This is a genomic window from Streptomyces sp. NPDC005374, from assembly GCF_042872225.1.
Taxonomy (GTDB): Bacteria; Actinomycetota; Actinomycetes; order Streptomycetales; family Streptomycetaceae; genus Streptomyces.
In genome coordinates this window covers 112,035-164,126 of the sequence record NZ_JBIAKA010000023.1, presented here as the reverse complement: position 1 = coordinate 164,126, position 52,092 = coordinate 112,035, and the positions used below count along the sequence as shown (strand labels likewise).

Annotated in this window: 37 protein-coding genes, 1 rRNA gene and 2 pseudogenes (1 of these 40 cut by a window edge); 20 read left to right on the top strand and 20 right to left on the bottom strand. The window is 70.6% G+C overall.

Annotated features, from left to right (window positions below):
- Positions 1 to 86, top strand: a 5S ribosomal RNA gene (gene rrf / locus ACFYRX_RS41680); the annotation flags it as partial.
- A 161-nt stretch (positions 87 to 247) separates the two neighbouring features.
- Here rrf and ACFYRX_RS41675 read toward each other — a convergent pair.
- The 5 genes from ACFYRX_RS41675 to ACFYRX_RS41655 are packed head-to-tail and all read right to left on the bottom strand — an operon-like array spanning position 248 to position 5,825.
- Positions 248 to 1,558 (bottom strand): DUF58 domain-containing protein, encoded by a 1,311-nt coding sequence (locus tag ACFYRX_RS41675; protein WP_389111947.1) that lies wholly within the window; start codon positions 1,556 to 1,558, stop codon positions 248 to 250.
- On the bottom strand, positions 1,558 to 2,547 hold the full coding sequence (locus ACFYRX_RS41670; RefSeq protein WP_389111966.1) for an AAA family ATPase: 990 nt from the start codon (positions 2,545 to 2,547) through the stop codon (positions 1,558 to 1,560). Before ACFYRX_RS41670 ends, ACFYRX_RS41675 begins: the two co-directional genes overlap by 1 nt.
- Positions 2,547 to 3,749 (bottom strand): DUF4350 domain-containing protein, encoded by a 1,203-nt coding sequence (locus ACFYRX_RS41665; protein ID WP_389111945.1) that lies wholly within the window; start codon positions 3,747 to 3,749, stop codon positions 2,547 to 2,549. The genes ACFYRX_RS41670 and ACFYRX_RS41665 overlap by 1 nt, the downstream gene beginning before the upstream one ends.
- Positions 3,746 to 4,465 (bottom strand): DUF4129 domain-containing protein, encoded by a 720-nt coding sequence (locus ACFYRX_RS41660; RefSeq protein ID WP_389111964.1) that lies wholly within the window; start codon positions 4,463 to 4,465, stop codon positions 3,746 to 3,748. The genes ACFYRX_RS41665 and ACFYRX_RS41660 overlap by 4 nt, the downstream gene beginning before the upstream one ends.
- A 31-nt stretch (positions 4,466 to 4,496) precedes the next feature.
- Positions 4,497 to 5,825 (bottom strand): hypothetical protein, encoded by a 1,329-nt coding sequence (locus ACFYRX_RS41655; protein WP_389111944.1) that lies wholly within the window; start codon positions 5,823 to 5,825, stop codon positions 4,497 to 4,499.
- Positions 5,826 to 5,965: 140 nt separating this feature from the next.
- Between ACFYRX_RS41655 and mtnA the strand changes: the two genes are divergently transcribed.
- The 8 genes and pseudogenes from mtnA (at position 5,966) to ACFYRX_RS41615 (ending at position 15,511) form a co-directional block, all read left to right on the top strand.
- Positions 5,966 to 7,114 (top strand): S-methyl-5-thioribose-1-phosphate isomerase, encoded by a 1,149-nt coding sequence (gene mtnA, locus ACFYRX_RS41650; protein ID WP_389111942.1) that lies wholly within the window; start codon positions 5,966 to 5,968, stop codon positions 7,112 to 7,114.
- A 124-nt stretch (positions 7,115 to 7,238) separates the two neighbouring features.
- Positions 7,239 to 7,928 (top strand): two-component system response regulator MtrA, encoded by a 690-nt coding sequence (mtrA, locus tag ACFYRX_RS41645; RefSeq protein WP_389111941.1) that lies wholly within the window; start codon positions 7,239 to 7,241, stop codon positions 7,926 to 7,928.
- 1 nt (position 7,929) lies between these two features.
- Positions 7,930 to 10,002: an MtrAB system histidine kinase MtrB gene (gene mtrB, locus ACFYRX_RS41640; RefSeq protein WP_389111939.1), complete on the top strand. Its 2,073-nt coding sequence runs from the start codon at positions 7,930 to 7,932 to the stop codon at positions 10,000 to 10,002.
- The gene (locus ACFYRX_RS41635) at positions 9,992 to 11,830 is read left to right on the top strand and encodes an LpqB family beta-propeller domain-containing protein (RefSeq protein WP_389111938.1); all 1,839 of its coding nucleotides are present in this window, start codon (positions 9,992 to 9,994) and stop codon (positions 11,828 to 11,830) included. Before mtrB ends, ACFYRX_RS41635 begins: the two co-directional genes overlap by 11 nt.
- Before the next feature lie 345 nt (positions 11,831 to 12,175).
- A pseudogene (locus ACFYRX_RS41630) lies at positions 12,176 to 12,469 on the top strand (ComF family protein); the annotation flags it as partial.
- A gap of 180 nt (positions 12,470 to 12,649) precedes the next feature.
- Positions 12,650 to 13,558: a ComF family protein gene (locus ACFYRX_RS41625; protein ID WP_389111962.1), complete on the top strand. Its 909-nt coding sequence runs from the start codon at positions 12,650 to 12,652 to the stop codon at positions 13,556 to 13,558.
- Between the two features lie 311 nt (positions 13,559 to 13,869).
- Complete coding sequence (gene hpf, locus ACFYRX_RS41620; RefSeq protein WP_389111936.1) at positions 13,870 to 14,562, top strand: ribosome hibernation-promoting factor, HPF/YfiA family; 693 nt, start codon at positions 13,870 to 13,872, stop codon at positions 14,560 to 14,562.
- 202 nt (positions 14,563 to 14,764) lie between these two features.
- Entirely contained in the window at positions 14,765 to 15,511 is a 747-nt protein-coding gene (locus tag ACFYRX_RS41615; RefSeq protein WP_389111934.1) for a response regulator, read from the top strand.
- A 3-nt stretch (positions 15,512 to 15,514) separates the two neighbouring features.
- On the opposite strand, the gene ACFYRX_RS41610 is transcribed toward ACFYRX_RS41615, so the two are convergent.
- Both ACFYRX_RS41610 and ACFYRX_RS41605 read right to left on the bottom strand, forming a co-directional pair.
- On the bottom strand, positions 15,515 to 16,702 hold the full coding sequence (locus tag ACFYRX_RS41610) for a winged helix-turn-helix domain-containing protein (RefSeq protein WP_389111933.1): 1,188 nt from the start codon (positions 16,700 to 16,702) through the stop codon (positions 15,515 to 15,517).
- A 75-nt stretch (positions 16,703 to 16,777) separates the two neighbouring features.
- On the bottom strand, positions 16,778 to 17,350 hold the full coding sequence (locus ACFYRX_RS41605; RefSeq protein WP_389111932.1) for a GNAT family N-acetyltransferase: 573 nt from the start codon (positions 17,348 to 17,350) through the stop codon (positions 16,778 to 16,780).
- 271 nt (positions 17,351 to 17,621) lie between these two features.
- Between ACFYRX_RS41605 and secA the strand changes: the two genes are divergently transcribed.
- Positions 17,622 to 20,462: a preprotein translocase subunit SecA gene (gene secA, locus ACFYRX_RS41600; RefSeq protein WP_389111930.1), complete on the top strand. Its 2,841-nt coding sequence runs from the start codon at positions 17,622 to 17,624 to the stop codon at positions 20,460 to 20,462.
- Between the two features lie 137 nt (positions 20,463 to 20,599).
- Here secA and ACFYRX_RS41595 read toward each other — a convergent pair whose 3' ends face one another.
- Positions 20,600 to 21,256 (bottom strand): Rv3235 family protein, encoded by a 657-nt coding sequence (locus ACFYRX_RS41595; protein WP_389111929.1) that lies wholly within the window; start codon positions 21,254 to 21,256, stop codon positions 20,600 to 20,602.
- 308 nt (positions 21,257 to 21,564) lie between these two features.
- Between ACFYRX_RS41595 and ACFYRX_RS41590 the strand changes: the two genes are divergently transcribed.
- Together ACFYRX_RS41590 and ACFYRX_RS41585 are read left to right on the top strand one after the other, a co-directional pair.
- Positions 21,565 to 22,080: a DUF6912 family protein gene (locus tag ACFYRX_RS41590; RefSeq protein WP_389111927.1), complete on the top strand. Its 516-nt coding sequence runs from the start codon at positions 21,565 to 21,567 to the stop codon at positions 22,078 to 22,080.
- An 88-nt stretch (positions 22,081 to 22,168) separates the two neighbouring features.
- Entirely contained in the window at positions 22,169 to 22,834 is a 666-nt protein-coding gene (locus ACFYRX_RS41585) for an HAD family hydrolase (protein ID WP_389111926.1), read from the top strand.
- 69 nt (positions 22,835 to 22,903) lie between these two features.
- Here ACFYRX_RS41585 and ACFYRX_RS41580 read toward each other — a convergent pair whose 3' ends face one another.
- Complete coding sequence (locus ACFYRX_RS41580) at positions 22,904 to 23,470, bottom strand: DJ-1/PfpI family protein (RefSeq protein ID WP_389111924.1); 567 nt, start codon at positions 23,468 to 23,470, stop codon at positions 22,904 to 22,906.
- Positions 23,471 to 24,191: 721 nt separating this feature from the next.
- Here ACFYRX_RS41580 and ACFYRX_RS41575 point away from each other — a divergent pair.
- Positions 24,192 to 29,144 carry an NAD-glutamate dehydrogenase gene (locus ACFYRX_RS41575; RefSeq protein ID WP_389111922.1) on the top strand — a complete coding sequence of 1,651 codons (4,953 nt, stop codon included), beginning with the start codon at positions 24,192 to 24,194 and terminating at the stop codon, positions 29,142 to 29,144.
- Between the two features lie 74 nt (positions 29,145 to 29,218).
- Here the strand turns inward: ACFYRX_RS41575 and ACFYRX_RS41570 are convergent, their stop codons facing one another.
- Together ACFYRX_RS41570 and ACFYRX_RS41565 are read right to left on the bottom strand one after the other, a co-directional pair.
- Positions 29,219 to 30,040 carry an ABC transporter ATP-binding protein gene (locus ACFYRX_RS41570; RefSeq protein ID WP_389111920.1) on the bottom strand — a complete coding sequence of 274 codons (822 nt, stop codon included), beginning with the start codon at positions 30,038 to 30,040 and terminating at the stop codon, positions 29,219 to 29,221.
- Complete coding sequence (locus tag ACFYRX_RS41565; RefSeq protein ID WP_389111918.1) at positions 30,033 to 30,950, bottom strand: ABC transporter permease; 918 nt, start codon at positions 30,948 to 30,950, stop codon at positions 30,033 to 30,035. The genes ACFYRX_RS41570 and ACFYRX_RS41565 overlap by 8 nt, the downstream gene beginning before the upstream one ends.
- Positions 30,951 to 31,279: 329 nt before the next feature.
- Here ACFYRX_RS41565 and ACFYRX_RS41560 point away from each other — a divergent pair, with 329 nt between their 5' ends.
- A complete protein-coding gene (locus tag ACFYRX_RS41560; protein ID WP_389111916.1) occupies positions 31,280 to 31,918 on the top strand; it encodes a TetR/AcrR family transcriptional regulator in 639 nt (212 codons plus the stop codon).
- A 117-nt stretch (positions 31,919 to 32,035) separates the two neighbouring features.
- Here the strand turns inward: ACFYRX_RS41560 and ACFYRX_RS41555 are convergent.
- The 3 genes and pseudogenes from ACFYRX_RS41555 to ACFYRX_RS41545 form a co-directional block, all read right to left on the bottom strand.
- Positions 32,036 to 32,967: pseudogene (locus ACFYRX_RS41555) on the bottom strand (ADP-ribosylglycohydrolase family protein).
- 79 nt (positions 32,968 to 33,046) lie between these two features.
- The gene (galE, locus tag ACFYRX_RS41550; protein ID WP_389111914.1) at positions 33,047 to 34,030 is read right to left on the bottom strand and encodes a UDP-glucose 4-epimerase GalE; all 984 of its coding nucleotides are present in this window, start codon (positions 34,028 to 34,030) and stop codon (positions 33,047 to 33,049) included.
- Between the two features lie 205 nt (positions 34,031 to 34,235).
- Positions 34,236 to 34,712 (bottom strand): MarR family winged helix-turn-helix transcriptional regulator, encoded by a 477-nt coding sequence (locus ACFYRX_RS41545; RefSeq protein ID WP_389111913.1) that lies wholly within the window; start codon positions 34,710 to 34,712, stop codon positions 34,236 to 34,238.
- A gap of 121 nt (positions 34,713 to 34,833) precedes the next feature.
- On the opposite strand from ACFYRX_RS41545, the gene ACFYRX_RS41540 reads away from it, so the two are divergent.
- Complete coding sequence (locus tag ACFYRX_RS41540; RefSeq protein WP_389111911.1) at positions 34,834 to 35,247, top strand: organic hydroperoxide resistance protein; 414 nt, start codon at positions 34,834 to 34,836, stop codon at positions 35,245 to 35,247.
- A 120-nt stretch (positions 35,248 to 35,367) separates the two neighbouring features.
- Here the strand turns inward: ACFYRX_RS41540 and ACFYRX_RS41535 are convergent, their stop codons facing one another.
- The 5 genes from ACFYRX_RS41535 to ACFYRX_RS41515 all read right to left on the bottom strand — a co-directional run bounded on the left by ACFYRX_RS41535 (position 35,368) and on the right by ACFYRX_RS41515 (position 45,609).
- Positions 35,368 to 37,632, bottom strand: coding sequence for a CDP-glycerol glycerophosphotransferase family protein (locus ACFYRX_RS41535; protein ID WP_389111910.1), 2,265 nt, complete (start codon positions 37,630 to 37,632; stop codon positions 35,368 to 35,370).
- Between the two features lie 159 nt (positions 37,633 to 37,791).
- The gene (locus ACFYRX_RS41530; RefSeq protein WP_389111908.1) at positions 37,792 to 38,700 is read right to left on the bottom strand and encodes a carbohydrate ABC transporter permease; all 909 of its coding nucleotides are present in this window, start codon (positions 38,698 to 38,700) and stop codon (positions 37,792 to 37,794) included.
- Complete coding sequence (locus tag ACFYRX_RS41525) at positions 38,697 to 40,040, bottom strand: carbohydrate ABC transporter permease (protein ID WP_389111906.1); 1,344 nt, start codon at positions 40,038 to 40,040, stop codon at positions 38,697 to 38,699. The genes ACFYRX_RS41530 and ACFYRX_RS41525 overlap by 4 nt, the downstream gene beginning before the upstream one ends.
- A 4-nt stretch (positions 40,041 to 40,044) precedes the next feature.
- Positions 40,045 to 41,415, bottom strand: coding sequence for an ABC transporter substrate-binding protein (locus ACFYRX_RS41520; RefSeq protein WP_389111904.1), 1,371 nt, complete (start codon positions 41,413 to 41,415; stop codon positions 40,045 to 40,047).
- Positions 41,416 to 41,604: 189 nt separating this feature from the next.
- Positions 41,605 to 45,609 (bottom strand): FHA domain-containing protein, encoded by a 4,005-nt coding sequence (locus tag ACFYRX_RS41515; protein WP_389111960.1) that lies wholly within the window; start codon positions 45,607 to 45,609, stop codon positions 41,605 to 41,607.
- Between the two features lie 332 nt (positions 45,610 to 45,941).
- On the opposite strand from ACFYRX_RS41515, the gene ACFYRX_RS41510 reads away from it, so the two are divergent.
- The 4 genes from ACFYRX_RS41510 to ACFYRX_RS41495 all read left to right on the top strand — a co-directional run bounded on the left by ACFYRX_RS41510 (position 45,942) and on the right by ACFYRX_RS41495 (position 51,320).
- Positions 45,942 to 47,681: a serine/threonine-protein kinase gene (locus ACFYRX_RS41510; protein WP_389111959.1), complete on the top strand. Its 1,740-nt coding sequence runs from the start codon at positions 45,942 to 45,944 to the stop codon at positions 47,679 to 47,681.
- Between the two features lie 149 nt (positions 47,682 to 47,830).
- Complete coding sequence (locus tag ACFYRX_RS41505; protein ID WP_389111902.1) at positions 47,831 to 49,099, top strand: serine/threonine-protein kinase; 1,269 nt, start codon at positions 47,831 to 47,833, stop codon at positions 49,097 to 49,099.
- A 172-nt stretch (positions 49,100 to 49,271) separates the two neighbouring features.
- Positions 49,272 to 50,378, top strand: coding sequence for a peptide chain release factor 2 (gene prfB, locus ACFYRX_RS41500; RefSeq protein WP_389111900.1), 1,107 nt, complete (start codon positions 49,272 to 49,274; stop codon positions 50,376 to 50,378).
- Positions 50,379 to 50,669: 291 nt separating this feature from the next.
- On the top strand, positions 50,670 to 51,320 hold the full coding sequence (locus ACFYRX_RS41495) for an LPXTG cell wall anchor domain-containing protein (protein WP_389111898.1): 651 nt from the start codon (positions 50,670 to 50,672) through the stop codon (positions 51,318 to 51,320).
- 104 nt (positions 51,321 to 51,424) lie between these two features.
- Here the strand turns inward: ACFYRX_RS41495 and ACFYRX_RS41490 are convergent, their stop codons facing one another.
- Positions 51,425 to 51,616: a hypothetical protein gene (locus tag ACFYRX_RS41490; protein ID WP_389111896.1), complete on the bottom strand. Its 192-nt coding sequence runs from the start codon at positions 51,614 to 51,616 to the stop codon at positions 51,425 to 51,427.
- Between the two features lie 237 nt (positions 51,617 to 51,853).
- Here ACFYRX_RS41490 and ftsE point away from each other — a divergent pair, with 237 nt between their 5' ends.
- Positions 51,854 to 52,092, top strand: the 5' end (the start) of a protein-coding gene (gene ftsE, locus ACFYRX_RS41485; protein WP_389111894.1) for a cell division ATP-binding protein FtsE. The gene runs 451 nt beyond the window's last position; only the first 239 of its 690 coding nucleotides appear in the window; its start codon is at positions 51,854 to 51,856; its stop codon lies beyond the right edge, outside the window.

The following is a 52,092-nucleotide window of genomic DNA, read 5'->3' as shown; positions in this document are numbered from 1 at the left end:
GTTACATTCCGAACCCGGAAGCTAAGCCTTACAGCGCCGATGGTACTGCAGGGGGGACCCTGTGGGAGAGTAGGACACCGCCGAACAATTTTTGAACGGAAAGGCCCACACCTTATGGTGTGGGCCTTTCTGCATTTCCGATTCGTTTTTCTCAAGTGCCAATGGAATGGCTCGTTGGAAGCCGCAGGGCAGCTGGGGCAGGCCACGCAAGTCGCGGACGACGTAGCCGCCACCAGTTGAAAGCCACCTACAGACGTCCCGCTGCTTTCAGCGCCAGATAGGCATCGGCCAGCGCGGGAGCCAGATCGTCCGGTGTTGCGTCGACGACCGTTACGCCGTGCCGACGGAGTTGCTCTGCGGTGCGCTGACGTTCTGTCCGGGCCTGGGCGGCGGCTGCGGCTTCGTAGACGGCGTCGGCGCTGCCACGGGCTGTGGCCATGCGGGCGATGTTCGGGTCCGCCACTGAAGCCAGAAGCACCGTATGCCGCTGGGTGAGTTGAGGGAGAACGGGCAGCAGGCCCTCCTCGACCGGCGCGGCGTCGAGGCTGGTGAGCAGCACGATCAGGGAGCGGCGAGGGGCCGTACGGAGAGCTGTGGCCGTGAGGCCCCTGGCGTTTGTTTCCACGAGTCTGGGCTCGAGCGGGGCCAGCGCGTTGACCAGGGACGGGAGGAGATCTTTGGCTGTTCGGCCCTGTACCAGCGCGCGTACCCCACGGTCGTATGCGAGCAGGTCCACGCGGTCGCCGGCGCGGGATGCGAGGGCTGCCAGGAGCAGGGCCGCGTCCATGGAGGCGTCGAGGCGGGGGGCGTCGTCGACGCGGCCTGCTGAGGTGCGGCCGGTGTCGAGGACCAGGAGGATGTGGCGGTCACGTTCGGGGCGCCAGGTGCGTATGGCGACGGTGGTCTGGCGGGCTGTGGCTCGCCAGTCGATGGAACGGGTGTCGTCTCCTGGGACATATTCGCGCAGGCTGTCGAACTCCGTGCCTTCGCCGCGGGTGAGGACGCTGGTGCGGCCGTCGAGTTCGCGTAGGCGGGCGAGCTTCGAGGGGAGGTGCTTGCGGCTGGTGAAGGGAGGGAGGACGCGGACCGTCCAGGGGACCCGGTGGGTGCCCTGACGGGAGAAGAGTCGCAGGGGGCCGTAGGAACGAATCGTCACTCGGTCGGCCTGGCGGTCGCCGCGGCGGGTGGGGCGTAGACGAGTGGTGAGGCGTCGGCGTTCGCCGGCGGGGACGGTCAGGTGGTGGCGGGAGGCCTCTACCTCTGTGCCCGGTTGCCAGCTGCTGGGGGGCCAGGCGTCGCGGATGTGGGCGCGGAGCGGGCGGCCGGACGGGTTGGTGACCGTGAGGGTGACATCTGCCGTCTCGCCGAGGCGGGCGGAGGTGTCACCGGAGCGGGTCAGGCCGAGCCGTCGTACTGGTGCCGCCAAGGCGAAATCGCAGGCGCAGGCCAGGGCCAAGGGGGCGTTGACCGCGAGGATGCCCGTCCAGCTGGGTTCCCAGATGCCGACGGGGAGGGAACCCAGGGCTGCGAGGAGTGCGGCGCGGCCGGTGAGGGCCATCAGCGGGGGACCGGGACGTGGGCGAGGATCGCATTGATGACGGAGTCGGCCGTCACACCCTCCATCTCGGCCTCGGGACGGAGCTGTACGCGGTGGCGGAGGGCGGGGAGGGCCAGTGCCTTCACGTCGTCGGGGATGACGTAGTCGCGGCCGGTCAGCCATGCCCACGCGCGCGAGGTGGCCAGGAGGGCCGTGGCGCCGCGTGGGGAGACGCCGAGGGTGAGGGACGGGGACTCGCGGGTGGCGCGGCAGATGTCGACGACGTAGGCGGTGATCTCGGGGGAGACCGTTGTCTTGGCGACCGCGGCGCGGGCGGCTTCGAGATCGGCCGGCCCTGCCACGGGGCGTAGGCCGGCTGCGCGCAGGTCGCGGGGGTTGAAGCCCTCGGCGTGGCGGGTGAGGACGTCGATCTCGTCCTGGCGGGAGGGGAGCGGGATTGTCAGCTTGAGGAGGAAACGGTCCAGCTGGGCTTCGGGGAGGGGGTAGGTGCCCTCGTACTCGACCGGGTTCTGGGTCGCTGCGACCAGGAACGGGTCGGGGAGGAGGCGCGGGGTGCCGTCGACCGTCACCTGTCGTTCCTCCATGGCTTCCAGGAGGGACGACTGGGTCTTGGGCGGGGTGCGGTTGATCTCGTCGGCCAGGAGGAGGTTGGTGAAGACCGGGCCGGGCTGGAAGGAGAACTCGGCGGAGCGGGTGTCGTAGACCAGGGAGCCCGTCACATCGCTCGGCATGAGGTCGGGGGTGAACTGGACGCGCTTGGTGTCGAGTTCGAGTGCGGATGCGAGCGCCCGGACGAGCAACGTTTTGGCGACCCCAGGGACTCCTTCTAGTAGAACGTGTCCGCGGCAGAGGAGGGCGACGACGAGACCGGTCACGGCGGGGTCCTGGCCGACCACGGCTTTGGCGATTTCGGTGCGCAGGGCTTCCAGGGAGTCCCGGGCCGTGCCCGGATCCCTGGTGGTCCCGGCGTTGTCAGTGGTCGGGTCCATCATGAACGGCGTACCTCTCTTTCGAGGGCGTCGAGTTGGTCGGCGAGGGAGATGAGGGCCGCGTCGTTACTGGGCGGCGGGCCGAAGAGGAGGGAGTGCAGGGACTGTCCGTGTGTGTCGCTCAGGGGATGGCCGGACAGAGCGGGAAGCAGTGCTTCGGGCGCGTGCGCCTGGGTGACGGGGACGCCTACGAGGGGGGCGAGGCGGGTGCGAGTGGTGGAGCGAAGAGCGGCGGCCGCGCGATCGCGGGCGTTGGTCTTGCGGTAGAGGCGGGCGCGGCCTTCGACGGTTTCGGAGGCGCGGATCGCCACGGGGAGTTTCTCGGGAACGAGCGGACCGAGTCGGCGTGCCCTCCAGAGGGCGGCGAGTGCTGCCGCGACGAACAGCTGGAGTGTGCCCCAGAGCCAGCCCGAGGGGAGTAGATCGAGGAAGCCCTTCTCGTCGTCCGGGCCGGCGGCGGAGGAGTCGGAGAGCGAGGGGAGGTACCAGACCAGATGGGGGCGGGAGCCGAGGAGTTGGAGGGCGAGCGAGGCGTTGCCCTGCTTGTCGAGGGTGTCGTTGTAGAGGATGTCGGGTGCGCCGAGCACGACGGTGTCGCCGTCTCCGGAGGCCGCCGGGACGCGCACCAGGGTGGGCAGGCGCTCGCTGCGGTAGCACTCGTCGTTGCCCGGGTGGGTGACGGTGTAGCGGATACCGCCGGTGTCGGCTCTGCCCGCGCGCTGGGCGGCCGACAGGGAACAGTCGGGGGAGAGCGTCGAGTCGAGGCTTGTGGCGGGGTCGGCGACGACGCCGGGCGCCAGGCGCTCGACGGACCAGCTGCCGGGGGCGACGAGGACGGTGCGGCCTTTGGAGTCGGCGGTCGCGGAGTGCAGTTGGCTCTGCTGGCGGTGCGTCAGGAGATCGGGTACGGCGATCAGGAGTGTGGTGTCCGGGCCGGCTGCGGTGCGTGCCTCGGCCAGGGTGGTGACCACGCGGGTGTGGACGCCCCGGTCGGCGAGGAGTTCGACGACGGCGCGGCTGCCGTAGGGGTCGGCGGAGCGCGGGTCGAGGCTGCCGTGGCGTTCGGTGGATCGGATCGCCGCGATCGCCACGGCCGCGACGAGGAGGAGTACGAGAGCGAGCACGACGCCTCGCGCGCGGGCCCATATCTGGCGGGGGGTGCGGGAGACCGAGGTGGACGAGAGCGTGGCCTCGGTGGTCATTCGGCGGCTCCCTGGCGGGTGTTGCGGTCCGCGCTGTGGCTGCTGCTCAGGGTGGTCGCGAGCACCGGTTTGGTGCGCTCCAGGTCGTGGTCGAGTTCGGCTATGCGGACGTACGCCCGCTCGGTCGCGGCCCGGCCGCCGTACGTGACGTCGTCGAAGTCCCTGGCCGCCGAGCGCAGTCCGTCGGTGTGGGAGGGCAGGGTCCGGCCAGCTTCCGCGGCGGCCTCGTCCGCAGTGCGGCCGGGGCGGACGTCCAGGAGGGTGCGTTCCTCCAGGGAGCGGACGATGGCGCGCATGCGTTCCTGGACTGCCTGGTTCCAGTGGCCCTGGGCGGCGTGTGCCTCGGCGGACGCGCGGTGGTCGGCGGCGCTGCGGGGCCGGTCGTCGAACAGGGCGGCGGAGGAGGCCGGCCCCCGGCGCGGGGCGCCCAGGCGCCACCACAGAGCACCGGCGACCAGGAGGACCGCGGCGATGACGACGACCAGGCCGAGTGGGCCTCCCGGTGTCGCGGACGAGGCGGAACTGAACAGCTTGTCCACCCAGTCCCAGATGGCGTTCAGAGCGCGCTGGAACCAGCTTGGGTCGTTCTCGTGGTACATGCGCTTGGACAGCTCGCGGTGGGCCGCCTCCCGCGCGGGGTCGCGCGGAAGGCTCAGCGGTGGTTCGTCGGTCGACCGTGCCGGCGACAGCACGGATGTGTCGCCGACGCGCAGCATGGTGAGCACTCCCCCCGGCAGGTTCACCGCATCAGCTCCCGGGAGTGGGGCCGGTGCCGTTGTCCTGGGCGCCGGCAGCGCGGACCAGCTCGAGGTCGAGAGCCTCGCGACGGATGCGCTGGTCGATGTAGAGGAGCACGGTCACGCCCGCAGTGATCGGGAAGGTGACCATGGAACCGATCACGGAGCCGATGCCGCTCACGATGAGGAACGTCCAGCCGAGGTCGCCGGTGCCGTTGACGAAGCCGGAGACCCCCTCACCGCTCAAAGCCGCAGCGAGAAAGGTGAAGGGGACGACCACGATCGCCGCGACGATGTTCGCGATGATCCCGGCCAGCAGCTGAATGCCGAAGACCCGCCACCAGGAACCGCGGACCAGCTTGGTGGAGCGGCTCATCGACTTCACGATGCTCTGCTTCTCCAGCATCAGAGCGGGCGAGGCCAGCGAGAAGCGGATCATCAGCCACAGGGCGACGACGCCGGCGCCGAGGATGCCAAGGACGGCGAGCGCGATGCCGCCGCCGTTCGAGCCCGCGACGGCCACCAGGATGCCGGGCAGTGCTCCTACGGCGAGCACACCGAAAGTGATGAGGAGCAGCAGGAAGATCAGGCCGAACAGCCTGGGTACCTGCGGGCGCGCGTCACGCCAGGCCTCGCCCGTGGTGACCGGCCTGCCGAGAACGGCCCGACTGGTGACAGCGGTGAGCAGCGCGGTTGCGGCGATCGTGCCGATCAGAGAGATCAGGAAGACGACGCTGGTGCCGAGCATGGCCTCGCCCATGGCGTGAGTCATCTCGTCGAAGGTGGCGCTGGGGTCGTTGAGAGCCTCGCTCCCGGCGCTGTCGTTCAGGACGAACCCCTGGAGCAGGATGACGAGGACCTCGGTCACGACCGCGACGGTCAGCGAGATGCCCAGGACCGTGCGCCAGTAGGTGCGCATGGTCGAGACCGCGCCGTCGAGGATCTCGCCCACACCGAGCGGGCGCAGGGGGATCACACCGGGCTTGGCCGCCGGCGGAGGACCGCCCCAGCCGCCGTACCCCGGGTGACCGCCCCAGCCTGGGGGAGGGCTGTAGCCTCCGGGCGGGCCTGCAGGAGGCTGGGAACCCCAGCCCGGGCCGGGCGGTGGGGGTGGAGCGGTCTGGCCGGGAGCGGCGGAACCTGTCGGAGCGGACCACTGACCGGGTGGGGGCTGCTCCTGCGACCACTTCGAGCCGGTGTCCTGCGGGGCGTCCTCAGGCTGCTGTGCGGGGTTCGCGGCGCCGGGTCCTTCGGAGGGCTCGGCTGGACCGGATGTGCCGGGCGCGTGCCCTTCGGACGGGGCGGATCCGGGCGAGGCCCAGCCCGGAGTGTCGTTCATCGTCGCTCCTTCACGGTGCCCGTCCGCGGACGCGGCGGCAGGTTGGCAGCCATCGTGCCATGGGGTGGTCGGCGAAGGACCAGCCGCGGTATGGGCTGCGCACCTTCAATACTCCGCCGGACAAGGGGCAGACTGACGGCATGGCTGATCAGTACGTGCAATCCGGCGAGGACAGCAAGCCCACCGAGATACCGGCGATCCGTTGGGAGGAGCCACCCGAAGGTCCAGTCGTGGTGCTTCTCGACCAGACGAGGCTGCCGGCCGAAGAGGTCGAACTCGTCTGTACGGATGCGTCCGCGCTGGTGGAGGCGATCCGTTCGCTCGCCGTGCGTGGAGCACCGTTGCTCGGCATCGCGGGGGCGTACGGGGTCGCGCTCGCCGCCGCGCGCGGGTTCGACGTGGACGAAGCGGCGGCCGTGCTGGCGGGCGCGCGCCCGACCGCGGTGAACCTTGCCGTCGGAGTGCGCAGAGCCGAGGCCGCGTACCGGGCCGAGCTCGGCAAGGGCGGCGACCAGCAGCAGGCGGCCGGGGCGGCGCTGGCGGCGGCGCGCAGGCTGCACCAGGAGGACGCCGCGGCCAGCACCGCGATGGCCGAACGCGGGCTGGCGCTGCTGGACGAGTTGATGTCGGGTGGTGGGCACCGGATCCTGACGCACTGCAACACCGGTTCGCTGGTGTCGGGCGGCGAGGGGACGGCCTTCGCGGTGGCGCTCGCGGCCCATCGGGCGGGGCGGCTGCGGCGGCTGTGGGTGGACGAGACACGCCCCCTGCTCCAGGGAGCCCGGCTGACGGCGTACGAGGCGGCACGCAGTGGGATGGCGTACACCTTGCTGACCGACAACGCGGCGGGCTCGTTGTTCGCGGCCGGGGAGGTGGACGCGGTCCTCATCGGCGCCGACCGGATCGCGGCGGATGGCTCGGTGGCGAACAAGGTGGGGAGTTATCCCCTCGCGGTCCTTGCCCGGTATCACCATGTGCCCTTCATCGTGGTGGCCCCCCTGACCACGGTGGATCCGGACACACCGGACGGGGCGTCGATCGAGGTGGAGCAGCGGCCCGGGCACGAGGTGACCGAGATCGCGGCGCCTCAGGTACCGGTGGCGGGGGTCGAGGCGGGCGGCGGGATTCCGGTGGCGCCGCTGGGGACTCAGGCGTACAACCCGGCCTTCGATGTGACGCCGCCCGAGCTGGTGACGGCGATCGTCACGGAGGCGGGCGTGGTGTCGCCGGTGACGGCCGGGGCCCTTGCTGAGCTGTGTGCCAGGTCCCGGGAGATGACGATCAGCTGATCCAGGAACGGCGACGACGCGGTCCGCCGAGGCACGAACCGCAGACAGTGGCGACCCCATACGACTATCGTCACAGGTCAGTGACCTCTCTCACCAGCGGCCCGGTCACTGTTACGAGAATGGGATGATGTCGTTTATGAAGGGACGAGTCCTTGTCGTCGACGACGACACCGCACTTGCCGAGATGTTGGGCATCGTGCTGCGTGGTGAAGGTTTTGAGCCGTATTTCGTAGCCGACGGTGACAAGGCGCTGGCCGCGTTCCGCGAGGCCAAGCCGGATCTTGTGCTGCTGGATCTGATGCTGCCCGGACGGGACGGTATCGAGGTGTGCCGCCTGATCAGGGCGGAGTCCGGGGTGCCGATCGTGATGCTGACGGCCAAGAGCGACACAGTCGATGTCGTGGTGGGGCTGGAGTCCGGTGCCGACGACTACATCGTGAAGCCGTTCAAGCCGAAGGAGCTAGTGGCCCGGATCCGGGCGCGGCTTCGGAGGTCGGAGGAGCCGACGCCCGAGCAGCTCGCCATAGGCGATCTGGTCATCGACGTGGCCGGGCACTCCGTGAAGCGGGAAGGACAGTCGATCGCGCTGACGCCTCTGGAGTTCGATCTGCTGGTCGCGCTCGCGCGCAAACCGTGGCAGGTGTTCACGCGTGAGGTGCTGCTCGAGCAGGTGTGGGGTTACCGGCACGCCGCTGACACCCGGCTCGTCAATGTGCATGTGCAGCGGCTGCGCTCCAAGGTCGAGAAGGACCCGGAGCGGCCGGAGATCGTGGTGACCGTTCGTGGTGTGGGTTACAAGGCAGGGCCCAGCTGACATGTCCGGAGACAGTGCCGCTTCGTCGCCCGGGCGGACCGGGGCGAGCGCGGGGCGGCCTGTCGGGCAGATCGGGGCCGGCTCCCGCTGGGGGCGGTTCCTCGAGGGCGGGCTGCTTCAGGGCGGAGTCCAGGGCAGTCCGGTTCTGAGGCTGTTCATGCGCTGGGTGCGCCGGCCGCTGCTGCCCGTGATGCGGCTGTGGCGGCGCAACATCCAGCTCAAGGTCGTTGCCACGACCTTGTTGATGTCGCTCGGTGTGGTTCTCCTGCTGGGCTTCGTCGTCATCGGGCAGGTGCGCAACGGCTTGCTCGACGCGAAGGTCAAGGCGTCGCAGAGCCAGGCCTCCGGTGGGTTCGCGGTGGCCAAGCAGAAGGCGGACGAGGCCGGGGCCGGGACGGACGACGCGGCGGCCCCGGCCGACGGCCAGTCCGACCAGTTCGTCATCGAGTGGATGAGCAACCTCGTCTACTCCCTCTCCAGCGGCGGTCAGGGCGCCTTCGACGTGGTCACCCTGCCCGTGGGCGGCGACAGCGGGAGTGGGCGCGGTCCGCGTGCCTCCGGCGACGTCGATCCGACGTCCAGCGTCCCCGAGGCACTGCGCGAGAAGGTCGACGACAATACGACGGCCGCCCAGAGCTACACCCGGATCGCCTACGACACCGACCAGGAGTCCCAGCCGGCCCTGGTCATCGGCAAGCAGGTCAACGACCCCAACGGCGACCCTTACCAGCTGTACTACCTCTTCCCTCTCACCCAGGAGGAGAAGTCGCTCAGCCTGGTCAAGGGCACCCTGGCGACCGCCGGCCTCTTCGTCGTCGTACTCCTCGGAGCCATCGCCTGGCTCGTGGTGCGTCAGATCGTCACCCCGGTGCGGATGGCGGCCGGGATCGCCGAACGGTTGTCCGCCGGCAGGCTTCAGGAGCGGATGAAGGTCACCGGTGAGGACGACATCGCGCGGCTCGGTGAGGCCTTCAACAAGATGGCGCAGAACCTTCAGCTGAAGATCCAGCAGCTGGAGGATCTGTCGCGGATGCAGCGGCGGTTCGTGTCGGATGTCTCGCACGAGCTGCGGACGCCGTTGACGACCGTACGGATGGCTGCGGACGTCATCCATGACGCGCGCGCGGACTTCGATCCGATGACCGCGCGGTCGGCCGAACTGCTCGCCGACCAGCTGGACCGGTTCGAGACGCTGCTCGCGGACCTGCTGGAGATCAGCCGGTTCGACGCGGGCGCGGCGGCGCTGGAGGCGGAGCCGATAGACCTCAGGGAGGTCGTACGGCGAGTGGTCGGCGGGGCCGCGCCGTTGGCCGAGCGCAAGGGCACGACGGTCCGGATCGTGGGCGACCAGCAGCCCGTGGTCGCCGAGGCCGATGCCCGGCGGGTGGAGCGGGTGCTGCGCAATCTCGTCGTGAACGCCGTCGAGCACGGTGAAGGCAGGGATGTGGTGGTCAAACTGGCCTCGGCGGGCGGGGCGGTCGCGATCGCGGTGCGTGACTACGGCGTCGGACTCAAGCCGGGCGAGGCCACGCGCGTGTTCAGCCGCTTCTGGCGGGCCGACCCGGCACGCGCGCGTACCACCGGCGGTACGGGTCTGGGGCTGTCCATCGCACTGGAGGACGCGCGGCTGCACGGTGGCTGGCTGCAGGCGTGGGGGGAGCCGGGCGGCGGTTCGCAGTTCCGGCTGACGCTGCCCAGGACGGCCGACGAGCCGCTGCGGGGCTCGCCGATACCGCTGGAGCCCAAGGACTCGCGCCGTCACCGCGGACTTGACGATGCCGGACTGCCGCGCGGCGGCGGCGACAAGGCGGCCACCGTAGCGGCCCAGCCGGCCGGCGACCAGGGGATCTCGCGGGACCCGATAGCGCCCCGGTCGGGCACTGTGACGCCCACCGCCGATCCGACGGCGTTGCCCGGCAACGGCGCGCGCGTGGTGTCCCGGCCGACGTCGAACGGGCGACGTCAGGACGGTACGTCCGCCGCGGACGGAGCCGGTGCCGAGACCGCGAGCGGCCCGGGCGCCGGGTCGGAGGAGTCGTACGAGCAGCAGGGGGAGATATTCCGTGGACGCTGACCGGGAGGGGAGCGGCCGGCGCAGGCCGAGGCGTGCGGTGGCGTACGCCGCCTGTGGCGTCGTACTGCTGGCGGGATGTGCCTCCATGCCGGACAGCGGGGATCTGCGTGGCGTCGACGCCACCCCGCGGCAGGACATCCAGGTGCGGGTCTTCGCGATGCCTCCGCAGGAGGACGCCGAGCCCCTGGACATCGTGCAGGGCTTTCTGGAGGCGCTGACCAGCGACGATCCGAACTACGAGACGGCCCGCAGGTACCTGACCGGGAACGCGACGAAGCTGTGGCAGCCGGGGCTGTCCACCACGGTGCTCGACGACGGACCCGGTGCCTCCCCCACGCCGTCGGGCGACCGGGAGAGGAAGGAGGACACGTCGTTCACGCTGACCGGCACCAGGGTGGCCGTGGTGGACGAGCAGCAGTCGTACGCGCCTGCCTCAGGTAGCTACCAGGAGACCGTGCACCTCGTGCACGACAAGAAGACCAAGCAGTGGCGGATCGACAGGCTTCCGCAGGGTGTCGTCATGGGGAAGTCGGACTTCCAGCGCAACTACGTGTCCGTCAACAAGTACTACTTCGCCTCCAACACCAAGGCGGCGACGACTCCCCAGACCGTGGCGGTCGCCGATCCCGTGTATGTGCGCGAGCGCGTCGACCCCATGACACAGGTGGTGCGGTCCCTGCTGAGCGGGCCGACACACTGGCTCGACCCTGCGGTCAGGACGCGCTTTCCCACCGGTACGGCCCTGAAGAAGGGCGTCTCCTCGCTGACGCCCGACGATCGGAACATTCTGACGGTGCCGCTCAATGACAAGGCCAGGAACGTCAGTCCGGACCGGTGTGAAGCAATGGCGACCCAGCTGCTGTTCACCCTGCACAACCTCACCCCTGCCGTGGACACGGTCGAACTGCAGGTCCGTGGCAAGCAGTTGTGCTCCGCCGACGAGAGCGATGCCGACGGCGTCGCCACGCGCGGTTCGGTCGAGCAACCCCAGTTCCTGTACTTCGTGGACGGAGAGCATCGGCTGGTCCGGATACCGGCCGCACCGAAGGGCAGCAGTGCCAAGGCCGAGCCGGTGCCCGGAGTGCTCGGCGAGGGCGCCAGGGACCTGAGGTCGGTGGCCGTCTCGCGGGACGAGCACCTGGCGGCCGGGGTCGGCCTCGACGGCAAGGCGCTGTACGTCGGGTCGATGGTGTCCGGAGGATCGCTCAGGGAGCCGATGCTGGTCAGCACCGGTAAGACGGACACCGACCGGCTCACCACGCCCAGTTGGGACGCGGAGGGCGATCTGTGGGTGGCCGACCGGAACCCGGCGGCTCCGCGGCTGCTGCTGTTCGACGAGGGTGTCGGTGAGCCGCTGAAGGTGGAGACTCCCGGGCTCGACGGGCGCATCAAGGACCTGCGGGTGGCCGCCGACGGGGTGCGGATCGCGCTCGTCGTGGAGAAGGGCGGCAAGCAGTCGCTCTTCGTCGGGCGGATCGAGCGGGAGGCGAAGACCGGCGACGCGCAGCGTGTCTCGGTCCGGGAACTGCGCTCCACGACGCCGGATCTGGAGGAGGTCACGACCATGTCCTGGGCCGGCGACAGCAGGCTCGTGGTGGTCGGACGCGAGCGGGGCGGCGTTCAGCAGACGCGGTACGTCCAGGTCGACGGCTCCACGCCCGAGGGGCCGCCTCCGGCCGCGCTGACCGGCGTGAAGGAGATTGCCGCGTCCGAGGACGACGAGATGCCGTTGGTGGCGTACTCGGAGGACGGGATCGTACGGCTGCCGTCCGGGGAGCAGTGGCAGAAGGTGGACGCGAAGGGGACCGCACCGGTGTATCCGGGGTGAGGTGAGAGAACCGTGCTGTGGGAGCGGCTGCTTTCCCCGGGGTGAGGCTTTGGTGGGAGTGGCCGCTTTTTTCTGGGCGGGTCGGGGGTATCGCTGCTGGGCGGGCCGGCCGGAATCGTGGGGTTGGATGGTTCGGTTTCGCCGGGGGCGGGGCGGGTTCGTCGGCAGGCGGGGCGGATTCCTCGGACGAGGGGCTGAATGGCGGGCCTGTGAGGGGGCTGGCCAATTGGCTGTATAGGGCCGGGAATTCGGTGGGAACAGTTGTTCGTGCTGGGTGCGGGGTTTTCCACAGGGAGTTATCCACAGGGGTGGTCGGTCGGCTTCCGTGTTGGCACAGTGGTGGGCATGCGGGGGTGGTGGCAGGACCTCACCGATCTGGTGCTGCCGGCCGAGTGCGGAGGCTGTGGAAGGCCTCGCACGGTGCTCTGTCCTGAGTGCCGTGCCGTCCTGAACGGGGTCGCACCGCGCCGGGTGCGACCGGCGCCGGAGCCGCCCGGACTGCCGGTCGTGCATGCGGCGGCTCGGTATGCGGATGCGGTGCGGGCAGTGCTGCTGGCTCATAAGGAGCGGGGAGCACTGGCTCTCGCGGGGCCGCTGGGTTCGGCTCTGGCGGGGGCTGTGCGGGTGGCGGTGCGGGAGGTCTGTGAGTCGGATGGTGGCGGATCGGCGTCAGGGCGGGCTTCTGGGGCCTGGGAGCGGGGGTGCGTGGGCGGGGTCGGGGTAGGGGTCGGGCAGTCGTGGGCGGTCGGTGCGTCGGGGGTCGAGGTGGGGGGCTCGGAGGGTCGGACGTATGGCGGCGTGCCGACGGGGCCAGAGGGTTTGACGTACGGCAGGGGTACGCAGTCCTGTGCGGAGGTGTTGCCGTATGGCGGCCGTGTGCGGTCGGGGGCCGAGGCCTTCAGGAGTGGTGGCGATGTGCAGTGGGGCGCCGATGCCTTGACCGGTGGTGGTGACGTGGAGCCGGGTGCGGTTGCCCGTGGTGTTTGGCAGGGGGATGGGCTCGGTGTGCCTGTGCTGCTCGTTCCCGTGCCGTCTGCGCGGCGGGCTGTGCGGGCTCGCGGGCAGGATCCGGCGCGGCGGATCGCGCTGGCGGCGGCGGGGGAGTTGCGGCGGGCGGGGATGCCGACTCGAGTGGTGGCCGTTCTGCGGCAGCGGCGGGGGGTGGCCGACCAGTCGGGGCTCAACTCCCGGCAGCGGTTGGACAATCTCGCCGGCGCGCTGACGGTTGCCCCCGGTGGGGGAGGCCTGTTGGCGCAGGGGCTGGTCGTGCTGGTCGACGACCTGATGACTACGGGCGCATCCCTGGCAGAGGCGGCTCGGGCCGTCCGGGAGGCGAAGGCCCGGGAGAACGCGGAGCGTGTTGGACAGGCCTGGCGTCGCGGTGAACAGACTGCGGTCGGCCACCGTGATCAACGGCAACAGGGGGTGGGTGGACGGCCTGGCCGAGAACAGCGGGGCACGGCCGGACGGCATGACGGACTGCGGCAGGCCGTGTGCGGCTGTCGTGGTGGACGGGGAGTGGATGGATGCTGTGGTGAAGGGGCAGGCGCCGTGTACACCGCTGCAACTCGGGAAGGCATGGGGGAACGAATGGTCACGGTGACGGAGGAGGACACGGGCCGGGAGCGCTGCTCGACGGCAGTGGTGGGCGCCGGTGGCGTTCGTGACGTCATCTGCGCGGCTGTGGTCGCGGCCTCGCCGGATTCCTTCGAAATAAACCGGAACTGACTGCGAAGTTGCATCGTTGCAGGTTACGAGAGGACCTATTCACCTGAACGGAGGTACGCCGCAGTAGAGGGTGACGACATCCGTCCGGGCGAGATATGTTCGGTTGTGAGAGAAAGGCCCAGGCCACACCTCGCAAATCCGAATGCCGTGCCGCGGGGTTTCCACCAGCGCGCGCGATGGTGGAATGGAGATCTTGCCCGCGGGGGAGGAGGTGGAAGTCACCGAGTCCGAGGTTCCGGGGCTCACCGGAGCCTGGTGCAAAAGGGAGACGCTCCGCAGCGAAGCGGAGCGATCCGGGAACGGAGTTCTGCGTGGACATCGTCGTCAAGGGCCGCAAGACCGAGGTGCCCGAGCGGTTCCGCAAGCACGTGGCCGAGAAGCTGAAGCTGGAGAAGATCCAGAAGCTCGATGGCAAGGTGATCAGCCTCGACGTCGAGGTCTCCAAGGAGCCGAACCCCCGACAGGCCGACCGCTGTGACCGAGTGGAGATCACGCTCCGCTCCCGCGGTCCGGTGATCCGGGCGGAAGCGGCAGCCAGCGACCCGTACGCGGCACTCGACCTGGCGGCGGAGAAGCTGGACGCCCGGCTGCGCAAGGAGCACGACAAGCGCCACACCCGTCGAGGCGCACGGCGGCTCACGGCTGCCGAGGTCGCCGACCACGTCCCGGGCGCGGCGACGCTCAACGGCAACGGACAGGCCGTTCACGAGGAAGAGCCGGACGGCGTGCCCACCAAGAAGATCGGCTCGCTGGAGATCAAGGGTGAAGGTCCCCTCGTCGTTCGTGAGAAGACCCACGTCGCCTCCCCGATGACCCTCGACCAGGCTCTCTACGAGATGGAGCTGGTCGGGCACGACTTCTATCTGTTCGTCGACTCCGAGACCAAGGAACCGAGTGTCGTCTACCGGCGACACGCCTACGACTACGGCGTCATCCACCTGAGCACGGACCCGATGGTCGCCAGGGCGCACTCCCCCGCGGCCGGCGGTACGACGGGGAGCTGACCCTCCCGGATGACAGCTGAGCGGGTGCCCCTGGAGCGCGTGTGCGCCCCCAGGGGCACCCGCGTGCGACCGTTTCGCGCCCCGCTCTGTCACCCCACTGTCGTCCGGGCATGGAATCATGGCTGCACCGGCCCAACCGGTGGGCCGATGCCTTGGGTTGGCGATGGCACAGGATCAGCCACAGCCTTCAGGGGGAGGAACGATGGCGGACAGCTTCGGACCGCTGCGCGGCGATGACGCCGGCGACGGCGTCGTCAGCATGGGCACGGACGCGGGCTCTCCACGCAAGGAGCCGATCCGGGTCCTGGTCGTGGACGACCATGCCCTCTTCCGGCGCGGACTGGAGATCGTGCTCGCGGCCGAGGAGGACATCCAGGTCGTCGGTGAGGCGGGCGACGGCGCGGAGGCCGTCGACAAGGCAGCCGACCTGCTGCCGGACATCGTTCTGATGGATGTGCGGATGCCCAAGCGGGGCGGGATCGAGGCCTGTACCTCCATCAAGGAGGTGGCTCCCAGCGCCAAGATCATCATGCTGACGATCAGCGACGAGGAGGCCGACCTCTACGACGCGATCAAGGCGGGCGCGACCGGATATCTCCTCAAGGAGATCTCGACGGACGAGGTGGCCACGGCCATTCGTGCGGTGGCCGACGGCCAGTCGCAGATCAGCCCTTCCATGGCGTCGAAACTGCTCACCGAGTTCAAGTCGATGATCCAGCGGACGGACGAGCGACGTCTCGTGCCGGCCCCGCGGCTGACCGACCGTGAGCTGGAAGTGCTCAAGCTCGTCGCCACCGGGATGAACAACCGGGACATCGCCAAGGAGCTGTTCATCTCCGAGAACACCGTGAAGAACCATGTGCGCAACATCCTGGAGAAGCTCCAGCTGCACTCCAGGATGGAAGCGGTGGTCTACGCGATGCGGGAGAAGATCCTCGAGATCCGCTGAGGCTCAGGAGAGCGCGTGTGCGAGTTCCCGCGCCAGGGGCTCGCGCAGCTCGGGAGCGTCCACCCGCTCCACCCGTACGTCCGTGCAGTCCACCCAGCTCGCCGCCTCGACCAGGGCCTGTGCCACTGCCGGGACCGCTTTCGGGCCCTCCAGGGTGACCTGCCTGGCCACCAGCGTGCCGCCCTCGCGGGCCGGGTCCACGCGCCCGACGAGCCGGCCGCCGGCCAGCACCGGCATCGCGAAGTAGCCGTGGATCCGCTTGGGCTTGGGGACGTAGGCCTCCAGGCGGTGGGTGAAGCCGAAGATCCGCTCAGTACGCGCGCGTTCCCAGATCAGGGAGTCGAACGGGGACAGCAGCGTGGTGCGGTGGCGGCCGCGCGAAGGTGTCTCCAGGGCCGCGGGGTCGGCCCAGGCCGGCTTGGACCAGCCCTCGACCGTGACCGGCACCAGGCCTGAGTCGGCGATCACCGCTTCCACCTGTTCGCCCTTCAGACGGTGGTAGTCGGCGATGTCCGCGCGGGTGCCGACGCCCAACGACAGGCCGGCGAGACGGACGAGGCGGCGCAGGCACTCGGCGTCGTCCAGCTCGTCATGGAGGAGTTCGGCGGGGATCGCGCGCTCGGCGAGGTCGTACACCCGCTTCCAGCCGCGACGCTCCACGCAGACCACCTCGCCGTACATCAGGGCGCGTTCGACGGCGACCTTGGTACCGGACCAGTCCCACCACTCGCTGGTCTTCTTCGCACCGCCCAATTCCGTGGCGGTGAGGGGGCCTTCGGTGCGGAGCTGCTTGATGACCTGCTCGTAGGTGCCGTCCGGGAGCTGGTGGTTCCAGTGCGGACGGCTGCGGTAGGCGCGGCGGCGGAAGGCGAAGTGGGGCCACTCCTCGATGGGCAGGATGCACGCCGCGTGCGACCAGTACTCGAAGGCGTGGGGCGCGCCCGTCGGGCCGGTCTTCCAGTACGCGTCCTCGACGGTCCTGCGGCCCACCGCGCCGAGCCGGGCGTAAGGGATGAGCTCGTGGGACCGCGCGAGGACCGAGATGGTGTCGAGCTGGACCGCGCCGAGGTGACGAAGGACGCCGCGGACTCCGGACCGGCGGTCGGGGGTGCCGAGGAAGCCCTGGGCGCGCAGCGCGATGCGGCGGGCCTCGTCGGCCGAGAGTTCGGTGGTGGGAGGCGGAGTCGTCATGGGTCCGAACGATAGAGGCCGGCACTGACATTGATGCTGATACTCAGGTTGCGGTGGCCGCCACCGGGACGGTGTCTACCGAGGGGCGGGGAGATAGGGCGCTGTCGACGGCAGGCCGAGGTCCGACGGCAACAGGGCGCCCACCCAGCAGTCCCGGCGCACGCCTTGGTGGACCGTCCCGGAGCGCAGGACGCCCTCGACGACGAAGCCCGCGCGCTCGGCCACGGCGCGGGAGGGCTGGTTGCCCACTTCCGCGCGCCATTCCACGCGGTCGACCGACAGTTCGGTGAAGGCCCAGCGGGAGCTCGCGCGGACGGCCTCGGTGACGTAGCCGTTGCCGCGGTGGTCCCTGCTGCCCCAGTAGCCGATCTCGGCCGTGCCCGGCGAGCGTCGGCTCAGGCTGAGCATGCCCACCAGGTCCTCCCCTTCGGGGAGGAAGAGACCCCAGGTGAACGTCGTGTCGTTCGCCCAGCCGTCCGGTACCAGCTGTTCGGTGAAGCTCTGGGCGTGCTCGGACAGGTAGGGCGAGGGGATGGTGGTCCAGCGCAGGACGTCGGGGTCCTGGACGGCCGTGAGGACGGCACCGGTGTCCCGCCCCGCGGGTGCGCGCAGCAGGAGACGGTCCGTGGTCAGCGTGACGGGTTCCATCGGCCGATTCTGGCCGGGTGTTCGCTGAAGGCGCCATTGTTTTCGCCGTGGGTGAGCGGGTGATCACAATTCGTGCAATTCGCGAGCGGGGCGCGGCACCATCGTTGTTCCCCGTCCGTTGTCACCTTTGAAGCAGATTTGAACGAGCTGACAGTCGGCCTGCCCGGCAGGCCTCCCGACGTGGCGGGGTCCTCGCATACGATGGCCGTTGCTCAGTAAGTCCAATGGAAACCGACCGTCCCAGGCCCGACCGGCAAGGAGACCAACCCCCGTGTCCGTCCTCTCGAAGATCATGCGTGCAGGCGAAGGCAAGATCCTGCGCAAGCTGCACCGCATCGCGGACCAGGTCAACTCCATCGAAGAGGACTTCGTCAGCCTCTCCGACGCCGAGCTGCGGGCCCTCACCGACGAGTACAAGCAGCGGTACGCCGACGGTGAGACCCTGGACGACCTGCTCCCCGAGGCGTTCGCCACTGTGCGCGAGGGCGCCAAGCGCGCACTCGGCCAGCGCCACTACGACGTGCAGATCATGGGCGGCGCCGCCCTCCACCTCGGTTATGTGGCCGAGATGAAGACCGGTGAGGGCAAGACCCTCGTCGGCACGCTGCCCGCGTATCTGAACGCGCTGTCCGGCAAGGGCGTCCACCTGATCACGGTCAACGACTACCTGGCCGAGCGCGACTCCGAGATGATGGGCCGCGTCCACAAGTTCCTGGGCCTGGAAGTCGGTTGCATCCTCGCCAACATGACGCCGGCCCAGCGTCGCGAGCAGTACGCGTGCGACATCACGTACGGCACGAACAACGAGTTCGGCTTCGACTACCTTCGCGACAACATGGCGTGGTCCCAGGACGAACTCGTCCAGCGTGGCCACAACTTCGCCATCGTCGACGAGGTCGACTCCATCCTCGTCGACGAGGCCCGTACGCCGCTGATCATCTCCGGCCCGGCCGACCAGGCCACCAAGTGGTACGGCGACTTCGCCAAGCTGGTCACGCGCCTGAAGAAGGGCGAGGCCGGCAACCAGCTCAAGGGCATCGAGGAGACCGGCGACTACGAGGTCGACGAGAAGAAGCGCACCGTCGCCATCCACGAGGCCGGTGTGAGCAAGGTCGAGGACTGGCTGGGCATCGACAACCTCTACGAGTCGGTGAACACCCCTCTGGTGGGCTACCTGAACAACGCCATCAAGGCGAAGGAGCTCTTCAAGAAGGACAAGGACTACGTCGTCATGGACGGCGAAGTCATGATCGTCGACGAGCACACCGGCCGTATCCTCGCGGGCCGTCGCTACAACGAGGGCATGCACCAGGCCATCGAGGCGAAGGAAGGGGTGGACATCAAGGACGAGAACCAGACCCTTGCCACGATCACCCTCCAGAACTTCTTCCGCCTCTACAAGCGCCATGACCACAACGGCAAGGAACAGGCCGGGCTGTGCGGCATGACCGGTACGGCGATGACCGAGGCCGCCGAGTTCCACCAGATCTACAAGCTCGGCGTCGTCCCGATCCCGACCAACCGGCCGATGGTCCGCAAGGACCAGTCGGACCTGATCTACCGCACCGAGGTCGCGAAGTTCGAGGCGGTCGTCGACGACATCGTCGAGAAGCACGAGAAGGGGCAGCCGATCCTCGTCGGTACGACGTCGGTCGAGAAGTCCGAGTACCTCTCGCAGCAGCTGTCCAAGCGCGGTGTCCAGCACGAGGTGCTGAACGCGAAGCAGCACGACCGTGAGGCGACGATCGTCGCCCAGGCCGGCCGCAAGGGCGCCGTGACCGTGGCCACCAACATGGCCGGCCGCGGTACCGACATCAAGCTCGGCGGCAACCCCGAGGACCTCGCGGAGGCGGAGCTGCGTCAGCGCGGCCTCGACCCCGAGGAGCACATCGAGGAGTGGGCCGCGGCCCTGCCCGCCGCCCTGGAGAAGGCCGAACAGGCGGTCAAGGCGGAGTTCGAGGAGGTCAAGGACCTCGGCGGGCTCTACGTCCTCGGCACCGAGCGGCACGAGTCGCGCCGTATCGACAACCAGCTGCGCGGCCGTTCCGGCCGTCAGGGCGACCCCGGCGAGTCCCGCTTCTACCTCTCCCTCGGCGACGACCTGATGCGCCTGTTCAAGGCCCAGATGGTCGAGCGCGTCATGTCGATGGCGAACGTCCCCGACGACGTGCCGATCGAGAACAAGATGGTCACGCGCGCGATCGCGTCCGCCCAGTCGCAGGTCGAGCAGCAGAACTTCGAGACCCGTAAGAATGTCCTGAAGTACGACGAGGTCCTCAACCGGCAGCGCGAGGTCATCTACGGCGAGCGGCGGCGCGTCCTTGAGGGCGAGGACCTGCAGGAGCAGGTCGTGCACTTCATGGACGACACCATCGACGCGTACATCAGCGCGGAGACCGCGGAGGGCTTCGCCGAGGACTGGGACCTCGACCGGCTGTGGGGCGCGTTCAAGCAGCTCTACCCGGTGAAGATCACCGTCGAGGAGCTGGAGGACGCGGCCGGCGACCGCGCGGGCCTGACCGCCGAGTACATCTCCGAGTCCATCAAGGAAGACATCCTCGAGCAGTACCAGTCGCGTGAGGCGCAGCTCGGCTCCGAGATCATGCGTGAACTGGAGCGCCGGGTCGTGCTGTCGGTCCTGGACCGCAAGTGGCGCGAGCACCTCTACGAGATGGACTACCTCCAGGAGGGCATCGGCCTGCGCGCGATGGCGCAGAAGGACCCGCTGGTCGAGTACCAGCGCGAGGGCTTCGACATGTTCACCGCCATGATGGAGGGCATCAAGGAGGAGTCCGTCGGCTACCTGTTCAACCTGGAGGTCCAGGTCGAGCAGCAGGTCGAGGAGGTCCCGGTCCAGGACGAGAAGCCGTCCCTCGACAAGCAGGACGTGGTTCCGGCGCAGGCCGGCGCGCGTCCCGAGATCCGGGCGAAGGGACTCGACGCCCCGCAGCGCCGGGACCTGCACTTCTCCGCGCCGACCGTGGACGGCGAGGGCGGTGTCATCGAGGGCGAGTTCGCCGACGACGACGAGCCCGTGCGCTCCGAGGCGGACGGTCTCACCCGCGCGGAGCGGCGCAAGCAGTCCCGTGGCCGGGCGCGCCGCAAGAAGTAGTGCCTACGCGGTGCCGGTGGCGCCGCAGCGGATTCGCGTGACGGCGCCGGTGGTGCCGTGACGGAGGAAGGGCCGGGTCGCTCCACGTGACCCGGCCCTTCGGCGTGCGGAGCCTCTCCGGGGCCCCTCCCGGCCTGTCAGTCGTCGTACGGGCGCGGAGCCCGGGGTCCGCCCAGTTCGACCGCTGTGCAGCGCCAGCGGCGGTCCTGGCCCTGTTCCAGGCGGAAGGCCATGGCACGCAGCTGGTCGCCGGCGCCGATCCGGGCGAAGGCCTCCACGGCGCCGGGGCGCGGGACGAAGTAGCCGATGTCCCGGACCACGGGGTGGGTGCCGCGGGTGCGCAGGGAGCCGCGTTCGGCCAGCCAGGCCAGCTCGTCGTAGGCGCGCCCCGCGGTGTGCCGGAGCATCGAGTGGACGGGGCGCCGGCCGCTCAGGACACCGAGGAGCAGGTCGGCGAAGAGGTCGGTGGGGCGGGGTTGAGGGACCAGGGGGCGGCGCGGGGGCTGGGTGGGGACGACCGGGTCGGGGTGAGGCGCGGCGGCCCGGTCACGGACGGTCTCGCCGACGGGGGCGGTGCTCCGGCCGGGGGCACCCAGGGGCCGGCTGTCCGCGGGTCCCGTACGGGCGCGGGAGCCACCGCCGGGGGAGCCCGGTGGGCGGCCGTCGCCCGGGGCCGTACGGGGTGTGCTGCCGCCGGGCGTGCGGGGCGGTGTGCCGCCCGGGCGGCGGGTGTCGCGGCGGGCCGCCGGGCGGGTGCCCGAGTGGTGCTGAGCCCTGGTCATGACCTTGTTCATGGGATCCCCGTTCTGCCCCGCCCGGAAGTACCGGGCAGTAACTTTGTGGATGAGGATCTTGTACGTGGCCGTGGACCGCGACGGCAAGGAAGCGGCGGGGCCGGGCCGGGCGGTCGAGATGTTCACCTATCAGGGTGATCAAAGGGGGTGGAAGCCCGAGGTCCCGGGGGTGGGGCGGGTGAATTCCGGGCCTTGGGTGGACGCTTCGCGAGGCCTGGGCAGGGACTCGAAAGGGGACGCCCGCACGTATCCTGAAGGCCTTCGCGGAGCTCCGCGACGCCGTTCCCCGACCACGAAAGCGGCCAGTCATGCGCGTCTACGTCCCCCTGACCCTCTCCGGTCTCGCCGAGGCGTACAAGACGGGTGAGCTGGGGGCCGGGCCGCTCCTCGCCTACGCCGTCACGCCCGCCCTGCGCGAGTGGTACCTCTCCGACGACATCGAGGAGCTGGAGTACGCGGCGCTGAACCGGGCCGCGCTGGCCTCGCTGCGACTGCTCGCGGCGGACGCCGGGGCCGTACGGCGCCGGGTCGTGGTGGCCGTCGACGTGGCCGACGGCGCGGCTACCGCCGATCCCGACCGTGGCCTCGATCCCGCGGCGCTCGGTGAGGTGCGGGTGGCCGGGACGGTGAGGCTGGCCAAGGCGGCCGCGGTGCACGCCGACGCGGCCGACGCGGAGGCCGACGTCACCGCAGCCGTGGACGCGCTCGCGGCGGCGGACGGCGGGGACGACGACGCGCAGTTCGTCGTGGACGGGGCCGAGGACCACGAGCTGCTGTGGTACGCGACACAGGAGGTCCCGAACCTGCTGGGGCTGGGCGGCTGAGGGCGGCCCGGTCTGCTCCGAGCTGCGGTTTTACCTGCCTTGACCTGCGAGTCTCTTGATTGTCAGTGGGGGCGGGTACGTTTTTGGCATGGGGAAGCTGACAGGGGCGCACATCGTCTGGGACTGGAACGGGACGCTGTTCCACGACAACGACGCGATCATCGGGGCGACGAACGCCGCGTTCGGCGAGCTCGGGCTCACGCCGATCACGATGGAGCAGTACCGGGCGCTGTACTGCGTGCCGGTGCCGAAGTTCTACGAGCGGTTGCTGGGCAGGTTGCCCACCGAGGCCGAGTGGGAGGTCATGGACGTGACCTTCCACCGGTACTACACCGAGCATCGGGTGGGCTGCGGGCTGACCGACGGGGCGGTGGAACTGCTCACGGGGTGGCGGTCCGCGGGGCGCAGTCAGTCGATCCTCAGCATGTACGGGCACGACGAACTGGTGCCCTTGGTCAGAGGCTTCGGGATCGAGTCGCACTTCCTCCGGGTGGACGGGCGGACCGGGCCCTCCGGGGGAAGCAAGGCGGAGCACATGGAGCGGCATCTCGCGGCGCTGGCCGGGGTGGAGGCGGCTCGTACGGTGGTGATCGGGGACGCCGCGGATGACGCCGTGGCGGCCATGCGGGTCGGGGCGCGGGCTGTGCTGTACACCGGCGGCTCGCACAGTCGGGCCAGTCTTGAGGTGGCGGGTGTCCCGGTGGTGGACACCTTGGCGGAGGCGGTCGCGGAGGCCGAACGCATAGCCGCGTAGCGGTCGCGGCCGGTGCGGTGCGGTGCCGTCGGGTCCAATCGCCGGGCCCCCACGGCACCGCCGCGTCGGCTAGGTCACCGGTGCCTTGGCCCTCAACACCGTCAGGAACTCCCGCATCCAGCCCGGGTGGTCCGGCCATGCCCGGGAGGAGACCAACGTGCCGTCCACCACCACCTCGGCGTCCTGGAATGCGGCGCCGGCGGACTGCATGTCGGGCTCCAGGGCCGGATAGGCCGTGACGTGGCGGCCGCGGAGGCTGTCGATCGCTGCGGTGAGCAGAGGGCCGTGGCAGATCTGGGCGACCGGTTTGTCCGCGTCGAAGAAGGACTTGAGAATCTTGCGGAGCTCGGGGTCGTTGCGCAGGTACTCGGGTGCCCGGCCGCCGGGGATGACGAGGGCGGCGTACTGACCGGGGTCGACCTCGGCGAAGGCCAGGTCGGCGGGCCAGGTGTAGCCGGGCTTCTCGGTGTAGGTGTCGAAGCCGGGTTCGAAGTCGTGGACCACGAATCGGAGCTTCTTGCGGGCGGGGGCCGAGATGTGGACGTCGTAGCCCTCCTCACGGAGGCGCTGGTAGGGGTACAGGACCTCCAGTGACTCCGCCGCGTCGCCCGTGACGATCAGGATTTTTGCTGTCATGTCGGCAACGTGCATCCGGAAAACGGCCTTGCCAAGGGGGTGTGCAGCATCGGGAACATGAGTGGGCGGGCCGCGGGGCGATCCGTCGGACGAGCGTCTGCCGGACGCGTTCGCGTCGGACCGGCCGACGAACGACTGCCCGACCGGCTGTCGAGCCGACTGCCGGACCGGTTGAGGGACGCGCCCTCGGTCGGTCGGCCCGTCCGGCGGTCTGGCCGGGCGACCGTCCGACGACCTGCCGGACAACCCCTTGGGCGACCTGTCGCCTTACGACGGCTTCGCCCCTTCCGCCCCTGTGCAGACTGTCAAACTTCCACACCTGCTTTTGTACACATACGGCTCATGACGACCCCCCTGCTAGGAGCGATAGCCTTGGTGGCGTGATCAGCGCGATAGTTCGCGGGGGCGCTGTGGCCCCCGCCCTGCGCCCGGTGCGCACGGAACACCTCCGTGGCCGGGCGGCGGCCGCTGGTCCTCGCGGGCGGGACGGGGCCGTAGGGGCCCTCATGACGCCGAGCACACCCTCGTCACCGGCGCGGCAGAGAGCAGCGTCACACCTGACGGGCGTGTCGAGAATGGCTGATATCCCCCCGCTCATCTCACCTTGCGGCATAGCGTCGGAGCAGACCGGAGACCCCGGGGCCGTGGCGTCGAGCCGCAGGGGAAGAGCCCGTACTTCCTTCTACGTCACGCAACGGCGCGCGACAGGAGTCAGAGGACAATGCAGACCAAGCTGGACGAAGCCAAGGCCGAGTTGCTCGAAAGGGCTGCACGGGTAGCTGAGAACAGCCCGGTCGGGGGGCACCTACCGACTGGGACGACCGACGAGGACACCCCCCGCACCCCGGACACCCCGGACAGCGAGACCGTGCTCGCGTTCCTCCAGCGCTACTACCTGCACACCGCCCCGGAAGACCTGACCTCCCGCGACCCCATCGATGTCTACGGCGCCGCGCTCTCGCACTTCCGGCTGGGCGAGAACCGTCCGCAGGGCACGGCCAACGTGCGGGTCCACACGCCCACGGTGGAGGAGAACGGGTGGACGTGCACCCACTCCGTCGTCGAGGTCGTCACCGACGACATGCCCTTCCTCGTCGACTCCGTCACCAACGAGCTGACCCGGCAGGGACGCGGCATCCATGTCGTCATCCATCCCCAGGTCGTCGTCCGCCGCGATGTCACCGGCAAGCTGATCGAGGTCCTCACCGCCCCGCCCTCCTCCGGTGACCTTCCGCACGACGCGCACATCGAGTCGTGGATCCATGTCGAGATCGACCGCGAGACCGACCGTTCCGATCTGAAGCAGATCACCGCCGACCTGCTGCGCGTCCTGTCGGACGTCCGGGAGACCGTCGAGGACTGGGAGAAGATGCGGGACGCGGCCCTCCGTATGGCCGACGAACTGCCCGCCGAACCCGTCGCCTCCGACCTGCGTGACATGGAGATCGACGAGGCCCGCGAGCTGCTGCGCTGGCTGGCAGCCGACCACTTCACCTTCCTCGGCTACCGGGAGTACCAGCTCAGGGAGGACGACTCCCTCGCGGCCGTCCCCGGCACCGGACTCGGCATCCTGCGCTCCGACCCGCACCACGCCGACGAGGAGAGCCACCCGGTCAGTCCGTCCTTCGAGCGGCTGCCCGCCGACGCCCGCGCGAAGGCCCGTGAGCACAAGCTGCTCGTGCTGACCAAGGCCAACAGCCGGGCGACCGTGCACCGGCCCTCGTACCTGGACTACATCGGCGTCAAGAAGTTCGACGCGGCCGGCAACGTCGTCGGTGAGCGGCGCTTCCTCGGACTGTTCTCCTCCGCCGCGTACACCGAGTCGGTGCGCCGCGTCCCGGTGATCCGCCGCAAGGTGGAGGAGGTGCTGGAGCGGGCGGGCTTCTCGCCCAACAGCCACGACGGCCGGGACCTCCTCCAGATCCTGGAGACGTACCCGCGCGACGAGCTCTTCCAGACCCCGGCCGACGAGCTGGAGTCCATCGCCACTTCCGTCCTGTACCTCCAGGAGCGGCGCCGGCTGCGCCTGTACCTGCGCCAGGACGAGTACGGCCGCTACTACTCGGCCCTCGTCTACCTGCCCCGCGACCGCTACACCACCGGCGTCCGCCTCAGGATCATCGACATCCTGAAGGAGGAACTCGACGGCATCAGCGTCGACTTCACCGCCTGGAACACCGAGTCGATCCTGTCCCGGCTGCACTTCGTGGTCCGAGTCCCGCAGGGCACCGAGCTGCCGCAGCTCAGCGACGACGACAAGGAGCGCATCGAGGCCCGCCTGGTCGAGGCCGCCCGCTCCTGGGCCGACGGCTTCGACCAGGCGCTCAACGCCGAGCTCGGCGAGGAGCGCGCCGCCGAACTGCTGCGCCGCTACGGCACCGCCTTCCCCGAGGGCTACAAGGCCGACCACACCCCGCGCTCCGCGGTCGCCGACCTCGTCCACCTGGAGCGGCTCAACGAGGACAACGACTTCGCGCTGAGCCTGTACGAGCCGGTGGGCGCCGCCCCCGAGGAGCGCCGGTTCAAGATCTACCGCAAGGGCGACGCGATCTCCCTGTCCGCCGTCCTGCCGGTCCTCAGCCGGCTCGGTGTCGAGGTCACGGACGAGCGGCCCTACGAACTGCGCTGCTCCGACCGCAGCATCGCCTGGATCTACGACTTCGGCCTGCGCATGCCCCGGTCCCAGAACGGCACCGGGGACTACCTCGGCGACGACGGCCGCGAGCGCTTCCAGGAGGCCTTCGCCGCCACCTGGACCGGCAGGGCGGAGAACGACGGCTTCAACGCCCTGGTGCTGAGCGCCGGCCTGAACTGGCGTCAGGCGATGGTGCTGCGGGCGTACGCCAAGTACCTGCGCCAGGCGGGCTCGACATTCAGCCAGGACTACATGGAGGACACCCTCCGCCACAACGTCCACACCACCCGGCTGCTCGTCTCCCTGTTCGAGGCCCGGATGTCGCCGGACCGGCAGCGCGCCGGGCACGAACTCGTCGACGCCCTGCTGGAGGAGCTCGACGCGGCTCTCGACCAGGTGGCCTCGCTGGACGAGGACAGGATCCTGCGGTCCTTCCTGACCGTCATCAAGGCGACCCTGCGCACCAACTCCTTCCAGGAGGCCGCGGGCGGCAAGCCGCACGACTACGTCTCCATGAAGTTCGACCCGCAGGCCATCCCTGATCTCCCGGCGCCCCGCCCGGCGTTCGAGATCTGGGTCTACTCCCCGCGCGTCGAGGGCGTGCACCTGCGCTTCGGCAAGGTCGCGCGCGGTGGTCTGCGCTGGTCCGACCGGCGTGAGGACTTCCGCACGGAGATCCTCGGCCTGGTCAAGGCGCAGATGGTGAAGAACACCGTCATCGTGCCGGTCGGCGCCAAGGGCGGCTTCGTCGCCAAGCAGCTGCCGGACCCGGCCGTCGACCGCGACGCCTGGCTGGCCGAGGGCATCGCCAGCTACAAGATGTTCATCTCGGCCCTGCTCGACATCACCGACAACATGGTGGCCGGCGAGGTCGTGCCCCCGGCCGACGTCGTGCGGCACGACGAGGACGACACCTACCTGGTGGTCGCGGCCGACAAGGGCACGGCGACGTTCTCGGACATCGCCAACGGGGTCGCGGAGTCGTACAACTTCTGGCTCGGCGACGCCTTCGCCTCCGGCGGCTCGGCCGGCTACGACCACAAGGGCATGGGCATCACCGCCCGCGGTGCCTGGGAGTCCGTCAAGCGGCACTTCCGCGAACTGGCCGTCGACACCCAGTCCGAGGACTTCACCGTCGTCGGCATCGGCGACATGTCCGGCGACGTGTTCGGCAACGGCATGCTGCTGAGTGAGCACATCCGCCTGGTCGCCGCCTTCGACCACCGGCACATCTTCATCGACCCCAGGCCCGACGCGGCCACCTCCTACGCCGAGCGCCGCCGCGTCTTCGAACTCCCGCGCTCCAGCTGGGCCGACTACAACACCGAGCTCATCTCCGCGGGCGGCGGCGTGTTCCCCCGTACCGCCAAGTCCATCCAGGTCAACGCCCACATCCGCGAGGCCCTCGGCATCGAGGACAAGGTCGCCAAGATGACCCCGGCCGACCTGATGAAGGCGATCCTCAAGGCGCCGGTGGACCTGCTGTGGAACGGTGGCATCGGCACCTATGTGAAGGCGTCCACCGAGACCCACGCGGACGTCGGCGACAAGGCCAACGACCCGATCCGCGTCGACGGCGCCGACCTGCGCGTACGGGTCGTCGGCGAGGGCGGCAACCTGGGCCTGACCCAGCTCGGCCGGATCGAGTTCGCACTGCACGGCGGCAAGATCAACACCGATGCCATCGACAACAGCGCGGGCGTGGACACCTCCGACCACGAGGTGAACATCAAGATCCTGCTCAACGGCCTGGTCACCGACGGCGACATGACCGTCAAGCAGCGCAACAAGCAGCTCGCCGAGATGACCGACGAGGTCGGACACCTGGTCCTGCGCAACAACTACGCGCAGAACACCGCGATCGCCAACGCGCTCGCCCAGTCCAAGGACATGCTCCACGCCCAGCAGCGCTTCATGCGCCACCTGGTGCGCGAGGGGCACCTCGACCGGGCCCTGGAGTTCCTGCCGACCGACCGCCAGATCCGCGAACGCCTCGGCGCCGGACAGGGGCTGACCAGCCCGGAGACGGCCGTCCTGATGGCGTACACCAAGATCACGGTCGCCGACGAACTCCTGCACACCTCCCTGCCGGACGACCCGTACCTGCGCACCCTGCTGCACGCGTACTTCCCGTCCGCGCTGCGCGAGAAGTTCGCCGACCACATCGACAACCACCCGCTGCACCGCGAGATCACCACGACCGTCCTGGTCAACGACACGGTCAACACGGGTGGTACGACCTACCTGCACCGTCTCCGTGAGGAGACCGGCGCGTCGCTGGAGGAGATCGTCCGGGCGCAGACCGTGGCCCGCGCGATCTTCCGCTCGGCAGCCGTGTGGGACGGTGTCGAGTCGCTCGACAACCAGGTCGAGGCCGCCGTACAGACCCGGATCCGGCTGCACTCGCGCCGCCTCGTCGAGCGTGGCACGCGCTGGCTGCTCAACAACCGGCCGCAGCCGCTCCAGCTCGCCGAGACCGTCGAGTTCTTCGGCGACCGCGTCGAACTGGTGTGGTCGCAGCTGCCGAAGCTGCTGCGGGGCGCCGACCTGGAGTGGTACCAGAAGATCTACGACGAGCTGGCCGGTGCCGGTGTGCCGGACGAGGTCGCCACGCGCGTGGCCGGGTTCTCCTCCGCCTTCCCGACGCTGGACATCGTCTCGGTGGCCGACCGCATGGGCCGTGACCCGATGGACGTCGCCGAGGTGTACTACGACCTCGCCGACCGCCTCCACATCACCCAGCTCATGGACCGCATCATCGAGCTGCCCCGCGCCGACCGCTGGCAGTCCATGGCCCGCGCCTCCATCCGCGAGGACCTCTACGCGGCCCACTCGGCGCTGACCGCGGACGTCCTGGCCGTCGGCAACGGCACCTCGACCCCCGAACAGCGCTTCAAGGCCTGGGAGGAGAAGAACGCCGCGATCCTCGGCCGGGCCCGCACCACCCTGGAGGAGATCCAGGGCTCGGACGCCTTCGACCTCGCCAACCTGTCGGTCGCGATGCGCACGATGCGGACGCTGCTGCGGCAGCATTCATAAGGAGTACGACGACGAGGGCGCCCGGGACCGTGAAGTCCCGGGCGCCCTCGTCGTCGTAGAGCAGGGGCCGTGGCTCAGGCGGCCGCCTTGGCCTTCGCCCTGTCCTTGTCCGGGCCGCCCGTGAAGTCCTCGTAGGCCGCCAGGACCTCGTCCGTCGGGCCGTCCATGCGCAGTACGCCGCGCTCCAGCCACAGCACCCGGTCGCAGGTGTCGCGGATCGACTTGTTGCTGTGGCTGACCAGGAAGACCGTGCCGGCGTGCTTGCGCAGCTCGCGGATGCGTCCCTCGGAGCGCTTCTGGAAGGAACGGTCGCCGGTGGCGAGGGCCTCGTCGATGAGGAGGACGTCGTGGTCCTTGGCGGCGGCGATGGAGAAGCGCAGCCGGGCCGCCATGCCCGAGGAGTACGTCCGCATCGGGAGGGTGATGAAGTCACCCTTCTCGTTGATGCCGGAGAAGTCGACGATCTCCTCGTAGCGCTCCTTGACCTGCTCGCGGGACATGCCCATCGCGAGGCCGCCGAGGTAGACGTTGCGCTCGCCGGTCAGGTCGTTCATCAGGGCCGCGTTCACGCCGAGGAGGGAGGGCTGGCCGTGCGTGTAGATCCGGCCGTTCTCCACCGGGAGCAGGCCCGCGACCGCCTTGAGCAGGGTCGACTTGCCTGAGCCGTTGGTGCCGATCAGGCCGATCGCCTCGCCCTTGTACGCCACGAAGGAGACGTTCTTGACGGCGTGCACCGTGCGGACGCCCGCCGCCTTCTCGGCCTGGCCGCGGCGCATCATGCGGTTGAGGGCGGCGGTGGCGGAGCCCCTGCCGGCGCCGGTGCCGTTGACGCGGTAGATGATGTCGACGCCGTCGGCGACGACGGTGGGGATCTGGTCGTTCGCGATGTCAGCCACGGCCGTACGTCTCCTCAGCCTTCCAGAAGTAGATGAACCCGCCGACGCCGGCGACCAGCGCCCAGCCCACCGCGATCGCCCACACGTGGTGCGGCAGCTGGCTCGCGTGGAAGCTGTCGATCAGGGAGTAACGCATCAGGTCGATGTACACGGCGGCCGGGTTGGCCTGGAGGACGGGCACCACCCAGGACGGCCAGTCGTGGTGGCCCTTGGCCAGCTTGTCGATGCTCCACATCACGCCGGAGACGTACATCCAGGTGCGCAGGATGAACGGCATCAGCTGCGCGATGTCCGGTGTCTTGGCGCCCATCCGCGCCATGATCATCGAGACGCCGGCGTTGAACACGGACTGCAGCACCAGTGCCGGCACCGCCAGCAGCCAGGACGCGGCGACCGGGACGCCGAAGCAGAGCAGGATCACGACCAGGGCGGCCATCGAGAACAGCAGCTGCTGGAGCTGCTGGAGGGCGAACGAGATCGGCAGCGCGGCCCGCGGGAAGTGCAGGGCGCGCACGAGGCCGAGGTTGCCGGCGATCGCGCGGGTGCCCGCCATGATCGAACTCTGTGTGAACGTCCAGATGAACACGCCCGTCACCAGGAACGGGACGTAGTCCGGCACGTTCCTCTTGGTGCCCAGCAGCACGCCGAAGATGAAGTAGTACACCGCCGCGTTCAGCAGCGGGGTCATGACCTGCCAGACCTGGCCCAGCTTCGCCTGGGCGTACTGCGCGGTGAGCTTGGCGGTGGCGAACGCGGTGATGAAGTGACGCCGGGCCCACAACTGGCGGACGTACTCCGGCAGGGAGGGACGGGCACCGCTGACCGAGAGGCCGTGACGGACGGCCAGGGCCGCGAGGTCGTCGCCGGCTGAGGCCGCTGTCGGGGGCGGTGTGTCGATGACCTGGCTCACATCCGCTGCTTTCGTTCGGGGGGTTCGGGGGGTTCGGGGGTGGGGGTGAGGTGCGTGCGGCCGGCGTGTCCGACACCCGATGTTTCCTTACGTGACTCTTCACGTTTTCTTACGTCGGGACGGGACCGTATCGTCGCAACGTGAGCGTAGGACGAGTGAGCGTTGGAACGCAACCGTTTCGTCGTCACGAATGACGCTGGAACGTAACCGTATCGTCGTCACGACATCCGTCGGAACGAAACCGTATCGTCGTCACGCGACTCGTCGCGGCGACACCGTTTCGTCGTGACGACTCGCGTCGGAACGGGACCGTTTCGTCGCTACGCCCTATGCTGGTCCGCATGACGACCAACGCCGACGCGCCGCAGACCCGTCCGCGCCGCCGTGCCCCGGCAGGAGCCGCCGTACTCCGCGAGGATGTGACGGATGCCATCAGGGCAGCCGTCTTCGAGGAGCTCGCGGCCGTCGGGTACGCGCGGATGTCGATCGAGGGCATCGCGCGCCGCGCGGGCGTCGGCAAGACCGCGGTCTATCGCCGCTGGCGTTCCAAGCTGCACCTGGTCCTCGACGTCGTCTCGGAGATCGCGGTGATGGGCCTGCCCGTGCCGGACACCGGCTCGCTGGAGGACGACCTGCGGATGCTGTACGAGGTGACGTCCCGTGCGCTGCGGCACCCGGTGGCATCGCAGATCATCCCGGATCTCCAGGCCGAGGCGGCCCGCAACCCCGAGATCGCCGAGGCTCTGCAGAACGCGTTGCAGAAGGGCCAGGAGGGCGTCGCCAGCAAGATCATCGTCGCGGCGGAGCAGCGCGGTGAGCTCCGCGCGGGCTTCAACGACGAGCTGGCGCTGGATCTGATCTCGGGCCCGCTGTACTGGCGTTCGGTCGTGATCCGCAGCCCGAAGCTGCCGAAGGGGTATCTCGCGGCGCTGGCCAGGTCGACGACGGAGGCGCTGAAGGCGCTCTGAGCCTCAGCAGACTCGGCCGAGGTCCGAGGTGGCCTGCCTCACAGGTAGGCCCGGCCATGCGGTGAGTCGGTCCTGCTGAGCGCGGCTCGAGGGGCTGCCGCTGGACTCCTTGGGCGGTCAGCCGACCAGGCGAGCCGTGAGGGTGGCCAAGTCTGCCGTACTCAGGACCCGGTCGGCGAAGCCCGGCAGCGGTACGTGCAGGGGGGCCGTCCAGCGTTCGGGGACGGCGGCGATGCCGTGGACCGCGCCGACCAGCGCACCCGTCACCGCTGCCACCGTGTCCGTGTCGCCGCCCAGGTCGATCGCGGCGCGTACGGCCGTCTCGTAGGAGGTCGTCGTGCGCAGGGCCCAGACCGCGGAGCCCAGGCAGGGCCATACGGCGCCGTTGAACTCGGTGGCCTGGTCGGGGTGCCAGTCGGGGGCCAGGACGGTGGCGTAGCGACGTCGGTGGTCGGGGTGGATCGCCGTGAGGGCGGCGGGTACGGCGTCCAGCGGGTCGTCTCCAGCCAGAGCGACGCGTATCAGCTCGTGGAGGACGGCCGTACCCTCCCAGGCCGCCCGGTCGCCGTGGGTGAGGGCGGCCAGGCGGCGGGCAGCGTCCATGGTGGCGTCGCGGCCCTGTGCGGCGAAGTACACGGCGGAGGGGGCGGTGCGCATCAGGGAGCCGTTTCCCGCGGCCCGTTGGCTCACCTGGAAGTGGAGAGCGGCCGCGGTGTCCCAGGGGTCGCCGCTGCCCAGGACGGCCTCCGTCTGGAGGCCGATGTCCTTCGGCTCCGCTGCCGCCCAGCGCCGGAACCGCCGGAAGACGTCCGGGAGTTCCAGCCCGCCGCACTCCACAGGGACTCGCCGACCAGGACCGCCATCTGTGTGTCGTCGGTCGCCTCACCCGGGTCCCAGCCGCCGCCCCCGCACATCTCACCACCGTGCCCCGGCTCGGGGAACCGCGCCGAGAAGGCGCCCTCGGGCCCGAACTCGAAGGGGGCGCCCAGCGCGTCACCCACGGCGGAACCGATGACGGCGCCGAGGGCGCGCTCTGCGGGAACGACCATCCGCGCAGGCTAGCCCCCAGCCGGTACGCCCCGCCCGGCACCCCTCCCCGGCACCTTCGGCCGGGACCCGCCCCGCCGGCTACCCCCGAGCCGCCCCCGGATGCAACCGCACCCACCCCTCCCAGGCCGACGTGATCATGTCGTCGATGTCGTGCTTGGCCTTCCAGCCCAGTTCGGTGGCAGCCAGGTCGGCCGAGGCCACGACGCGGGCTGGGTCGCCGGGACGGCGGGGAGCGACCGTCGGGGGGCGGTCGTAGCCGGTGAGGGCGTTGACGCAGTCGATCATCTCGCGGACGGAGACGCCTTCGCCGCGGCCGATGTTGACGGTGAGGTCGCGGCGAAGGCGGGAGGACTGGAGGGTGCGGGCGGCGGCCACGTGGGCCTCGGCGAGGTCGGCGACGTGGATGTAGTCGCGGACGCAGGTGCCGTCGGGGGTCGGGTAGTCGTCGCCGAAGATGCGCGGAGGCGCGTCCGCCGTGAGCTTCTCGAAGACCATCGGGATCAGGTTGAAGACGCCCGTGTCGGCCAGCTCGGGGGCCGCCGTGCCCACCACGTTGAAGTAGCGCAGGGAGGCCGTCGCGAGGCCTGTGGCGCGGCCTGTGGCTCGGACCAGCCACTCGCCGGCCAGCTTGGTCTCGCCGTACGGGGACATCGGCGCGCACGGCGTCTCCTCCGTCACCAGCGGGACGTCCGGCATGCCGTACACGGCCGCGGAGGACGAGAAGACGAAGGCGGTGACCCCGGCCGCTGTCACCGCCTCCAGGAGGACGCGCAGGCCCTCGACGTTCTCCCGGTAGTAGTGCAGCGGCAGGTCCACCGACTCGCCGACCTGCTTCTTCGCCGCCAGGTGCACGACGCCGGTGACCTCGTGGTCCGCGAGGGTGTGCGCGACCCGCTCGGCGTCCAGCGTGGAGCCCACCACCAGCGGCACGTCGGCCGGCACGCGCTCGGCGATGCCGGTGGACAGGTCGTCGTACACGACCGCCTGTTCGCCCGCCGCGGTCATCGCCCTCACGACGTGCGCCCCGATGTAGCCGGCGCCGCCGGTGATCAGCCAGGTCATGTACGGCCGTCCCCTCGTCGTTGACCCGTGTCGTCTGTCGGCCCGTGGCCGCGTATCAGTGAACCAGGCGGCCGGGCCCCGTGGGCGGACCTGCGGTGACCGCGCGTGAAGCCGGGGACACGCGCGGTGCCGGAGTCGTGCCGGCCGAGCGCCACACGCGTGTGCGGGCAGGCGCGGCGGCCGCGCCCGGCAGCCCGTGCGAGTGTCAGTCCCCGTCGGGAAGCTCGGCGTGCACCGCGGCGTCCAGCGCTGTGGTGAGCTCGTCGAGGCGGGTCCGCAGCCGGTGGATCTCGTCGACGTCGAAGCTGGTCGCCGAGACGATCCGGCGCGGCACCTGCACCGCGCGCTCGCGCAGGGCGACGCCCTCCTCGGTGAGCCGTACGTCCACCGAGCGCTCGTCGCGGGTGCTGCGCTCGCGTCGCACCAGGCCGGCCGTCTCCAGTCGCTTGAGGAGCGGGGACAGGGTCCCCGAGTCGAGCCGCAGGTGCTTGCCCAGCTTCTTGACGGGCAGGTCGCCGTGCTCCCAGAGCACCAGCAGCACGAGGTACTGCGGATAGGTGATCCCCAGGTCCTTGAGGACGACGCGGTACACGCTGCCGAAGGCGCGGGAGGCGGCGTTCAGGGAGAAGCAGATCTGTTGGTCGAGGCGGAGCCAGTCGGTGGCGGTCGGTGGCGTGGTCATGGTTCCAGGATAGCTCTTGTACCACTTAGTTGTGCACAACTGAATTGTGTGCTCTACTTGCGGTCGTGAGGCGGTCGAACGAACAGCCGCCGGAACAAGACTTCGAGAGGGATGGTTTTCCATGGAAGCGCTCTACACCGCAGTCGCCACCGCCACTCACGGCCGTGACGGTCGCGCCGTCTCCAACGACGGCAAGATCGACCTGAAGCTGGCCCCGCCGGCGGAGCTGGGCGGCAACGGAGAGGGCACCAACCCGGAGCAGCTGTTCGCCGCCGGTTACGCCGCCTGTTTCGGCAGCGCTCTCGGTCTCGTCGGCCGTCAGGCCAAGGTGGACGTCAGTGACGCCGCCGTCACCGCCGAGGTCGGCATAGGCAAGCAGGGCGAGGGCTTCGGCCTCAAGGTCGCCCTGCGCGTCGAGCTGCCCGACACGGTGGACGCGGAGACCGGCCGCAAGCTCGTCGAGCAGGCCCACCAGGTCTGCCCCTACTCCAACGCCACCCGCGGCAACATCGAGGTCGAGCTCGTCGTCGAGTAGGTCCGAAATCCCGTTAGGTCCGGAAAGCCGACTCGGTCAGGTGCGGGCGCCCTGCGGGGCGCCACGTCGTCGGCCGGGTCGGAGTGGGGCGGGACGGGCTGGACGGCATGCGGAAGTCCCCTAGAGGGTTTCGGTGACGGTCGTGTCCGCCGCCGGCCGCGGCACGCTGGTCAGCGGCGCACGGTCCGACGCGGCCACCGCCGACGGCACCGGGTGTCGCTCCGCCGGCGGGATGACCGGCGGCAACCCGGTCTCGCCCAGCACGACATGGCGTACGACCCGCTCGGCGGCGCGACCGTCGTCGTACGGGCAGAAGCGCTCGCGGAACGCGGAGCGCAACTGGGTGGAGCGGGAGCCGCGCCAGTGGCCGGTGGCGAAGATGTCGATCAGCTCGTCCTCGCTGCGCGCGACCGCCCCCGGCGCGAAGGACCGCAGGTCGAAGTAGGTCCCGCGAGCCGCCTCGTACGCCTCCCAGTCGTCGGCGTGGATCACGATCGGCCGGTCCAGGCCCGCGTAGTCGAACATCAGGGACGAGTAGTCGGTGACCAGCGCGTCCGAGGCGAGACACAGGGACTCGACGCTCGGGTGATCCGTGACGTCGATGACCCGGGCCGGCGCGGGGGAGGCGAGCGGGCCGCCGTGCCGTTGGTGGGCGCGGGCCAGCACCACGAAGCGGGGGCCGAGGCGGCGCAGCAGGCGGTCCAGGTCGAGCGGGGCGTGCTGGGTGCGGCGGTAGTCGCGGTACGTGGGCGCGTACAGGATCGCGACCGTGCCCTCGGGGATGCCGAGGGACTCGCGCACCCGCCGTACGTCCTCCGAAGTCGCCCTCTGGAACACGTCGTTGCGGGGCTGGCCGTAGGGGAGCGTGGTGTAGCCGCCGGGGTAGACCCGCTCCCAGGTCAGGGTGGTGTGGCGGTTGGGGGACAGGACGTGGTCCCACTTGTCGACGTCCGCGAGGAGCTGCGCGAAGCCCAGGTCCCGTGCCGCCGCCGGGCGTTCCCGCAGGTCCAGGCCCATGTGCTTGAGGGGCGTGCCGTGTTGGGTCTGGACGAGGATCTGGCCGGGGCGCTTGACCAGGCGGCTGTCGAACCCGGTGTTGTTCACCAGGTACTTGGAGCGGGCGAGCGCCGTCCAGTAGGCGGCTGTGCCGGGGCGGATCCGGCGGGTCGCCGTCGGGATCGTGTGGTGGTGCTCGGGACGGGCGATCCATGCGGTGCGGATGTGCGGGGCGAAGGCCCGGAACGCCTCCTCCAGCGCACCGGGGTTGCAGCCGTGCCCGCGGCCCCCGTACGCGGAGAAGGCGGCACGGTCCTGGCGCAGGGGGAGGCGGAGCTGGACGCGGTAGTGGAACCGGAGAGCCGCCGCGTGCAGGGACTTCGCGAGGTGGACGAATGGCCTGGTGGCTCGGTGGCTGAGCCTCTGGGCCAGTTCTGTGAGCCGGTGGGTGCGGTGCAGGGCCAGCCGGATCACCGTGTGGCGCGTCCGTGAACGCGCCGGGACCGGGTGGCCCGGGGTGCGATGGGCCCGGTAGTGGTCGCGGGCCCGCCGCAGGAACTCGGCGCGGTCGCCGCGGGGGAGGCCGTTCTGCCCGGTGAACACCGACCAGAGCCGGTCGACCATGCGGTGGAACAACACCGGCCGCCATGAGGCCAGTTCGGGGCGCGAGTCGACATACGCGAAGACCCTGTCGTACTGGTCGAAGACGTCGAAGTGGCCGTGGCCCACCGTGTCGTGGAGGTCGCCCCGGCGGTGCTGCCGGTGGTGGACGCAGACCCGGTCGAGCGTGGCGATCGTCTCCGCGGTCATCAGGACCGGGTAGGTCCAGGGCGTGTCCGCGTGCCGGCCGGGCGGGAAGCGGAAGTCCTCGCGTTCGACGAACTCCCTGCGGTACGCCTTGTTCCAGGCCGCCGTCGGTGCCCGCAGCAGCCCCGGGCGGTCCTCCAGGCGGAACGGGGCCGGTCCCTGCTCGGTGAGTTGGGCCGCCGGGGCGGCGTCGGCGATCTCCCCCGACCAGTGGGCGAGCGCGTGGCCGTGGACCAGGACGTCCGGCTCGCCCGTCTCCTTCAGACGGTCGGCGATCGCCCGCAGCGCGTGCGGGGCGAGGGTGTCGTCGCCGTTCAGCAGGACCAGGTAGTCGCCCGTCGCCTCGGCCATGCCCGCGTTCCGGGCGGCACCGAGCCCCTCGTTCCGCGTCAGGTGCACCGCCCGTACGCGCGGGTCGCGGGCCGCGAACTCGTCGGCGATCTCACCGCACGCGTCCGGGGAGCGGTCGTCGACCGCGATCAGCTCCAGATCCTCGTACGACTGTGACAGCACCGATTCCAGGCAGGCCGGCAGATACGCCTGAACCTTGTACGCGGGGACGATGACACTGAACCTGGGCACGGCACATCCATGGGTCGGCGCGGGCGGTCTGCCCGGGAACGCCCCATGAGAGCGCTTGGTTACGGTCCGTACGGCATTCGGGCGAACGGGAAGGGGCGGACCGGTATCGGCCCGCCCCTTCAATCGGCTGCTCCACCTTCAAATCGGCTGCTCCACCGGCTACTTGACCGCGCCCGCCATCACGCCGGACACGAACTGCCGCTGGAACGCGAAGAACACGATCAGCGGGATCACCATGGAGATGAACGCGCCTGGGGCCAGCACGTCGACGTTGTCGGCGAAGGCGCGCATCTGGGTCTGCAGGGCGACCGTGATCGGCTGGCTGTCGGTGTTCGTGAACACCAGGGCGATCAGCATGTCGTTCCACACCCACAGGAACTGGAAGATGCCCAGGCTCGCGATCGCGGGCCCGCCGAGCGGCATCACCACCCGTGCGAACAGGCGCAGTTCACCCGCGCCGTCGAGCCGCGCCGCCTCCAGGAGCTCCCGGGGGATCTCCGCGAAGAAGTTCCGCAGCAGGAACACCGCGAACGGCAGACCGAAGCCCGTGTGGAAGAGGATCACCCCGAAGATGTTGCCGAACAGGCCGATCTTGCCGAAGAGTTCGGCGATCGGGATCAGCGCCACCTGTACCGGCACCACCAGCAGACCGACCACGGCCATGAACCACCAGTCGCGGCCCGGGAACTCCATCCACGCGAACGCGTAGCCCGCGAGCGAGCCGATGACGATCACCAGGACCGTGGCCGGGACCGTGATCAGCACGGTGTTGACGATGGAGCCGGTGATGTCGCTGTTCTGGAGCAGCTTGTCGTAGCTGTCGAAGGTGAGCTGGGAGGGCTTGGTGAAGACCTGCCACCAGCCGCTCGCCGACAGGTCGCCCGGGGTGCGCAGCGATGAGATCAGCAGCCCGATCGTCGGCACCAGCCAGAACAGGGCGACGATGACGAGGAACACGCTGATCAGGCCGCCGCTGACCCGCTCCACGAGCCGTGAGCCGAGCGACTGCCTCGCCTTCACCCCGTCGGCCGGTGCCGCGTCGGGAAGCCTCTGAGCCTCGGTGGTCATCGCCGTACCTCCCGCCTGAGCCGACGAATGTTGAACCACATCACCGGGATCACCAGAAGCAGCAGGAACACCGAGATGGCGCTCGCGATGCCCGGCTGGTCCTCGGCGAAGCCCTTGCGGTACAGCTCCAGCGCGAGGACGTTCGCGTCGTCCTGCGAGGAGCCCGGGGGGATGATGAAGACCAGGTCGAAGATCTTCAGGACGTTGATCATCAGGGTCACGGTGACGACCGCGAGGACGGGCGCGAGGAGAGGGACCGTGACCCTGCGGAAGACCTGCCACTCGGTGGCGCCGTCGACCCGGGCCGCCTCCAGGAGTTCGCGGGGGATGCCCGCGAGCCCGGCCGCGATCAGCACCATCGCGAAACCGGCCCACATCCAGACGTACGACCCGATGATCGCCGGCGTCACCAGCGACGGGCCGAGCCAGTCGATCCCGTTGTAGGCCTCCTTGAAGTTGCTCGCCGGCAACCGCAGTCGGGCCCCGTCGGCCTTCTCCGAGAACGAGAACGTGCCGTCGTCGCCGGCCTTGACCGTCTCGACGACCTTGCCGTCCTTGACCGCCTCGATCTTCATGCCGGGATAGCCCAGCTCCGTCGGGTCGACCCCGCCGAGCGTGCCGACACCCTTGCCGCGCGTGAAGTCCTGCCAGGTGGTGCCGGTGATCCTGCCCGGGTCCGCCTGGGGCGCCACGGCCTTCTTCGCGTCGCCGGGCATCTGGTCCGGGGCGACACCCACCAGGGGGAGCGTGACCGTGGCGCCGGTGCGGACCGCTGCCTTGGTGAGGAAGCCGCCCTTCTCCGCGACCAGCGGCGAGTCCCGGCCCGGGTGGGCCTTCGGGAACGCCGAGGACTGCGCGAACGTGTCGTGCACGCCCACCCACACCGCGTTCGCGAACCCCTTGTCCGGGTCCTGGTCGTAGACGAGCCGGAAGATGATGCCCGCCGCGAGCATCGAGATCGCCATCGGCATGAAGACGACCAGCTTGAACGCCGTTCCCCAGCGCACCCGTTCGGTCAGCACCGCGAAGATCAGACCGAGCGCGGTGGCGATCGTCGGCGCGAACACCACCCAGATGATGTTGTTCTTCAGGGCCGTACGGATGCTGTCGTCGGTGAACAGCGCCTTGTAGTTGTCGATTCCGGCGAAGCCGTCGCCGGACTGGTCGTAGAAGCTGCGGACGACCGAGTACCCGATCGGGTAGACCACGAGCGCGCCCAGCAGCACGAAGGCGGGCAGCAGGAACAGCACTGCCACGGTCCTGCGGGTGCCGGTCACGCTCTTGCGCGACTTGGGGGAGGCAGGGGTCGGTGGGACCCCTGCCTCGGTGGCCGAGGTCATCGCGTCAGTTCCCGTAGGCGGCCGCCGCGTCGGCCTCCAGCTTGGCCTGCGTGCCCGCGATGTTCTTCGGGTTGGTCAGGAAGTCCTGCAGTGCCTTCCACTCGCCCTTGCCGGGCGTGCCGCCGAACGCCTGCGGGGCCTGGTCGGACATGTCGAAGCGGAAGTCGTCGCCCGAGTCGATCAGCGCCTTGGCGATCTTCTGCTGCACCGGGTTCGGATACGACGAGATGTCCACGCTCTTGTTCGGCGAGAGATAGCCGCCCAGCTTGGCCTGGATCGTCGCCGCGTCCGGGGAGGCCAGGAAGGTCGCCAGGGCCTGTGCCGCCTTGGAGTCCTTCAGGATCACGGCTGCGTCGCCGCCGGAGACCACGGGAGCGGTGTCGCCGACCTTCGGGAACGGGAACACCTTCGCGTCGGTGCCGACCTTCGCCTTGGCGGTCTGGATGTTGACCTGTGCGAAGTCGCCCTCGTAGACCATCGCCGCCTTGGGCTGGTCGCCGCCGGTGAACGTCTGCGTCACCGAGGCCGGGAAGTCCGTCTGGAGCGCACCGGTCGCCACGTAGTCCTTCTTGCCCCAGACCTGGGCCAGCGTGGTCAGCGCGTTCTTCACGGACGGGTCCGTCCACTTGATCTCGTGCTTGGCCAGCTGGTCGTACTTGTCCGGGCCCGCCTGGGAGAGGTAGATGTTCTCGAACCAGTCCGTGAGGGTCCAGCCCTCGGCGCCACCGACGGAGAACGGGGTCACACCCGAGTCGTAGACCGTCTGGGCGGTGGTGAGCAGCTCGTCCCACGTCTTCGGCTCGGCGGCGCCCGCGTTCTCGAAGACCTTGGCGTTGTACCAGATCAGGGACTTGTTGGCGGCCTTGTAGTAGACGCCGTACTGCTCGTCGTTGACCTTGCCGATGTCCTGCCAGCCCTGCGAGTAGTTCTTCGCGAGCTCGGCCTTGGCCTCCGTGCCGAGCGGCTTCGCCCACTTCTTGTCCACGGCCTGCTTGATCGCGCCCGGCTGAGGGAGCATCGCGATGTCCGGCGGCTGGCCGCCCGCGACCTTCGAGCCGAGGAAGTTGATGATCGGGTCCTGCGCGGGCACGAACGAGACCTTCGCGCCGGTGCGCTTCTCGAACTCCGCGAGGACCTTCTTGAAGTTGGCCTGCTCCTCGCCGCTCCAGACGGCGGCGACTTCCAGATTCTCGCCGTTCAGCTTGGGGAGTGTGACGGTGGTGCCGGTCTCCTTGGCGCCTGTCGCGCCCGAGTCGCCGTCCTTGTCGTCGCTGCCACCGCATGCGGTGAGTGAGAGGGCGAGGGCCGCCGCGAGGGCGGCGGCCGCGGTTTTCGCTGCCCTGGGCTTTCGGTTTGTGCTGCTCGTGCTGCGCATCACGTCCCCGTTCCTCGTTCCTCGTCGAACGTTGAGGGTGTCCCGTGCGAACTGGTCTACGCCCGGAGAACGGGGTCGGCAAGTGCGCGTCCGCTGTCAAGCAGGAGATCGTTGCTGCCTCGTGACCAGTGCGGGGGCGTCGGGGCACGCGACTGAAGAGGTACTGCCGGGTTCGGCTGCGACAGGCCGTTAGAGCAGTGACGGCACCTCTGTCGCTGCGACTTCCCTCGCTGCGCGTTCCAATGCGCTGGCGAGCAGAGCAAGATCCGTCGGGCCGTTGCCCAGCTCCCGGACCGGGCGGCGGGCCGGGGGGTCGCCCATGCGTTCCCACTCCAGGGGGACGACCGTGGGGCGGAGCGTCGCCGTACGGGGGATACGGCCCGTGACCCGGCCCGCCTGGAAGGCGGTGCTGCGGCCGTCGGACCAGGTCAGACGGCCGCGGCCGGGGGACGGTTCGTCCGGGCCCGTGACCGGGACCTCCAGGGTGACGCGGAGCGTGGCCCGGCGGGCCGGTTCCGAATCCGCCGTACGGCCGTCCGGGGTCGTCGCGGCCACCAGGTGGACGCCCAGACGCTCACCCTCGCGGGCCACCGCCTCCAGCGCGCGTATGACCGATCCGGCGGCCGGCCTTCCGGGGGAGCCGAGGGGCGGCGAGACCAGGGCGTCCAGGTCGTCCACGATCACCACCAGACGGGGGAGCGGGGGTGCCGCCTCCGTCTGGCGGCGGGCCGCCGCGGGGCGCAGCCGGATCGTGGAGCTGGGCGGGGAGTCGAGGTCGCCGGTGGCCGGGTCGCCGGAGGCGCGCGTGGTGCCGGCCGCGCCCCGGGGGGCCGCCGAGCGCTGGGCGACCAGACGGCCCGACAGCTCCCGGCCGGTGTGCCACTCCGCGAAGTCGGAGCGGCCGAGCAGCTCCGCGCGCCGCTTCAGCTCGGCGCTCAGGGCCTGGGCGAACTCCCGCATGCGGACCGGGTCGTTGGCGGTGAGGTGGGTGGTCACGTGCGGCACGTCCGTGCACACGCGCAGGCCCTCGCCGTGGCCACCGGCCGTGCTCACGCTGTCCCGGCCGTCCATCAGCACGACACTGAGGCGGTCCGGGCGCTCGGCCGCAGCCAGCGAGGCGACGACAGCTCGCAGCAGTTCCGTACGGCCGCTGCCCGCCGGGCCCTCGATCAGCAGATGCGGGCCCTCGGCCACGAGGTCGGCGCAGACCGGGCCGCGTGGGCCGGCCCCGAGCACCGCCCAGGCACGTCCGCCCAGCGACTCCGGGTCGTCGGCGGCGTCCGCCCAGCGCGTCATCAACGACGGCGGGGTGGCCCTGGCCAGCCCCAGCTCGTCCAGCAGCCGCGCCGAGCGGGGCAACGGTGAGGACACGCGCGTGTGCCGCCCACCGGCGGTTCCGTCGGTGCGCAGCGGTGCCAGCGCCCGCGCGAACCGCTCGGCCCAGGCCGCGGAGACGGCGTCCACGGCGGCGACCGTGCCGTGACCGACGGGGGTGGGGACGGGGTGGCCGGCCTCGGTGACGGTGCGGGAGGAGTCCGCGCGGGTCTCGGAAGCGCGGTTCCCGGGGGCGTGGGTCCCCGGGGCGTGGGCGGAGGCGGCGGTGGCCGTCGCGGGACGGGCCGGGTCGGTGCCGGTCGGGCGGGACACGGTACGGGTGGTTTCGGAGCCGGGGTGACGGGGGCGGGAGCGGGGGCGCGATGCCTCCGTGTCCGATTCGCCGCCGTATGCCCCGGCGTCCTCGCTCGCACCTGTCGGCGTCGGCCCGCTGGCACCCGCGTCGGCGCGTGCCGGAACTCCGACCCGCGCCACCCGCATCAGCCGCAGTGCCGTCGCCACGTCCCCGCTGAGCAGCCCGACCGCGCCGCACTCACGGAACGTCGGGGCCGCCGTGCACGCCGCCTCGTACGTGTCCGTCACCGGGGACGCCGGGGAGGCAGGGGCCGTCTCGGCCAGACACACAACGTGGATACCGGCTCGGGGACCCTCCGCCGCCAGCCGTGCCACCGCTTTGCGCAGGTCCGCGCCGCCGGGGTCGCCGTCCACGACGACCACGGTGTACGGCCCCGGGAAACCGCCCGAACCCTCGTCCTCGGCGTCGTCCCGGGCCCAGGAGGGGCGTCGGACGCTCTTCGGCCGGTCCTGGGAGGTGGCCGAACGGGCTGCCGGGATCGGACTGCGGGCCGGTGAGGTCTCCGCATCGGTCAGGTGGTCGTCCAGGCGCCGGAGGAGTTCGTCGGTGCGGGCCGCGGCCTGTTCACGGTCATGGGCCAGGAGGAGACGGCAGTCCTGGCCGTGGCCCGGACGGACATGCGGGAGCCAGCCCAGCCAGGACCACTCGGCGATGCGCTCCTGCGCGGGGCGGGAGCGGTCCGCGCTGATCAGGACGATCTCCAGGGTCTCGGGCGCGTGCAGGACGGCCAGCTGGGCCACCACCGCGCGGGCCAGCCCCGCCAGCCGCGCGCGGGGACCGGCGAGACCCAGCGCCCCGGCCTCGCGCAGATCCGCGGTGACCGGAACGGCCGGCAACAGCCCCGCCCCGTCGGGCGCCGCGCGGTCGGCGGTGCCGAGCCGCACGGTGAGCGCCTCGGGATGCCCCGGCCCGCGCTCCCACAGGCGGGCGCCCGGACCCAGCGCTGTCAGCAGCAGCGCCGCGGGGTCCGGCCAGACCTCGGGCATCTGGGCGGCGGTGGCCGACGGCGCCGCGGCGACGGGCGCCGGCTTCTCGTCGTACGCCTCGCGCCCGGCCTCCTCCTGCTCCCCCCGCCCGCCGGTCAGCCGCCGCGCCCACGCGGACAGGCCGCCGCGCCGCCGCGCACCCTGCGGTACGTCGGTCCCGCGCAGGGGCGTGCCTTTGCGACCGCCGGTTCCGGGGGAGTCGGGGGCTCCGGCGTCGGAGGGCACGTCTTCGTGGCCCACCGGCGGCGACGCGGACGAGGGCGTCGCGGGTGTGCCGGATACGTCGAGGGAGCCCACCCCGAAACCGCCGCCGTGCGTGTCCCCGCCAGAACCTGTGGTGCGTCCGCCGCCGGTGTCACCGGTGGCCGCCCCCGTCGCATCCCGCCCGGTTTCGGCCACGTCCCGGTGACCGGCACCGGCACCCCGGTTCTCGATCCGAGGTGCCCCGCCCTGCCCCGGCACGACGACCGGCGGCTCGATGGGGCCGTGTCCCTGCGCTCCCGCGATCCCGGGCCCCCCGCCGGAGGCGCCCCAGCCGGCCGAGCCGTACGTGTGGTGGGTCCGGTCGGTGGGGGGCAGAGGCGGGACGGAGCTGCCGTCACGGCCGCCACTCGCGCTCGGCGAGCCGGATGCCGGGGTCGCCCCGGCAACCGGGACCGAGCCGGAGCCCGCGGCCCGTCCCGCAGCCGTCCTGCCTGCTACGGTCCCGGTCCTTCCCGCACCGCCCGACACCCGGCGCCCCCGGCCGCCGCCTGGCGCGTGGGCGGCCTCGCCGCTGTCTCCTGTGCCGCCCGGCGCCCCGGGCTCCTCGCCGTTCTGCGCGGACGCGGTCTCACCGGGAGCCACGCGCACGTGCCCCTCGCCGTCGGGCTCCGTCTCCAGCCGTGGGCCGCCGCTCGGCGCCAGCCGGAGCACCGACTCGCCGATCCTCAGAAGTGCCCCCGGAGGGAACCGCACCGGGCGGGTGCCCACGCGGGTGCCGTCCAGGACCGTGCCGTTCGTCGAGGTGAGGTCGGCGACCGAGACGCGGCCGTCGGCGGCGACCGTGACCGCGCAGTGCAGGCGGGAGACGTCGGGGTCGTCCAGCGGGACGTCGGCGTCGGCGGAGCGGCCGATGTGGATCTGGCCGCCGTGCAGCAGGTGGACGCCGCCGGCGTCGGGGCCGGCGACCACGTGGAGCTGGGTCGGGGCGTCGTCGAGCTCGGGATGCGGTTCGGGGGCCGCCGGGGCGCCCAGGGACAGCACGGCGCCGTCGACCAGTGGGGGCTCGCCCAGAGTGGCGCGCTGGGTGTCGAGCCGCTCGCCGTCCGCGTACAGCACGACCGGGCCTCCGCCGCGCTCGGTCTCGCCCGCGCGGGAGGTGCCCCCGTCCCCCGGGACCGCGGAGGCGAGTGCCGCCGCCACCGCGGCCAGCGCCGTGCCGACGGGAGCCGTGACCAGCACGTCGCAGCTCGCGGCGCGGCCCCGGGCGCGGTCGGGCGGGCCCAGTGGGTCTACGACGGTCAGCCGGATCTGCATCGCCGTCAGCGGTCCCTTCTGCGCGGACGAGTTCGCGGACAAGCACGCGCCCAAGTTCGTCGGCCTTGACGGTAGGCATCCTCGCACCTGCCACTGACAACACGCCCGCCGCCCGAGGGCAAGTGATCTTGATTGGTCAGCTCTGCCCCTAAAAGTGCCTGACCAGTGCAGCGCCGATGATCACTTGAGATCGGTCACGTCAACGTCCGGCAACCGGAAGACCCGGACGGAGCGTCTTCCCTTCGAACGTGCCGGGGAACGTTTACGTAGTGCCTTGAGGAGCCGGCACTACAGTGGATCGGAACGACAGCAAGCAGCAGGGAGTGCATGACGTGCGGCCGGTAGGCAGCAAGTACTTCCTCGAGGAGCCGCTCGGACGCGGTGCCACGGGGACCGTCTGGCGTGCTCGCCAGCGGGAGACCGCGGGCGCCGAGGCCGCTGTGGCCGGGCAGCCCGGCGAGACCGTCGCGATCAAGGTCCTCAAGGAGGAACTCGCGAGCGACCCGGACATCGTGATGCGGTTCCTGCGCGAGCGCTCCGTCCTCCTGCGGCTGACCCACCCGAACATCGTGCGCGTGCGTGACCTGGTCGTCGAAGGCGACCTGCTCGCCCTGGTCATGGACCTCGTCGAGGGCCCCGACCTGCACCGCTACCTGCGTGAGAACGGCCCCTTCAGCCCCGTCGGCGCCGCCCTGCTCACCGCCCAGATCGCCGACGCGCTCGCCGCCAGCCACGCGGACGGCGTGGTCCACCGCGACCTCAAGCCCGCCAACGTGCTGCTGCGGCAGTACGGCGGCCAGATGCACCCCCTCCTGACCGACTTCGGCATCGCGCGTCTCGCGGACTCCCCGGGCCTGACCCGGACCCAGGAATTCGTCGGCACGCCCGCGTACGTCGCTCCCGAGTCCGCCGAGGGCCGCCCGCAGACCTCCGCGGTGGACATCTACGGCGCCGGCATCCTGCTGTACGAGCTGGTGACGGGCCGTCCGCCGTTCGCCGGCGGCTCCGCCCTGGAGGTGCTCCACCAGCACCTGAGCGCCGAGCCGCGCCGCCCCTCCACGGTCCCCGACCCGCTGTGGACGGTCATCGAGCGCTGCCTGAGCAAGAACCCCGACCGGCGTCCCAGCGCAGAGAACCTCGCGCGCGGGCTGCGCGTCGTCGCCGAGGGCGTCAGCGTGCACGCGAACTCCGCGCAGATCGCCGCGGCGGAGAACGTCGGCGCGCTGCTGCTGCCCGACCCGGCCCCGGCAGCCGTTCCGGACGCGCCCGGCGCCGCCGACCCCACGCAGGTGCTCCCGCACGGCGCGGGCGCCGCGGCTGCCTTCGACCCGAACGCCGCGACCAGCTTCCTCCCGCACACCGGCCCCGGGAACGCGGGCGCCGCCGACCCCACCGCCGTACTACCGACGAACCGCGGCGCGGCCGACCCGACCGCCGTCATGCCGCCGGTACCGCCCGGACAGCCGGGGCAGTACGGGCAGCAGGGTCAGTACGGACAGCAAGGGCAGCAGCCCGGTGGGCCCGAGGAGCCGCATCCCTGGCAGAACCAGCTGCGCGCGGCCCGGGACCGCAACGAACAGACACAGGTCCAGTACCTCGACCCCAGTGAGGACCCGCTGCGCCGCCGCCCCCAGCGGCAGGCCCCCAGGCCGCAGCAGCGGCCCCAACAACAGCAGCCTCAGCAGCAACGACCGCAGCAGCGGCCCCAGCAGGGCGGCGGTTACGGCCGTCAGCCGCAGCAACAGCCCCAGCAGCACGCCCCGCGGCCGCAACAGCAGCCGCAGCGGTACGCGCCCCCGGCGCCCCCGCCGCAGGCCGAGCGCCCCGCGCGTGAGCCCAGGCAGCCGCGGCAGCGCAGCGCCAACCCGATGAAGATCCCGGGCCTGGGCTGTCTCAAGGGCTGCCTGTTCACGATCGTCATCCTGTTCGTGGCGAGCTGGCTGATCTGGGAGCTGAGCCCGCTCCAGGACTGGATCGGCACCGGCAAGAGCTACTGGCAGCAGCTCGGCGACATGATCGACACGGTGAGCGGATGGATCAGTGATCTGGGCGGTAACTCCTCAGGTCAGTAACGACTCTGGGGATTTGTCGACACCCAGCGGGTGATTTCCGTCTCCGCGGTGAGTATCACCTCTCCGAGCGCGTAGTTTTGTCGGCCGGGGGTCTGGGGGTTGTCCCCCAGATGGCGCAGCGGCGACAACACGCGTCTGTAGGAGCAGTCTTGGCACGGAAGATCGGCAGCCGGTACACCGCCAACCAGATCCTGGGGCGGGGCAGCGCCGGCACGGTGTGGCTCGGCGAGGGACCCGAGGGGCCCGTCGCCGTCAAGCTGCTGCGCGAGGACCTCGCCTCCGACGAGGAGCTCGTGGGCCGCTTCGTGCAGGAGCGCACCGCGCTGCTCGGCCTGGAGCATCCGCACGTGGTCTCCGTACGCGATCTCGTGGTCGACGGCAACGACCTCGCGCTCGTCATGGACCTGGTCCGCGGAACCGACCTGCGTACCCGGCTCGACCGTGAGAAGCGGCTCGCGCCCGAGGCGGCGGCGGCGATCGTCGCCGATGTCGCGGACGGGCTGGCCGCCGCGCACGCGGCCGGGGTCGTGCACCGGGACGTGAAGCCGGAGAACGTCCTGCTGGACATGCAGGGACCGCTGGGCCCCGGGGGCTCGCACCCGGCGCTGCTGACCGACTTCGGCGTCGCGAAGCTCATCGACTCGCCGCGCAGAACACGGGCCACGAAGATCATCGGCACGCCGGACTATCTGGCGCCGGAGATCGTGGAGGGCCTGCCGCCGCGGGCGTCCGTGGACATCTACGCCCTCGCGACCGTCCTGTACGAACTGCTGGCCGGATTCACGCCGTTCGGGGGCGGCCATCCGGGAGCGGTGCTGCGACGGCATGTGACGGAGACGGTGGTTCCGCTTCCGGGGATCCCCGACGAGCTGTGGCAGCTGATGGTGCAGTGCCTGGCGAAGGCGCCGGCCTCCCGGCTGCGGGCGTCCGAGCTGGCGGCGAGGCTGCGGGAGCTGCTGCCGCTCCTGGCCGGGATGCCGCCGTTGGACGTGGACGAACCGGACGGGGAGCTGGAGGACGAGCAGGACGGGCAGGACACCTCACCGGGTGCGGGCCAGGGCCCGGCCGAGGGGGCGGTGTCCTCCGGGCGACCGGCGCGGCGCGGAGCGGTGCCGTTGGTGCCGGGGGCGAAGCCGGCCGACTCCAACCGGGACACGCACACCTCGATGCGGGTGCCGGGGCCCGACGAGCTGGCCGGGGGTGCGCGGGGTACCGCGCGGGTACCGCGGCCCGCCGGGGCGCCCCGGCCGGGATCCGCCCGGCATCGCGCGACCACACGGCGGCGGAGGCTGGTGGTGGGGGTGGCGGCGATTGTGCTGGTGGCCGCGGCGGGGGTCGGGGTGTGGGCGGCCACGTCGGGGGACGATGCGGGGGCCTCGCCTCAGGACACGAAGAACTCGGCGCCGGTTTCGCCGTGAGGCGGGGTGGGTGGGGGTGGGCGCCGGGGTTTTCGCCCCCGCCGCCCCTACCCGTCCCATCCTTCGGGGGCTCCGCCCCGGACCCCCGCTCCTCAAACGCCGGAGGGGCTGTAGTGCACCGGCCACCCGGCTCGGCGAAACGTCGGTTGCCACAGCCGTTAGGCTGGAGGGCGTGGCAGTCGTCGATGTATCCGAAGAGCTCAAGTCCCTCTCCTCGACCATGGAGTCGATCGAGGCCGTTCTGGACCTCGACAAGCTGAGGGCAGACATCGCCGTGCTCGAGGAGCAGGCGGCCGCGCCGTCCCTGTGGGACAACCCGGACGAGGCGCAGAAGATCACCAGCAAGCTGTCCCACCTCCAGGCCGAGGTCAGGAAGGCGGACGCGCTGCGCGGCCGGATCGACGACCTCTCCGTGCTGTTCGAGATGGCCGAGGAGGAGGACGACCCGGACACCCTCGCGGAGGCGGAGACGGAGCTCACCTCGGTGAAGAAGGCGCTGGACGAGTTGGAGGTCCGCACCCTCCTCTCCGGCGAGTACGACTCCCGCGAGGCGCTGGTCAACATCCGCGCCGAGGCCGGTGGCGTCGACGCCGCCGACTTCGCGGAGAAGCTCCAGCGGATGTACCTGCGATGGGCGGAGCAGAAGGGCTACAAGACCGAGGTCTACGAGACGTCGTACGCCGAGGAGGCCGGCATCAAGTCGACCACCTTCGCCGTGCAGATCCCGTACGCCTACGGCACCCTCTCCGTGGAGCAGGGCACGCACCGGCTCGTGCGGATCTCCCCGTTCGACAACCAGGGGCGTCGGCAGACCTCCTTCGCGGGCGTCGAGATCCTCCCAGTGGTCGAGAAGACCGACCACATCGAGATCGACGAGTCCGAGCTGCGGGTGGACGTGTACCGGTCCTCCGGTCCCGGCGGCCAGGGCGTGAACACCACCGACTCCGCGGTGCGCCTCACCCACCTCCCCACCGGCATCGTCGTCTCCTGTCAGAACGAGCGGTCGCAGATCCAGAACAAGGCGTCCGCGATGAACGTCCTGCAGGCCAAGCTGCTCGACCGGCGCCGGCAGGAGGAGCAGGCCAAGATGGACGCCCTCAAGGGCGACGGCGGCAACTCCTGGGGCAACCAGATGCGTTCGTACGTCCTGCACCCGTACCAGATGGTCAAGGACCTGCGCACCGAGTTCGAGGTCGGCAACCCCGAGGCTGTTTTCAACGGCGAGATCGACGGCTTCCTGGAGGCCGGGATTCGCTGGCGCAAGCAGCAGGAGAAGTAACTTTGTCGACTTGACAATGCCTCGCAACTGCCGCCCCTCGGGCGGCAGTTTGCTTTATGTCTGGGTTTTACATCACACTCACAGACCGCTTTCCCCGGCAAAGACCTCTTACCCGGACATCGCGCGCGCAACGGCCTTGACGATGCTTTGAAAAATGGGAAAGGTAAAGCGCGGCATGCGTATCTCTGGGGCGCATGTGAACCGGGGGACCTGAGTAGAGCTACCTTCCCCCGTCGATCACGGCCCCGAGCGCCGCCTCATTGACGATGAGCTACTGGGGGTAGCAACCACATGACGAAGAAGACGCGCATCCGGATCGCGCGCATAGCCGCCGGCGCCATCATCGCGGCCGGCGCCTCGCTGACCGCCGCCGGCGCCGCATCCGCGCTGGAGATCGGCGTGAGCGTGGACGACAGCGGTGTCGGCGTGAACGTCGACACCGGCCTCGGCGACGACCCGACCGACCCCGGCCCGGGCGACGGCATCCCGACCATACCCAACGAGCCGACCGACCCGGGCACGCCGACCGACCCCGGCACCCCGACCGACCCGGAGATCCCGACCGACCCGGTCACGCCGCCGGTGACGCCGCCGGTCACCGACGACCCGACCGAGCCCACCGAGAACCCCACCGAGCCCACGGACGACCCCACCGACGACCCGACCGATGGTGCGGGCACCGGTAACGGCAACTCCGGCGGCGGCAACAACGCCGACCCCGACGGTGGCTCCAACACCTCCGCCCAGGAGGAGGGCTCCTCGGCCCTCACCGACACCGGCACGGACACCGCGGCCCAGACCACGGGTGGCGCGCAGCTCGCCGAGACCGGTGCCGCGCAGACCACCTTCCTGGTCATCGGTGCCGCGACGATGATCGCCGGTGGCATCGGCTTCCGCATCCTGCCGCGTCTCGCGAGCGGCCGCGGCGGCGCTGTCGCCTGAAGGTGACTCCCGGTAGCCGCGCATCAGCCTGATGTGCGCATGCTGTACGGCGAAGGGCCCGGAGCGAGTTCGCTCCGGGCCCTTCGTGTGTCCTTGAACCGCCGTCAGGCGGTCTGGTGCGCCAGCAGTGCCACCGCCGCGATCAGTACGGCGAGCAAGGCGATCAGGGCCGTCGGGTTCAGTCCGGCGAAGAGGTTCTCCTGCTGCAGCCGCTCGCGGTTCGCACGGCACACATGGCACCGGCCCTCACTCACGGGCGAAGCGCAGTTTGCGCACACCAGGCGGTCGTACGTCATGCGCGTCACCCTTCTTGCCGGCTGTTTCCGTACAGGAGAACGCTCCCGGGTCGCAGAACGTTCCCTTCTCCACTGTGCCAGGTTCCTCCGGGCGCCGCCTGTGCGCTTCCAGAGCGTGGGATCCCAGGTGGGCACAAAACCGCCCATCCGATGCGCAACCCGAACCGGCGCCTGCGCCGCCGCACCCGGTTCGCGTATGGTCACGCTCATCTACCCCCGGCCTACCGTGGTGCATCCGTGATCCGATTCGACAACGTATCCAAGGTCTACCCCAAGCAGACCCGCCCCGCACTCAGGGATGTCTCCCTGGAAGTGGAGAAGGGCGAGTTCGTGTTCCTCGTGGGGTCCTCCGGCTCCGGAAAGTCCACCTTCCTGCGGCTGGTGCTCCGCGAGGAGCGGACCAGCCAGGGGCAGGTGCACGTTCTGGGCAAGGACCTCGCGCGCCTGTCCAACTGGAAGGTGCCGCAGATGCGCCG

Coding starts and splice junctions, on each gene's coding strand:
- mtrA (WP_389111941.1), top strand. CDS start 7,239: ATGATGTCGTTTATGAAGGGACGAGTCCTTGTCGTCGACGACGACACC.
- ACFYRX_RS41615 (WP_389111934.1), top strand. CDS start 14,765: ATGGCGGACAGCTTCGGACCGCTGCGCGGCGATGACGCCGGCGACGGC.
- ACFYRX_RS41605 (WP_389111932.1), bottom strand. CDS start 17,350: ATGGAACCCGTCACGCTGACCACGGACCGTCTCCTGCTGCGCGCACCC.
- mtrB (WP_389111939.1), top strand. CDS start 7,930: ATGTCCGGAGACAGTGCCGCTTCGTCGCCCGGGCGGACCGGGGCGAGC.
- ACFYRX_RS41665 (WP_389111945.1), bottom strand. CDS start 3,749: ATGACCACCGAGGCCACGCTCTCGTCCACCTCGGTCTCCCGCACCCCC.
- ACFYRX_RS41490 (WP_389111896.1), bottom strand. CDS start 51,616: ATGACGTACGACCGCCTGGTGTGCGCAAACTGCGCTTCGCCCGTGAGT.
- ACFYRX_RS41515 (WP_389111960.1), bottom strand. CDS start 45,609: ATGCAGATCCGGCTGACCGTCGTAGACCCACTGGGCCCGCCCGACCGC.
- mtnA (WP_389111942.1), top strand. CDS start 5,966: ATGGCTGATCAGTACGTGCAATCCGGCGAGGACAGCAAGCCCACCGAG.
- ACFYRX_RS41610 (WP_389111933.1), bottom strand. CDS start 16,702: ATGACGACTCCGCCTCCCACCACCGAACTCTCGGCCGACGAGGCCCGC.
- ACFYRX_RS41540 (WP_389111911.1), top strand. CDS start 34,834: ATGGAAGCGCTCTACACCGCAGTCGCCACCGCCACTCACGGCCGTGAC.
- galE (WP_389111914.1), bottom strand. CDS start 34,030: ATGACCTGGCTGATCACCGGCGGCGCCGGCTACATCGGGGCGCACGTC.
- ACFYRX_RS41520 (WP_389111904.1), bottom strand. CDS start 41,415: ATGCGCAGCACGAGCAGCACAAACCGAAAGCCCAGGGCAGCGAAAACC.
- ACFYRX_RS41530 (WP_389111908.1), bottom strand. CDS start 38,700: ATGACCACCGAGGCTCAGAGGCTTCCCGACGCGGCACCGGCCGACGGG.
- ACFYRX_RS41575 (WP_389111922.1), top strand. CDS start 24,192: ATGCAGACCAAGCTGGACGAAGCCAAGGCCGAGTTGCTCGAAAGGGCT.
- ACFYRX_RS41590 (WP_389111927.1), top strand. CDS start 21,565: ATGCGCGTCTACGTCCCCCTGACCCTCTCCGGTCTCGCCGAGGCGTAC.
- ACFYRX_RS41660 (WP_389111964.1), bottom strand. CDS start 4,465: ATGCTGCGCGTCGGCGACACATCCGTGCTGTCGCCGGCACGGTCGACC.
- ACFYRX_RS41545 (WP_389111913.1), bottom strand. CDS start 34,712: ATGACCACGCCACCGACCGCCACCGACTGGCTCCGCCTCGACCAACAG.
- ACFYRX_RS41675 (WP_389111947.1), bottom strand. CDS start 1,558: ATGGCCCTCACCGGCCGCGCCGCACTCCTCGCAGCCCTGGGTTCCCTC.
- ACFYRX_RS41495 (WP_389111898.1), top strand. CDS start 50,670: ATGACGAAGAAGACGCGCATCCGGATCGCGCGCATAGCCGCCGGCGCC.
- ACFYRX_RS41595 (WP_389111929.1), bottom strand. CDS start 21,256: ATGAACAAGGTCATGACCAGGGCTCAGCACCACTCGGGCACCCGCCCG.
- ACFYRX_RS41525 (WP_389111906.1), bottom strand. CDS start 40,040: ATGACCTCGGCCACCGAGGCAGGGGTCCCACCGACCCCTGCCTCCCCC.
- ACFYRX_RS41560 (WP_389111916.1), top strand. CDS start 31,280: ATGCTGGTCCGCATGACGACCAACGCCGACGCGCCGCAGACCCGTCCG.
- ACFYRX_RS41585 (WP_389111926.1), top strand. CDS start 22,169: ATGGGGAAGCTGACAGGGGCGCACATCGTCTGGGACTGGAACGGGACG.
- ACFYRX_RS41670 (WP_389111966.1), bottom strand. CDS start 2,547: ATGGACCCGACCACTGACAACGCCGGGACCACCAGGGATCCGGGCACG.
- ACFYRX_RS41655 (WP_389111944.1), bottom strand. CDS start 5,825: ATGAACGACACTCCGGGCTGGGCCTCGCCCGGATCCGCCCCGTCCGAA.
- ACFYRX_RS41580 (WP_389111924.1), bottom strand. CDS start 23,470: ATGACAGCAAAAATCCTGATCGTCACGGGCGACGCGGCGGAGTCACTG.